Source organism: Vulcanococcus sp. DEBay_Sum29NL08_54 (genome assembly GCF_017859255.1).
Taxonomy (GTDB): domain Bacteria; phylum Cyanobacteriota; class Cyanobacteriia; order PCC-6307; family Cyanobiaceae; genus Vulcanococcus.
The window spans coordinates 1-52340 of sequence record NZ_JAFMNJ010000014.1 but is presented as its reverse complement, the minus strand read 5'-3'; the positions used below and the strand labels follow the sequence as shown (position 1 = coordinate 52340).

Sequence of the window (52340 nt, the reverse complement as noted above, 5' to 3'; positions counted from 1 at the left end):
ACGCAGAAGCGCCTTGGCGCTGCTGGAGGGTGGTCGTCATGAGTACGGGAAAGAAGTGCCGTGCGCGAACGCCTGGCGGTTAGGGAAGGACAGGTCGGTAACCCGCCCTGCCATGGCCAATGTAACGGATGTTTGCGCGACATTGCGACGCGTTAACGCCTTCTCAGGCTTTCCGGCCCCCAAGTCCTGCTAATCGGTGGCATCAGTCCCGCTTGTCGCTGCGCGTTCCGTGCCTGCTGAGGCCGTCGTCACCTGGAGTCCCAGCGTCACGTTGGTTCCGACCCGCGGCTGCTTCAACCGCTGCGGCTACTGCAGTTTTCGCGTCTCCCCAGCACTGGCTGTACCACTTACGGCTGAGGAGGCCCTCCGGCAGCTGCGTGAGCGTCCCGCCGCTGCTGAGGTGTTGCTGTTGAGCGGTGAAGAGGCGCCTGGATCAGCGGGGCGCGCTGCCTGGTTCAGCCGTCTGCTGCAGCTCAGCCAGCTCGCCCTGGATCAGGGCCGGCTTCCCCACACGAATGCGGGTCCCCTGAGCTGCCAGGAAATGGCGCGCCTTGGCCGGAGCAATCCCTCGATGGGCTTGATGTTGGAGGGGCTCGGTCCTGCCTATGAGCCCCTGCATGCCCGCGCCCCCAGCAAGCGTCTGGAGGTTCGCCTGGCTCAACTCGAGCAGGCAGGACGCTTGGGTATCCCTTTCACCACCGGGCTGCTGTTGGGCGTGGGTGAAAGCCGCGCCGAGCGCATCAGGGCCTTGGAGCTGCTGCGGGATCTCCAGTTGCGCTGGGGGCACCTGCAGGAAGTGATCCTTCAGCCCTGGCGACCCGATGGTGATTCAGCGGTTGTTCTGAGCGAATCCGAGCAAGGGGATCTCCTGGAGTTGATCGCCGATGCCCGGTCCCTCTTGCCGCAGGAGGTGCACCTGCAGACGCCCCCCAATCTCTGGCCCTTGGCGTCCCTGCCCTCTGCCTTGGCTGCTGGCATCGATGACCTCGGCGGGATCGATCTGGAGGACGTGATTAATCCCGCTTATCCCCAACCGGCGATCAGCCAGCTGCGCGCGGTGCTTGAAGCCTCTGGCTGGCAACTCAAACCGCGCACCTGCACGCATCAGCACTGGTGGCGTCGATTGCCGCCTGCCCTGCGGGAGAGGGTCGAGCGGATCGACGAAACCCTCCAACAACGTTGGACAACAGCTGCTTGTTAGCGTCCAACTTCGCCATGGGCGTCGCAGCTTGAGACCACTACCGCCAGCTGATCAGCGGGTGTTGCTCGTGCGGCTCCCCTGCAATCCGATTTTCCCGATTGGCCCGGTGTATCTGGCCGATCATCTGCACAAACAATTCCCCGGACTGGCCCAGCAGATCCTTGATCTGGCTGCTGTCCCTCTGCTGGATGTCGAGGCGGTGCTGCTGGAGCGGATCGAGAGCTTCCGGCCCACCGTTCTGGTCTTTTCCTGGCGGGACATTCAGATCTATGCCCCGGTGGATGGTCGCGGGGGCAACCCTCTGCAGAACTCCTTTGAGGTCTTCTACGCCCTGAATCCCGTTCGCCGTCTGCGCGGTGCCTTTGGCGGGTTGCGTTTGATGGCCTCCTTTTACGGGGAGCTCTGGCGCAATTTGCGCTTGGTCCGCCGTGGCCTGAAGCGCGCGCGCCGTCATCACCCAGAGGCCCAGGCGGTCTTGGGCGGAGGCGCGGTCAGCGTCTTCTACGAACAGCTCGGCAAACGTCTACCCCGGGGCACCGTGGTCTCCGTTGGCGAAGGGGAGCCCTTGCTCGAGAAGCTCCTGCGTGGGGAGTCCCTCGATGGCGAGCGCTGTTTCCTGGCGGGTGAAGCGCCTCGGCCCGGGCTGATCCATGAGCAGCCCTCCGGCATGGAGAAGACGGCCTGCGACTACGACTACATCGCCTCGATTTGGCCCCAGCTGGATTGGTATCTCGATGGGGGCGACTTCTACGTCGGCGTTCAGACCAAGCGGGGCTGCCCCCACAACTGCTGCTACTGCGTCTACACGGTGGTGGAGGGCAAGGCCGTCAGGGTCAATCCCGTCGACGAGGTCATCGCCGAGATGCATCAGCTCTACAGGCGTGGAGTGCGCGGCTTCTGGTTCACCGATGCGCAATTCATCCCAGCACGCCGCTATATCGACGATGCCAAGGAGCTCCTGCGGGCGGTGAAGGCCCAGGGCTGGACGGACATCCGCTGGGCGGCCTACATCCGAGCCGACAACCTCGACGCCGAGTTGGCCCAGCTGATGGTCGACACCGGCATGGACTACTTCGAGATCGGCATCACCTCCGGTTCCCAGGAGCTCGTGCGCAAGATGCGGATGGGCTACAACCTCCGCACCGTGCTTGAGAACTGTCGCCTCTTGGCCGAGGCTGGCTTCAGGGAGCACGTCTCGGTGAACTACTCCTTCAACGTCATCGACGAGCGTCCGGAGACGATTCGTCAGACCGTTGCCTACCACCGCGAGCTGGAGCGCATTTTTGGTGCCGACAAGGTCGAGCCCGCGATCTTTTTCATCGGCTTGCAACCCCACACGCACCTGGAGCAGTACGGCTTTGATCAGGGCCTGATCAAGCCGGGCTACAACCCGATGAGCATGCTCCCCTGGACGGCTCGGCAACTCCTCTGGAACCCCGAACCGATGGGCAGCACCTTTGGGCGCATTTGCCTGGAGGCGTTTGAGCGCAATCCCGCCGACTTTGGTCGCACGGTGATGGATCTCTTGGAGCGTGACTACGGCACGGCTCCACTGGAGGAGGCGTTGCGCGCTCCGGTCGAGGGCCGGAAGGCCTTGGCAACGGCGACCCGTTAGATCAACGCCACCAGCGGCGGCGCACCACGATCAACCCCGCCAGTCCGGCCCAACCCAGCAGACCTCCGATCGGGTTGGGATTGGCGCCACCTGGACCCAGCAGCCAAACGGGTGCGGCTGCCGGCAGGCTGATCAGTCCGGCCTGAAGCGCAAACCAGCCCCCGACTAAGCCGCCGTGTAGGCCAATGGATCCCCAGAGTGCCCCTTGATCGGCGCGTCTTTGCAGCGCTAAGGCGAGGCCCAGCAGCACCAGTCCCACCAACAGGGCGATGGCTTCGATGGGGGGCAGCTGGTACCAGGGATGCACCAGGGCAAAGAACGCGGCCTGGAGCCCGATGGCCCGTTGCCGGCCCCCCAGCAGCTCCAATTCGCCCCAGAGCCAACCACGAAAGAGCAACTCCTCGGCGAACCCCACCCCGAGCAGCAGGGCGATGGCGTTGAGCAGTTGGCCGGCCGTGAGTTGTCCCTGCCATTGGCTCTGGCCGCTGAGCAGCAGGACCACCACCACACCCAGGAGCAGTCCAGCGGCCTTGAGCAGACCGCGAATGAAGGCGCGCAGGCCCGCGGTGGGACGCAGGACAACCCCGAGCTGTTGCCAGGGATGGTCGACACCCCAGCTGCGGCGCAAGCGCCAAGGCAGGGTCAGTAGCAGTAGCAGCAGCGAAACCACCACCCCAGCCAGGTCCACCTGGTCAGGGCGCCATTGGGGGAAGACCAGCGCCAGCGGCCGCGAGCTGAGCCAACCCAATCCGTAGAGGACGGGGACATAGAGCAGCGTCCCCCACCAGTGCAACGTCGATCTGGTGGGGGACTGCATCAGTCTTCGGGCTCGATCGTGCTGGAGAGACCCTTGGCCTTCAGGGTTTCGCTGTAGAACTCCGCCGGCTCGATATCGCAGACGATCACCAGGCCCACGCCGGTGTTGTGGGCCTCCATCATCACGGCGATGGCGTCCTGCTCACTCAGGGAGGGCACCACCTGCCGCAGGGTGGTCACCACGTATTCCATGGTGTTCACCGGGTCGTTGTGGAGCAGCACCTTGTAGCGGGGCGAGGGTTTGCGCACCCGCTCCGGCGCTTTTTCCATCACAGCGGCGCCGCCGCTCTCGCGGCCAGGCGCCTGAGTTGATCGGATCATCCTGATCAGCTCCGGTATGACGAGGTAGGGACTTTAGTCAGCGCCTCAGGCCGCAGCGGCAGCAGGGGCGAGGGCGGCCTTGATCCGGCGCATGGCTTCGTTGACGTTCTCGCGGCTGTTGAAGGCCGAAAGACGGAAATAGCCTTCGCCCGCGGCACCAAAACCACTGCCGGGGGTGCCGACCACGTTGGCTTGGCTCAAGAGCAGATCGAAGAAGCCCCAGGAGTCCACGCCGGCCGGGGTCTTGATCCAGACATAGGGAGCCTGCTCGCCGCCGTAGACCGTCAGGCCTGCATCGCTGAGTTCGCGGCGAATGATCGCGGCGTTCTCCATGTAGAAGCTGATCAGCCCTTTGACCTGGGCTTGGCCGTCCGCGGAATAGACCGCTTCGGCGCCGCGTTGAACGATGTAGCTGACACCGTTGAACTTGGTGCACTGGCGGCGGTTCCAGAGGCCCCAGAGTTCCACCTTCTCGCCATTGGCGGCCGTGCCCATCAGGCCACGGGGCACCACGGTCAGGGCGCAGCGGGTGCCGGTGAAACCGGCGTTCTTGGAGAAGGAGCGGAACTCGATGGCGCAGTCCCGGGCCCCCTCGATCTCGTAGATGGAGTGCGGCAGCGAGGGGTCCTGGATGAAGGCCTCATAGGCCGCGTCAAACAGGATCAGGGCATCGTTGGCGCGGGCGTAGTCCACCCAGGCCTTGAGCTGCTCCTTCGTTGCCACCGCCCCCGTGGGGTTATTGGGGAAGCAGAGGTAGATCAGATCCACCTTCTCGCTGGGGATCTGGGCGCTGAAGCCGTTCTCGGCGCTGATGGGCAGGTAGGTCAGGCCGCCGTACTGGCCCGCGTCATCGGCATCGCCCGTGCGGCCCGCCATGACGTTGCTGTCGACGTACACCGGGTAGACGGGATCGGTGACGGCAATGCGGTTGCCGGTGCCCAGGATGTCGAGGATGTTCGAGCTATCGCACTTCGAGCCGTCGGAGACAAAGATCTCCTCGGCGCTGATCTCGCAGCCGCGGGCCTGGAAATCATGGGTAGCGATCTTCTCGCGCAGCCAGGCGTAGCCCTGCTCGGGGCCGTAGCCATGGAAGCCCTCCCGGGTTCCCATCTCGTCGATGGCCGCCTTCATGGCATCGCGGCAGGCCTGGGGCAGGGGCTCGGTGACATCGCCAATGCCCAGGCGAATGATCGGAGCGTTGGGGTTCGCTTCGCTGAAAGCCTTGACGCGACGTGCGATTTCAGGGAAGAGGTAGCCCGCTTTGAGCTTGAGGTAGTTGCCGTTGACCTGGGCCATCTCAGCGAAGGGTCGCGCGGACCCGGTTGTACTGGCCGGATTGTCCTATGCGGAGGGGGCTCCCCTGGGGTGCCTCTGCATACGATCGAGTCAGTGCAGGGCCTGCTGTTGTGACCGCCGTTTTCGATGCACCGGTGGATTTCGACGCCCTGGTGGATCGCAGCATCGCCAAGCCAGGCCGGTATCTCGGCAACGAGTTGGGGGTGCAGGAGCGGGACTGGGATCAGGTCTGGCCGGCCGCCGCCGTGCGCTGGGCCCTGACTTATCCCGAGATCTACGAGGTCGGCTCGAGCAACACCGGCCACATCATTCTCTATTCGATCCTCAACAGCGTTCCGGGTCAGCTGTGTGACCGCAGTTACCTGCCGGGCCCGGATCTCGCCCAGCGTTTGCGTGAGCGGGGGCAGCCCCTCTTCGCGGTGGAAAGCCGCCGGCCGCTGCCCGCCTTCGACATTCTCGGCTTCTCGCTGAGTTACGAACTCGGCGCCACCAACATCCTGGCGATGTTGGAGTTGGCCCAGGTCCCTGTGCGGGCGGCCGATCGCGGTGATCTCCCCCTGGGCGATCCAGAGGCCCCGCCGCTGATTTTTGCCGGCGGCCCCACCGCCACCAGTAACCCCGAGCCCTTCGCCGCCTTTTTCGATTTCATCGTCCTGGGGGACGGCGAGGAGGTCCTCCCCGAGCTCGGCCTAGTGGTCGCGGAGGCCAAGGCTGCGGGCCTCAGTCGCCGCGCGCTGCTGTTGGATCTGGCCCAGGTGCCAGGGGTCTATGTCCCCTCCCTCTATGGGCCTGGCCCCGACGGGGTGAGCCAGCAGCCGCTGCATCCCGGGGTCCCCAAGCGGGTGATGCGCCGCACCGCGACGCCCATGCCCCACTACGCCATGGGTTTGGTGCCCCATATCGAGACGGTTCACGACCGCCTCACCGTGGAGATTCGCCGCGGCTGTACGCGGGGCTGCCGCTTCTGCCAGCCAGGGATGCTCACCCGTCCTGCCCGGGACGTGGAACCACAGGCCGTGGTGGAGGCCATCGAAACAGGCATGGAGCGCACGGGCTATTCCGATTTCTCCTTGCTCTCCCTGAGCTGCTCGGACTACCTGGCCCTGCCGGCGGTGGGGGTGGAGCTGCGCAACCGCCTCGCCGATAAGAACGTCACCTTGACCCTGCCCAGTCAGCGGGTCGACCGCTTCGACGAGAACATCGCCCACATCCTGGGCGGGACCCGCAAGGCGGGCTTGACCTTTGCGCCCGAGGCCGGCACCCAGCGCCTGCGGGACATCGTCAACAAGGGCCTGACCGACGCCGAGCTGCTGCGGGGGATCCGCACCGCCATGGAGAGCGGCTATCGCAAGGTCAAGCTCTATTTCATGATCGGCCTGCCGGGGGAGACCGATTCCGACGTCCTGGGCATTGCTGAGACCTGCCGCTCCTTGCAACAGCAGTGCCGTGATCTGGGGCGGTTGGAGCTCAACCTCACCATCAGCAATTTCACCCCCAAGCCCCACACCCCCTTCCAGTGGCACAGCGTCAGCACGGCTGAATTTGTTCGCCGGCAGCAGCTCTTGCGGGAGGCCCTGCGCCAACTGCGCGGGCTGAAGACGAATTTCACCGATGTGCGCCTCTCGGCGATGGAGGACTTTGTCGGGCGGGGGGACCGGCGCCTCGCGCCCGTGATTGAGGCGGCCTGGCGCGCCGGGGCCGGGTTGGATGCCTGGTTTGAAGCGGCGGATCGCACCTATCAGGCCTGGACCGATGCGATTGAGGCGGCCGATCTGGGCGGGCGCTACCGCGAGCTTGAGATGGGGGAGTGGAGCTCCGCCGAGGGCATGGACCCCAGTGATCTGGCGGCCTTCTGCGCTCAGCCCCTGCCCTGGGACCACATCGATTCAGGGGTCGAGAAAACCTGGCTGGCCGAGGACCTGCGCAATGCCCTGGCTGCTGCGGTGGTGCCGGACTGCTCCTTTGAGGGCTGCAGCAGCTGCGGTGTCTGTGGCCCCGAGTTGGGGCACAACGTGGTGGTGGCCCCTCCGCAGATTCCTGAGCCGAGCCCCCAGCGGCCTCCCGCCAGTGAGCGTGTGCAGCGCCTGCGCTTCCGCTTTGCCAAAACAGGGTCCTTGGCCCTGCTGAGTCACCTGGATTTGGTGCGCCTGATGGAGCGGGCCCTACGCCGTTCGCGTTTGCCGGCGAGCTTCACCGGGGGCTTCCATCCCCTGCCTCGGGTGCAATTTGCCTTGGCTCTCCCCCTGGGCGCCGAGGCCGATGGGGAATGGATGGATATCGAGTTCACGGCCACGCTCGATCCTGAGCAAGCCCGCCAGCAGTTGCAACGCCAACTTCCCCCTGGGTTTGCGCTGCTGGAGGTCTACCCCGTGGAGGTCTTCGGCTCAAGCTTGTCCCAGGAGCTCTCGGGTGCGACCTGGGCTGTGCAGTGGCGCGTCGAGCAGGGCCAGGCCATGGCTGCTCCCGAGGTGTGGGACGAGGCGGTCTCCCAACTGCTGGCTCAGGAGTCCTGGATTTGGGAGGACACCGATAAGAAAGGTCGAGCGAGGCAGCGGGATTTGCGGCCCTATCTCCAGCAGGTTGAACGGCGTCCCCGCTCGGCTGAGGACCCGGATCTTCAGGAGCTCCTGTACAGCGCGGTTGTCGATCCTGCGGGCCGCAGTTTGAAGCCGGAACAGCTGCAGCAGTGGTTCTCAACCAGCTTGGGTTTGCCGCTGGCCATGGTCGGTTTGCGGCGGCGTTCATTACTGCTGCAAAGCCCTTCTGGCTCTTGAAATCAACCGTGCTAGCTTGCGTTCAGGACGGCAGATGATTGACCGAAGTCGGTTGATTGATCTCTCCCTCGCCCGGCCAGCCGATGTTGGCTAAGAGCGATCGGAACTTCCTCGGCAGCTTTCACGAGTTTCCCTTCCTGAAAGTCGCTCCAGGCGGCGCTGTTCAGACGGGCACCAATTGGCACCCGCAACTCTTTCGTGTTCAGCCTCGATGGTTGAACGCCCCCACCTTTCGCCGCAGCTTCAGCCTCGGCGTCGCGCTCTGAGCTTTTTTCACATCCCACGGGCAGGAGTCACCCGGCATCGGCGATGCCGCGATCAGATCTCTGTCTCAGGCCAACGCGCTGCGTTGGGTTCGTCATTTCTTATCCCCTCCTGCCCTGCGCAGGTCATCTCCTGACCTTCCATGCCCCAGCAGATCGTCATCGCCGAGCAACTGCGGATTGCCGCTGTTCTCACCGATGAGCGTGTTGACGAGCTTGTCGTCGCACAGGGTCGCTACCAAATCGGCGACGTGTATCTCGGGACGATCGAGAACGTCCTGCCCGGCATTGACGCGGCCTTCGTCAACATCGGAGAGGGCGAGAAGAACGGCTTTATTCATGTCACCGACCTCGGTCCCCTTCGCCTGAAGAAGGGGACCGTCGGCATCACCGAATTGCTCGAGCCCCGCCAGAAGGTGCTGGTTCAGGTGATGAAGGAGCCCACGGGCACCAAAGGGCCCCGTCTGACCGGAAATCTCACCCTGCCGGGTCGTTTCTTGGTGCTGCAGCCCCACGGCCAAGGGGTCAATATTTCGCGCCGGATCACGGCTGAGAGTGAGCGCAATCGCCTCCGTGCCCTTGGCGTCCTGATCAAGCCCCCTGGGGCTGGCCTGCTGATCCGTACCGAAGCGGAGGGCATCAGCGAAGAGCAGCTCATTGACGATCTCGAGGCGCTGCTGCGCCAGTGGGAGGCCATTCAGACGGCCGCTGAGGCAGCGACGCCCCCGGTGCTGCTCAACCGGGATGACGACTTCATCCATCGCATCCTGCGCGATCACTACACCCCTGAGCTGGCGCGGATCGTGGTGGACGCGCCCGACGCGGTCGCCCGGGTCAACACCTTCTTGGGTAGTGACCATCAGCAGGTGCTGGTGGAGCATCACAGCGAGCCCACCGAAATCCTTGAGCACTACAAGGTCAATGCGGCGATTCGCGATGCCCTGAAGCCCCGGGTGGATCTGCCCTCGGGCGGTTACGTGATCATCGAGCCGACCGAGGCCCTGACCGTCATTGACGTCAACTCGGGTTCCTTTACCCGCTCGGCCAATGCCCGCGAGACGGTGCTCTGGACCAACTATGAGGCGGCGACAGAAATTGCGCGTCAACTGAAGCTGCGCAACATCGGTGGTGTCGTGATCATCGACTTCATCGATATGGAGTCCAGGCGCGATCAGCTCCAGCTGCTGGAGCACTTCACCTCTGAGGTGCGCTCCGATTCGGCCCGTCCCCAGATCGCCCAGATCAGCGAACTGGGCCTGGTGGAACTCACCCGCAAGCGCCAGGGGCAGAACATCTATGAGCTGTTTGGCCGGGCCTGCCCCAGTTGCGGCGGTCTGGGTCATGTGGTGGTGCTGCCTGGACAGGACACCCTCCAGCCCCTGGCCAGCGTCTCCGGCTTGGTTCGCTCGGCCGCCTCGGCCCGTGCTGAAGCCTCAACCCCGGCGGCACTGGAGAGCGGCAGTGGTGGCCGCCGCCGCGGACGTGGTCGCGGTGGCCGCGGCTCCGAGGGCGAGGTGGTGGCGGCCTACGAGGACAGCGTCTCGCTGGTCACCGGCCAGGCTGAGAGTCCTGCTGCCGCTAGCTCGGAAGGCCACAACCGCCGGCCTGAGCCTGAATTGGTCGCTGTGCCGATGGAGCCTGAGCAGGAGTTGGTCTACGGCTGGTTGGGTCTGAACCCAGCGCTGCTCCTGGATCCCGCCCCCAATCCCGACAACCTGTTGGTGCGGGTGGTGCGTCCAGGTCAAGACGCCGAGGCGGTCCTCGAGGAGGCCCGTCAGCAGTTGGCGGCTGCCGGTCCCCGCCGCCGCCGCCGCGGTCGCGGCGGAAACACTGCCAACAGCAACGGCCATGGCGCGACACCCGCTCCGGTGGCTGTCGCCCAGGCCGAACCCACGGGTGTGGCGATCACACCCCTGCCGACGGTCTCGATTACAGAAGTGGCCATCACTGAGGCCCCGCTGCCGGCGGTGGCGATCGTTGATTCCGCGGCTTCACCCGCTCCCGCAGACGAGGCTCCGGCCCGCGCAGGCCGCACTCGGACGCGCACCCGCAGCAGTGCAGTTGCGGTCACCGAAGAAGCCCCTGTTGCTGCAGCCTCGGTCGTTGCTGTTCCTGTTGCGGAGGAGGTCGACGACAACGGTGAGCCCCGCCGCCGCCGCCGCCGTTCCTCGGCGAGCGACTGAGGCCCAAGCGGGCGATGCGGATCGCTGGGGTCGATGAAGTGGGACGGGGCTGTTGGTTTGGCCCCGTCTTCGCCGGTGCCGTGGTGTTGAGCGATGCAGCCCGGGAGACCCTCTCGGCGGCTGGACTGACCGACAGCAAGGCCCTTTCCGCGAAGCGCCGCTCGCAGCTGGTCCCTTTGATCCTGGAGCAGGCCGAGTCCTGGGCCCTGGGCCAGGCCTCGGCCCAGGAAGTCGATGGCTTCGGGATTCGCAGTGCCACTGAACGGGCCATGCTGCGGGCCCTGCAGCGTCTGGGCTCCCCGGCCCCAGATCACGTCCTGGTGGATGGCAACCTGCCCCTGCGCCTCTGGTCCGGCTCCCAGGAGACCGTCGTGCGCGGGGACAGCGCGCACCTGGAGATTGCGGCGGCCAGCGTCCTGGCCAAGCAGGCGCGGGATGCCCTACTGGTCCGGCTCGCGCAGCGTTATCCCGGCTATGGCTTCGAGCGCCACGCTGGCTATGGAACCGCCCAACACCGTGCCGCCGTCCTCTCCCTTGGGCCAACGCAGCTGCATCGCCGCAGTTTTCTGCGCAAGGTCTTGGCGGCCTAGGCCTCGACGCTGGCGTGCTGCTTGCACCAGCGCTGAAAGTCGTTGATCAGTTGCTGTCCCACCCGGGTTTTGATCCCCAGCAGGATGCCCGCGAGCAGTGAGCGCCCCGTGGCCTCCAGGACTTTGGTGGGGATCAGCTTCAACAGGCTGGGTTGGCTGACACTGACGGCCAGGCTGGCCTCTCCGACCAACTCACCGCCGCGGGCCTCCAGCCAGGAGCCCAGGCTGAGTTGGAAATCATCGACGACCCCGAGGCCTTCGAGCTGGCAGTCGATGGCCTCCAGTTCGATCCGGTTGGGGCTCCGCCGCGCCACCAGGTCCACCACCGGTTGAATCTGCAGTTGGAAGACCTGCAGCTTGGTCACCGTGTAGCGGTAGCGCCCAGGAGCGATCTTGCTGAGTTGTTGGGCCTCGAGCAGGGCTTCAATCACCTGCTCTTCATCGTCCAGGTAGGCACCCAGACGCTCGGCGTTCTGCTGCACCGGCAACTGCAACGCTTGGCTGGCACTGAAGGCCAGGGGCATCAAAAGGCGGCCGGGGCGGCATGATCCTATCGAGCACGGCCCGATCAGCCCCATGCGCATTGCTTTTCTTGGTCCGGTGGGCACCTATGGGGAGCAGGCGGCCCAGGCCTTCGCCAAGCTCGAGCAGTGGGAGGCGCCTGAACTGCTGCCCCAGACAGGAATTCGTGCGGTGATTCAGGCCCTCGCCGCCGGTCGGGTGGATGCCGCGGTGGTTCCCGTCGAGAACTCCGTCGAGGGCGGTGTCACGGCCTGTTTGGATGCGCTCTGGGAGCACCCAGAACTGGAGATTTCCCGGGCGGTGGTGTTGCCCATTCGCCATGCCCTGGTCGGCAGCGGCAGCGTGGAGGGGGTCAGCGAAGTCCTCTCCCATCCCCAGGCCCTGGCGCAGTGCAGCCTCTGGCTGAGCACCAACCTGCCCAATGCCCTGCAGCTGCCCACGAGCTCGACCGCAGAGGCGGCCCGCATGGTGGCCGGCAGTCACTTCCGTGCGGCCATCGCTTCCCAGCAGGCCGCCAAGGAGCACGGCCTCAAGGAGTTGGCCTATCCCATTAATGATGTGGCGGGCAACTGCACCCGCTTTTTGCTGCTGCGTCAGGGCGAGCGCAACTGGCATGGCGAGCTGGCCAGCTTGGCCTTCTCACTGCAGGCGAACCAACCCGGTGCTCTGCTCAAGGCCCTGGCTTGCTTTGCCCATCGGGACCTGAACATGAGCCGCATTGAGTCCCGCCCCTCCAAGCGGGAGATGGGCGAGTACATCTTTTTTGTGGACCTGGAACTGCCCAGCGGACCCGAACCGCTGCAACAGGCCATGGAGGAGCTCAAGCCCCTATGCGAGCACCTGGCGGTGTTTGGGGCCTATCCGATGACCCAGCTCTAGGCCGCCGGTTTGCGGGTTCGGAAGACACCGAACTGCATCATCCCGGTGGCGAAGCCCCAATGCATCAGCAGCAGGGTGGGTGACTCCCGCAGCCCCATCAGCACAGCCTTAGGACCCAGGCCGAGGACTGCTTTGGGCCTGCGCACCCCTTCGAGGATGGATTCAATCCAGGAGGGCAGGGTCTCGCGGCTCCAATCGCCGGTCTCCACGAGGGCGCCGCTGCTCCAGGGGCTTTGCTCGAGGTTGCGGCGGAAACCCGGGATGCTGGCGAATTCCGGGTGGGCCCACTGCACCAGGAGCTGGTGCATCACCCAGCGCTCCTTGCGGTTGAGGGGTTTGACCTCCGGATCGCGGCGGTTCCAGTCGGCCACGGCCAACAGACCACCGGGTTTGAGCACCCGCAGCAGTTCATCGGCGTAGCGCTGCTTATCAGGCATGTGAGGGCCTGCTTCCACGCTCCAGACCGCATCAAAGCTGCCGTTCTCCAGCTGCAGATCGAGGGCATCCATCACCGCGAAGCGGCAGCTCAGGCCCTCGGGGGTGAGCTCCTGCGCCCGTTGAATTTGGCCCGGGCTGATGCTGATGCCGAGCACGTTCAGGCCGTAGTCGCGGGCCAGGATCCGGGCACTGCCACCGATGCCGCAGCCGACATCCAGGACGGTGCTGCCCCGGGGCAGCTGATCCAGCCCGCTCCAACGCGCCAGTTCGTGGACAAAGTCAGCCTTGGCGGCCCGAAAGTCCCGGGCTTCTGGCGGAGAGCCGTAATGCCCCAGGTGGACGTGGTCGCCCCAAAGCCGCTCCAGCAGTTGGTCGTCGGTCCAGCGGTCGTAGGCCTCCGCCACGCTGGCGGTGCTCTCGAAGGCCCGATCGCGCGCTGACCAAATCGCCAGGCCAATGAGTAACAGGACCGCCGCCACGGCGGCCGCCAGCATCAGGCCGCTCGCCCAGGGGCTGAGCAGCGCCAAAACGGCAGGGGTGGGCATCTCAGTCCTCCTCGCTCTCGCCCGTCTTCAGGTCGCGCAGGGTCGACTCCAGGACCGTTCGAGCGGCCAGCTGGCGCCGGGTCTCATCCAGCAGTTCGAATTCCTGCCGCAGCCGCTCTTCGGTGTTCGTGATCTCCAGCAGAGCCTGCTGTTGATCAGCCACGGGACCGCCCAGGTGGGAGCCAATCCAATAGGAGAGCTCCCTGGGCAGGTCCGGAAGGTCGCTGGGGAGGCTGGTGGGTTTGCCCATCAGCTTGCCGGTCAGTTCCACCACGTCCTTGAGGGCACTGCTGACCTCTCCGGAGAGTTCCTGAAGCCCGCTGTGGTCCTCGGGCTGCTCGTCCTCAATCCAGCTCACCAGGCCGACCTTGAAGGGGGCTTCGCGCACCACCTCCAGCAGCCTGAAGCGCTGTTGTCCCATCGTGACGATGTAGCTGCGGTCGTCGTCCTGGGTTTGGCACTGCAGGATCTCAGCGCAACAGCCCACGCTGGCCATCGTGCCTTCCTGGGGGTCCCAGCGGACCACCCCAAAGCGCCGGTCACTCTCCAGAACCGTGCGCAGCATCATGCGGTAGCGCGGCTCAAAGATGTGCAACGGCAGCACTTCCTGGGGGAAGAGCACCACATCCGGCAGCGGGAACAGCGGTAGTTCTCTCACGGCCAGTTGCGTCACGTCGTTGCACTTCTGCCTGAGGAGGGCGAATCCTAGGCAGTGATGATTCGCTCTCGTGTGGATCGAACACACAAAAAAACCCGCCCTGAGGCGGGTTTTGGGGATCCAGCTGCAAAGCGAGGAATCAGAGCTTGACTTCGATGTCGACGCCGCTGGGCAGGTCGAGCTTCATCAGAGCGTCGATGGTCTTCGCCGAGGGGCTGTAGATATCGATAATCCGGCGGTGGGTGCGGGTCTCGAAGTGCTCACGGGAATCCTTATCCACGTGGGGCGAGCGCAGCACGCAATAGATCTTGCGCTTGGTGGGCAGGGGAATCGGACCGATCGCCGTTGCAGCGGTGTGATCAGCCGTTTCGATGATTTTTTCGCAGGACAGATCCAGCATGCGGCGGTCAAACGCCTTCAGGCGGATGCGGATCTTCTGCTGGGCAATAGCGGTGGACATGGAGTGTCTGACGTCGTTAAGCGTTCAACGGTTCTGGCTTGATCCTTGCGGGACAAGGCACAGGAAGGGAAGCGCTGGGTGCCGGGAACCGGAACAAACCCAAAGCAGCTGGATTGTCGAGGTGCGTGAGAGAGGGGTGGAGACGAGCTCCACCCCTCAAACCTAGATCAGGGCCGAGACCCAATCAGGATCAGGCGATGATCTTGGAGACCACGCCAGCACCGATGGTGCGGCCGCCTTCGCGGATAGCGAAGCGCATGCCTTGCTCGATGGCGACGGGGCAGATCAGCTCGCCGGTCATCTTGATGCGGTCACCGGGCATCACCATTTCCACGTTGGAGCCGTCGTCGGCGGTGAAAGCGGTGATTTGACCGGTCACGTCGGTCGTACGGATGTAGAACTGCGGGCGATAGCCAGCAAAGAAGGGGGTGTGGCGGCCGCCTTCTTCCTTCTTCAGCACGTAGACCTCACCCTCGAACTTGGTGTGAGGGGTGATGGAGCCGGGCTTCACGAGCACCATGCCGCGCTCGATGTCTTCCTTCTGGATGCCGCGCAGCAGCAGACCCACGTTGTCGCCGGCCATGCCCTCGTCGAGGAGCTTGCGGAACATCTCCACACCGGTGACGGTGGTCTTGCGGGTGTCCTTGATACCCACAATCTCGATTTCCTCGCCCACCTTGACCACACCACGCTCGATGCGGCCGGTGGCCACGGTGCCGCGACCGGTGATGGAGAAGACGTCTTCGACAGCCATCAGGAAGGGCTTGTCGACCTCACGCTCGGGCTCGGGGATGGCGCTGTCAACGGCGTCCATCAGCTCGTCGATCTTGGCTTCCCAGTCGGCTTCGCCTTCGATCGCCTTGAGGCCGGAGACCTTCACCACGGGGATGTCGTCGCCGGGGAAGTCGTAGCTGCTGAGCAGTTCACGCACTTCCATCTCGACGAGCTCGAGGATTTCCTCGTCGTCGACCATGTCGCACTTGTTCAGTGCAACCACCAGAGCGGGAACGCCCACCTGCTTGGCCAGGAGGATGTGCTCCTTGGTTTGGGCCATGGGGCCGTCGGTGGCTGCCACCACCAGGATGGCGCCGTCCATCTGGGCAGCACCGGTGATCATGTTCTTCACGTAGTCCGCGTGACCGGGGCAGTCCACGTGGGCGTAGTGACGACCGGCGGTCTCGTACTCAACGTGGGCGGTGTTGATGGTGATACCGCGCTCACGCTCTTCGGGAGCACCGTCGATGTCGGCGTAGTTCTGAACTTTGGCCTGACCCTTCTTGGCCAGCACGTTGGTGATGGCGGCGGTGAGGGTGGTCTTGCCGTGGTCAACGTGGCCGATGGTGCCGATGTTGACGTGGGGCTTATTCCTTTCGAACTTCTCGCGAGCCATGATGAAAAAGAATCGGGGGGTAAATGGGTAGGGAAAAGATCAGGAATTGCCCTGATTCTTGGAGATGATGGCTTCTGCCACGTTGCGAGGAATTTCCTCGTAATGGCTGAATTCCATCGAGAAGATACCCCGACCCTGGGTCATGGATCGGAGCTGGGTGGCGTAGCCGAACATCTCGGCCAGCGGCACCTTGGACTGGACTTTGGACTGACCATTGTCGATGGACTGTCCTTCGACCTGACCGCGGCGCGATGAGAGGTCACCGATGACGCTTCCGAGGAAGTCCTCAGGAACCTCAACTTCGACCTTCATCATGGGCTCAAGAAGTACGGGATTGCACTTCTTGACGCCGTCTTTGAAGGCCATGGAGCCGGCGATCTTGAACGCCATCTCCGAGGAGTCGACGTCATGGTACGACCCGTCGATCATGGTGACCTTCACATCGATCATCGGGAATCCTGCAATCACACCGGACTGGCAGGTTTCCTTCATGCCGGCTTCAGCCGGACCGATGTACTCCTTGGGCACGACGCCGCCAACAATCTTGTTGACGAACTCGAACCCGGAACCCGGTTCGCCGGGCTCCATTTCGATCACCACGTGGCCGTACTGGCCCTTACCACCGGTTTGACGGGCAAATTTGCCCTCGCCCTTGGCGCTGGCGCGAATGGTTTCGCGATAGGACACCTGAGGCGCACCGATGTTGGCCTCCACCTTGAATTCGCGCAGCATGCGGTCCACCAGGATCTCCAGGTGGAGTTCGCCCATGCCGGCGATCACGGTTTGGCCGGTCTCTGCATCCGTGCGAACCCGGAAGGTCGGGTCCTCTTCGGAGAGGGACTGCAGGGCTTTGGAGAGTTTCTCCATGTCGCCCTTGGTCTTGGGCTCGACAGCCACCGAGATCACGGGCTCGGGGATGTAGAGCGATTCCAGGATGATCGGATCGGCGTCGACGCAGAGGGTGTCGCCGGTGGTGGTGTCCTTAAGACCCAGAACGGCGCCGAGATCGCCGGCGCGGAGTTCGTCCACTTCCTCACGATCGTCGGCCTTGAGGACGATCAAGCGAGAGATGCGCTCTTTCTTGTCCTTGGTGGAGTTCAGCACGTAGCTGCCCTTCTGGAGCACACCCGAGTAGATGCGCACAAAGGTGAGCTTGCCGAAGGGGTCAGCCATGACCTTGAAGGCCAGTGCGCTGAAGGGGGCGTTGTCGTCGGCGGGACGCACCGCTTCGCTGCCATCAGCCAGAAGACCCTGGATCGGGGGCACATCCACCGGGGCGGGCATGTAGTCCACCACGGCATCCAGCAGCAGCTGAACGCCCTTGTTCTTGAAGGCGGAGCCGCAGAGCATGGGCACCAGGCCGTGCTTCAGCACGCCCTCGCGGATGCCCTTGGCCAGTTCTGCCTCGCTCAGCTCGCCTTCCTCGAGGAACTTCTCGATCAGCGCTTCATCGGTTTCAGCGATGGTCTCCATCAGAGTGGCGCGCCACTCATCAACGAGATCCTTCATGTCCGCAGGGACATCGGTCTCTTCGATGTCCTTGCCGAGGTCGTCCTTGTAGATGAAGGCGCGGTTCTTGACCAGGTCGATAATCCCGCTCAGTTCACCCTCAGCGCCGATGGGCAGCTGAATCGGAACGGCGTTGGCCTTCAGGCGGTCCTTGATTTGACCGTGCACCTTGAGGAAGTCAGCGCCGGTGCGGTCCATCTTGTTGACGAACACCATGCGCGGAACGCTGTAGCGGTCCGCTTGACGCCAGACGGTTTCCGACTGGGGCTGAACACCACCGACGGCACAGAAGACGGCGATCACGCCATCGAGCACACGCATGGAGCGCTCCACCTCAATGGTGAAGTCCACGTGGCCGGGGGTATCAATGATGTTGATGCGGTGGTCGTTCCAGCTGGTGGAGATCGCCGCAGCAGTGATGGTGATGCCCCGCTCGCGCTCCTGGGCCATCCAGTCGGTCACGGCGGCGCCGTCATGCACCTCACCGATCTTGTGCACCACACCTGAATAAAACAGGATTCGTTCAGTGGTGGTGGTTTTACCGGCATCAATGTGTGCCGCAATACCAATATTTCTGACGCGTTCCAGGGGAATAGCGCGAGCCACGGGGCAGGTCTCCGGAGGGTGGAATCGACAAAAAAGCGGGCGTCACTCTACAAGTCGGTCACATCCGACCTGAGATGCCGCAGTTCCGCTTAGTAGCGGTAGTGAGCGAAGGCCTTGTTGGCTTCGGCCATCTTGTGGGTCTCTTCGCGCTTGCGAACGGCGCTGCCAGCTTCGTTGGCGGCATCCATCAGTTCGCCGGCCAGCTTCTGGGCCATGCTCCGGCCATTGCGGGCGCGCGAGAAATTCACGAGCCAGCGCAGGGCCATGGCGGTGCCACGCTCCTGACGGACTTCCATGGGCACCTGGTAGGTGGCACCACCGACGCGGCGGGCACGCACTTCCACGAGGGGAGTGGCGTTCTTCACCGCGGTTTCGAACAGCTCGAGGGCGTCACTGCCGGTCCGCTCGTTGATCAGCGTGAAGGCGTCGGAAAGAATCCGCTGAGCGGTGGACTTCTTGCCGTGCTTCATCAGACGGGCAACCATCATGGTTGCCAGACGGCTGTTGAACTGGGGATCGGGAAGAACCGGGCGCTTCTCGGCGGCGTTGCGGCGTGACATAGAGCTAAGGGGAGGAAGTCAGAAACGAACGTCGAAAGGAAATCAATCCTTGGGGGTTTTGGCGCCGTACTTGGAGCGGGACTGACGACGGTCCTTCACACCCGCGGTGTCGAGGGTGCCGCGAATGATGTGGTAGCGGACACCGGGCAGGTCCTTCACACGACCGCCGCGGATCATCACCACGGAGTGTTCCTGCAGGTTGTGGCCGATACCGGGGATATAGGCGGTCACCTCAAAGCCGGAGGTCAGGCGCACACGGGCCACCTTCCGCAGAGCCGAGTTCGGCTTCTTCGGGGTTGAGGTGTACACGCGGGTGCAGACACCACGGCGCTCAGGGCAGGAGCGCAGTGCGGGCGACTTGGTCTTGCGGGTAAGGCGCGTCCGCTCACTGCGGATCAGCTGCTGAATCGTGGGCATCGAGGGCCGGGAGTTTTCGAGGGGCCGGAAGCGAGGTCGGAGAGCCGACCGTTTCGACAATCCGCCACATTACTTTGTCGAGGTGCTGCCACCCTGAGCGGGTTCGTCAGCGGGGCCAAAGGCCGCACCACAAGCGCAAACGCGGTGCTCTCGGCCGGTGCGGATCAAGAACCCGCCCCCGCTGAGGTCACCTCGATAGTCGAGCTCGAGGGTGTTGAGTCGCTCGCCCTGGTCGCCGGGGGCAAACAGAGTGATCCCGTCGGCGCGTGCCACGGGAACTCCGGCCAGACGGCCCGGACGAATGCGAATCACCCAGCGCTCGCAGGTGCCATCCACCAGGTCAAGGTGCATCATCCCCGGGGTGCCGGCGACGGCCGCTTGGCGGCCGAGCTCTGCGGCAGCCGCTGCGGTGAGTTGCATGCCTTGGCCCTTGGGCATGGCAAAGAAAAGGCTGGGTCGACCCAGTGTGTCAGGGCGGGCTGGAGGCCAGCCGCGCCGGCGGACGGTTGGGCCGTGGCATCGGTGCACGGGGGATCAAGCCAATGCCGTTGTGGACCGATCCAGCGATGCCCCGTCCTTTCACGGTTTGGACATCCGCCAGAACCAGGCCGGTGGAGCTGCCTCCATCGAGGTTCAGCGCCTCCTTGAGGCCGCGCTGTTTCAGGAGTAACGCCGTTTCCATCAAGGTCGGCCCGGCGTTATTGACCCCCTGCAGGGTGATCAGCCACAGCTGACGTCCGTCGCTGGCGATCACGGTTCTTGGGGCGCCCTGACGGATGAAGCCAGGGCTGAATCCCTCCGCTTGGCCGTTGAGGGCCACCAGCCCAGAGCGCAGCAGCAGCGGGCCACCGCCGACCACAAAGGGTTTGTCCCCAACGACGGAAGTCGATCGGCTGCTGAGCACGAGGCGTTCTCCCGGCTGCCAGTCGACCTGAACCCCGCCGCGGGCCACCAACAGTTCATCCCCGGCGCGCAAGGGGACCCCGGGTTGGGGAATGCCCTCGATGCGCTGTTGCACAACGCCATTGCGGAGCACGAACCCCAGTTCTTGGCCGGTTAACGGCTGATAGCGCGGACCCCAGGCTTCGGTGTAGCGGGCCAGTCCCTTCTGGACGTAGCCGCTGTTCAGGCTGATCAGCGACCAGCGCCGTTGGCGTGGATCGAGCACGCTCTCCTGAAGCCTGAGTCGATCGAACTGGGGAAGTTCACCATCGCCCCAGCCCACGGCCCCCCGATTCAGGATCGGTCCTGAGAGCCACTGGCCGTTGTCCTTGAGCGCCCCCAGGGGAAGCCGGTTCACGCGATTGAAAAAGCCGCCATTGATGGCGATCAGGGCCGATTCATTGCGGGCCAGCTGACTGAGGCTGCTGAGGCCCTTCATCCCGTTGCTTCGGTTGAGCGGGCGCAGGTCGACCGGGACTCGGCGTGGATCGAGCTGGACGCTGTTGATCAGGACCTGGCGGTTGCCGATGCGGTCCACCGTTCGATTGAGGGCTAGCCCCTGGCGCTGCAGGGTCGCAAGGGCGGTGTTGGGGCTGGTGCCGCTCGGGCGATTGAGGCTGGTGAGTGCGGTGTCGCTGGGCAGGTCGAGGACCAGGCGCCAAGGCCGGCCCAGGGTTAGGCGTTCCCCTTTGGCCTCCAGCTGCAGCCAGCCGTTCTCTTGGCGGGGTTTCAGCCCCAGCCCTGCCAGTTGCCGCAGTTGCTCTGGGTTGCCTTCGGCACTGATGGCCAGTTGGCCGTCATCGCTGCGCACCAGCGCCGGGGCCTTGAGGTCAAGGACCACGCGCCGGCCGCTGATGCCGTTGTCCCTGGCGCGGATCGCTTCTAGGGGGCGAACCGGGAGCTCCAGGCTCAGTTCGTTTTTCCCGAAGGGCTCAAAGCTCACGCCGACGCGGCGCAGCAGGTCGCTGACTGGAACAGCGACCTCATCCCCCAGGCTCTGTTGTCGCCTGGCGGGAAGGCTGATTTCGCTGCCAAACCATTCCAGTTGCAGCATGCCCCGCTCTCCGCTGGAGCGCTGGACGCCGAGCTGGTTCTCCAGGAATTCGAGGGTGAGCCAGAGCTCGCCCCGTTCGATGCGCCAGCGGGCTGGTTGCGTGCGTCCGTTGGCGCGAATCAGTGACCCTTCCGCCTGCCGGATCGGTCTCACCTCGGCCGGTGGCGGAGGCGGTGGAATGAGCGGGATCCCGGGATGCAGGGCTGCCAGGACGGGCATCAAAGCCATGAAGCAGCCCGCTCAGTCTCGAAACGCTAGCGACCTTGGAGCGGTCCGCCAGCACTTGCTTGAGTTGCAGGTGGTCCAGCTTTTAGATTCAGAAGCTCGCAGCGGGACCGAGGTTTAGGGCGATCCGTCGCCTTCCGTTCGGTCGACCCGGCTGCTTCGTTACTACCGATAGACCTGTTGTCGCTGGGCTATGCCGCTGTCTTCTCGTCCTGTTTGGCCCCATTGCGACAGCCCCGCCCCGGCAGAGGTGGCCGGCGAGAAGGATGCCTGCGGCGTTGGTTTTCTGGCGAACCTCAAAGGTGAGACCAGCCACTGGGTCCTGAAGCAGGCCCTGCGCGGTCTGGACTGCATGGAGCACCGCGGCGGCTGCGGCGGCGATGGCGATTCCGGCGATGGCGCCGGTGTGCTCTGCGGCATCCCCTGGACCTATCTCGAGGCGGTTTGGCCTGAAGCTGCCGCCGCCTCAGCTGCAACCCGTGGTTTGGGCATGGTGTTCCTGCCTGCCGAGGCGGGCAAGCGCGATCAAGCCAAGGCCTTTTGCGACGAGGAAGCTCAGGCCCTGGGACTGCGCAGCCTGGGCTGGCGCAGCGTTCCCGTGGACCCCAGCGTCTTAGGTCCCCTGGCCCGCGGCACGGCTCCAGTGATTGAGCAGTGGCTGCTCGCCGCCGATTGCGATGGTGACGCCCTCGAGGCCCTGCTGTTCCGCCTGCGGCGCCGCTGCGGCGATCGTGCGCGCAGTGTCTGGGGTGCCGTCCCAAGCGACCTTTACTTCGCGTCCTTGAGCAGCCGGACGGTTGTCTACAAGGGCATGGTCCGCTCGGAGGTCCTCTCCGCCTACTACGGGGACCTTCGCGATGAACGCTTCGCGGTCAGTTTCGCGGTCTATCACCGTCGTTTCAGCACCAACACGCTGCCCCGCTGGCCCCTGGCCCAGCCGATGCGTCTCCTGGGCCACAACGGCGAGATCAACACCCTTCTGGGGAACCTGAATTGGGCCCGCGCCGCCGAGGCTGACCTCGATGCGGTTTGGGGCGAGGCCGCCTCGGACCTCAAGCCGGTGGTGAATTCCGCCTTCAGCGATTCGGCCAACCTTGATGCCACCCTCGAGCTGCTGGTTCGCAGTGGTCGCCCGATCACCGAGAGCCTGCTGACCCTGGTGCCGGAGGCCTTCCGCGATCAGCCGGCCCTGGCTGACAAGCCAGCGGTCCAGGCCTTCTATGAGTACTCGGCCTGCACCCAGGAGCCCTGGGATGGCCCAGCGCTTCTGGTCTTCGCCGATGGCCGCAGCGTTGGCGCCACCTTGGATCGCAATGGCCTGCGCCCGGCTCGCTACTGCATCACCAGCGACGGCTTTGTGGTGATGGGCTCGGAAACCGGCGTGGTGGAGCTCGAGGAAAGCCGGATCATCGAAAAGGGTCGCCTGGGCCCCGGCCAGATGTTGGCCGTTGATCTGGAGAACGGTCGCCTGCTCCATAACTGGGACGTCAAGCAAGAGGTGGCCGCGCGTCACCCCTACGGCCAGTGGTTGGCGGAGCACCGCCGCACCCTGACGGCCCAGCCCTGGACCCAGGAGCGCCAGCTGGCTGACCTGGAGCTGCTCCAGCAGCAAACCGCCTTTGGTTTCACCGCCGAGGACTTCGATCTGGTGATCGAGGACATGGCCGGTGCGGCCAAGGAGCCCACCTACTGCATGGGTGATGACATCCCCTTGGCGGTGCTCTCCGATAAGCCCCACCTTCTGTACGACTACTTCAAGCAGCGCTTCGCCCAGGTCACCAACCCGCCGATTGACCCCCTGCGGGAGAAGTTGGTGATGAGCCTGGAGATGCATCTGGGCAAGCGGGGCTCTCCCCTCAAGCCCGAGGCCGCCGCGGCAGCGGTTCTGCATCTCAACAGCCCGATCCTCAATGAGGCCGAGTTGGCGGCGGCCACCCAGCAGGGCATTGCCAGCCGCACGCTCTCGACCCTGATGCCGATCACCGGCGGACCGGCCGGCCTTGAGGCGGCACTGACCCAGCTCTGCAGCGACGCTGAAGCCGCCGTGCGCAGCGGCAACCAAATCCTGGTGCTCTCTGACCGGGGAATCACGGCAACCACGTCCTATATCCCCCCGCTCCTGGCGGTGGGTGCGGTGCACCATCACCTGCTGAACCAGGGACTGCGCCTGCAGACCTCCCTGGTGGCTGAGACCGCCCAGTGCTGGAGCACCCACCACCTGGCTTGCCTGATCGGCTACGGCGCCAGCGCTGTTTGCCCCTGGCTCACCTGGGAGACCACGCGTCATTGGCTGGCCCATCCCAAGACGCAGAAATTGATTGAGCGGGGCAAGCTGCCCGCCCTGACCCCCGATCAGGTCCAGGCCAATGTGCGCAAGGCCCTCGAAGACGGTCTACGCAAGATCCTCTCCAAGATCGGTATCTCCCTGCTGGCCAGCTACCACGGAGCCCAGATCTTCGAGGCGATCGGTGTCGGTGCCGATCTGATCGAGCGGGCCTTCAAGGGCACCACCAGCCGCGTGGCTGGTCTGAGCCTGGCGGAATTGGCCAGCGAGACGCTGACCTTCCACGCCAAGGCGTTCCCAGAACTCAACCGCACCAAGCTCGAGTTCATGGGCTTTGTGCAGTACCGGACCGGCGGGGAATACCACCTCAACAGCCCGGAGATGACCAAGGCGCTCCATGCGGCGATCAAGCAGGGGCCCGGCTACGACCACTTCTCCACCTACAAAACCCTGGTGGAGAACCGTCCGGTGACGGCCCTGCGGGACCTTCTGGAGCTGCAACCCGCCGCCACTCCGCTGCCCCTCGATCAGGTCGAGAGCATCGAGAGCATCTGTGAGCGCTTCTGCACCGGCGGCATGAGCTTGGGTGCCCTCTCGCGCGAAGCCCATGAAGTCTTGGCCGTCGCGATGAACCGCATCGGCGGCAAGAGCAACAGCGGTGAGGGCGGCGAGGACCCGGCTCGCTTCAAGGTCCTGGGGGATGTGAATGCGGAGGGCCTCTCCGCCACCCTGCCCTCGATCAAGGGTCTGAAAAACGGGGACACCGCCTGCTCTGCGATCAAGCAGATCGCCTCGGGCCGCTTTGGCGTGACCCCCGAGTACCTGCGCAGCGGCAAGCAGCTCGAGATCAAGGTGGCCCAAGGGGCCAAGCCCGGTGAAGGCGGCCAGCTCCCCGGTCCGAAGGTCGATCCCTACATCGCCTGGTTGCGCAACAGCAAGCCTGGGGTGGCCTTGATCTCACCGCCGCCTCACCACGACATCTATTCGATCGAGGATCTGGCGCAGCTCATCCATGACCTGCACCAGGTGCATCCCGCCGCCAAGGTCAGCGTCAAGCTGGTGGCTGAGATCGGCATCGGCACCATCGCGGCAGGTGTGGCCAAGGCCAATGCCGATGTCATCCAGATCTCTGGCCATGACGGCGGCACCGGTGCCTCGCCCCTGAGCTCGATCAAGCATGCCGGCGGTCCCTGGGAACTCGGTCTGACCGAGGTTCACCGGGCTCTGCTGGAGAACGGCCTGCGTGATCGCGTGCTGCTGCGGGCCGATGGCGGCCTGAAGACCGGCTGGGACGTGGTCATCGCCGCCCTGCTGGGCGCTGAGGAATACGGCTTCGGTTCGATCGCGATGATCGCCGAGGGCTGCATCATGGCCCGCGTTTGCCACACCAATAACTGCCCGGTCGGCGTGGCCACCCAGAAGGAGGCCCTGCGCAAGCGCTTCACCGGTCTGCCTGAGCAGGTGGTGAACTTCTTCCTGTTCGTCGCCGAGGAAGTGCGTCAGCTGATGAGCGTGCTGGGCGTGGCCCGTCTGGAGGACCTGATTGGTCGCTCGGACCTGCTGAAGCCCCGCTCTGTGCAGCTGGCGAAAACCAAGGCCCTGGATCTCTCCTGCCTGCTGGATCCCATCCCCCAGGCGGCCGATCGCGCCTGGTTGCGCCACGCCGAGGCGGCCCATGGCAACGGCGTGATCCTTGAGGATCAGCTGCTGGCTGATGCCGAGCTGATGGCGGCCATTGAGAACCACGGCCAGCTCGCCAGGACCCTGCCGATCATCAACACCGATCGCAGCGTCTGCGCCCGTCTGGGCGGTGAGATCGCGGCTCGCCATGGCAACACCGGCTTCCAGGGACAACTCGACCTCACCTATGAGGGTGCGGCGGGACAGAGCTTTGGCGCATTCACCGTTCAGGGCATGAATGTGCGCCTGGTGGGTGAGGCCAACGACTACGTCGGCAAAGGCATCAACGGTGGTCGCATCACCGTCGTTCCCCCTGCCGGTGGCAATGATCCCGGTGCCCAGGTGATCCTGGGGAACACCTGCCTCTATGGCGCCACCGGTGGTGAGCTCTTTGCCCTCGGCCGTGCCGGTGAGCGTTTCGCTGTGCGCAACAGCGGCGTCAAGACCGTGGTGGAAGGCGCCGGCGACCACTGCTGCGAATACATGACCGGTGGTGTGGTCGTGGTGCTCGGCAGCACGGGCCGCAACGTGGGCGCCGGCATGACCGGTGGCGTCACCTTCATCCTCGATGAGAACGGTGGTCTGCGCGATCGCGTCAACCCTGAGATCGTCGAGATCTGTGAGCTCACGACCCCTGAGCAGGAGGCCATGCTCAAGCCTCTGCTCGAGGCCCATCTCGCGGCCACCGGCAGCAGCAAGGCGTCCACGATCCTGGGCGACTGGTCCAGCTGGAAAGGGCGCTTCAAGGTGCTGGTTCCCCCCAGCGAGAAGGCCAACGTCGGCCTGGCGGAGCGGGAGGCGGTGGCGGCCTGAGCCGCCGGTTCTCCGCTCCTTCGGGTTCGGTTGCTGCACCACTGGGTCGGCTCACCCCACCCTTTGGTTCGGCTGGCCCGACCGCTGCAATCCGAGACCGTCCATAGCGTTTGGGCAACCGCAACGGAGCCATGCCTCCTGAGTTCGCCCAACCCTTTCAACAGCTCTTTGCCCGCCAGATGACCCTGGCCCTGCTCGAGCACTGTGTCCGCCTGGATGCTCCCGTGAGCCTGGTGAACCAGCGCCTGGATGCCCTTGGGGACTGCCCTGAGGCCCAGGCTCTGGAAGCTGAATTTCTGCTGGAGCCCCAGGCTTAAGCCAGGCCTAGCGGGGGTGCAGCTGCATCAGGCGCTGCACCTCACCGGCGTGATAGCTGCTGCGGGTCAGGGGAGTGCTGACCACCTGCAGGAAGCCCAGCTCCTGCTCGCCGTGGAGACGGAAGCGCTCGAATTGCTCGGGGGTGACGAACCGATCCACCGGCAGGTGCTTCGGCCCCGGGGAGAGGTACTGGCCGATCGTGACGATGTCGACCCGGTGTTCCCTGAGATCCAGCAGGGTCTCGATCACTTCCTCGTCGCTTTCCCCAAGGCCGACCATCAGGCCGGACTTGCTGTAGGCCTTCGGCCAGCGCTCCCGCACCTGCAGCAGCAGCTCGAGCGAGCGTTCGTAGATCCCCTGGGGTCTGGCTTTTTTGTAGAGCCTGGGCACCGTCTCGATGTTGTGGTTCAGCACATCGGGGCCGGCCTCCATCACCGTGGCCAGGGCATCCCAGTCCCCGCAGAAATCAGGGATCAGCAGCTCAATGGTGGTCTGGGGAGAGCGCTGGCGGACCGCCTCGATGCAGGCCACAAATTGGCTGGCTCCGCCATCGCTCAGGTCGTCGCGATTCACCGAGGTGATCACCACATGCTTCAGGCCCAGCCGCGCGGTGGCTTCCCCCAGGCGCTCGGGCTCGGTCGGATCGAGGCTGCGAACGCTCTTGTCGAAATCGATGTCGCAGTAGGGGCAGGCCCGGGTGCAGCCCGGCCCCATGATCAAAAAGGTCGCCGTGCCCCCGGCGAAGCACTCGCCGATGTTCGGGCAGCTGGCCTCCTGGCAGACGGTGTTGAGCTTGAGATCCAGCAGCAGATCGGCCACTTCCCCGATCCGTTCCCGCTGGGGAGCTTTGACGCGCAGCCAGTCGGGTTTCAGCAAGGGATGAGGAGCGCGCCGAAGGCACCAAAGGGCTGGCTGACTCTAGGAAGCGACTGGTCCACCATCTCCTACACTCCGCCCATCGGGATGTAGCGCAGCTTGGTAGCGCACTTCGTTCGGGACGAAGGGGCCGCAGGTTCGAATCCTGTCATCCCGATTCTTATTGCAGCTCTGCGCCTGGATATCCCCTCGGGGTGACCATTCGGCCGTCCTCGGCGCGACTGCTGCTGTTGCCGATCAGCACCAGGGTGAGCATGTCCACCTGCTCGATCGGAAGACCGCCGAGTTCGTGCAGGGTCACCTGCTCTTCGGGGCGCCCGAGTTGGCGAGCGAGGACCACAGGCGTGCTGGCAGGCCGTCCGGAGAGCAGAAGCTGCTGGGCCCGCTCCAGCTGCCAATCCCTGCCCTTGGAGCGCGGGTTGTAGAGGGCGACGACAAAGTCGCCTGCCGCCGCTGCCACCAGGCGCTTTTCGATCACCTCCCAAGGGGTCAGACGGTCGCTCAGGCTGATGGTGCAGAAGTCGTGCATCAACGGTGCTCCGGCCCGGGCCGCGGCAACCTGCAGGGCTGAGATGCCGGGATGGACCTCGAAGCCCGGACGGTCCAGGGGATCGAGCTCGAGCCAGAGCTCCAGGGCCAGTCCCGCCATCCCATAGATGCCGCTATCCCCCGAGGAGACCAAGGAGACGGTCTGTCCCTCGCAGGCCAGGCGCAGCGCCTGCCTGCAGCGTTCTCGCTCTTGGGTCAGCTGACCGTCACTGCGCAGTTGATCGGGGCGGCGCAGCGGTTCAAGCAAATCCAGGTAGAGCCCGTAGCCGACCCAAACGCAGCTCTGGCTGAGGGCCGCTTTGGCGTCCGGGGTCAGGAGGTCCAGCCGTCCTGGCCCACTGCCGATCAGATGCAACTGGCCGCGATGGGGTGCCCATTGACTGGCGGCCAGGGCCAGAGCTGCGGTCGCCGCTCCCTGTTCCCCTGCTTCGGCGCGGCTGATCTGCTTTTCGGCCAGCAGCGTTGCCTCCGGGCCCGCCGCCAGAAGGGCCGAGGCCTCCGCCACGCTGGCGGTTCCCAGTTCGGCCGCGACCACGGCGGAGGGGTTGGGAACCTCCACCGGTGCCAGGCGCTCAGCGCTGAAGCAGCGCAGGGGCCAGCCGCGCTGGTTGGCCAGCGCCAAGAGCGCCGGCTCATCCGCTTTGCGATCGGCACTGGCCAGGCCTGCGATCGCCTCCGGTGCGATCTGGTGTTGCGCGATCAGTTGGTCGCAGCAGCGCTCCAGCAGGCTCAGGCTGGTGTTGCGCTCGCAGCCCATTCCCAGCCAGACGCTGGGCGGGTGCCAGCGGCAGCCCGGATCCGCCCCGACCCCGACTGAAATCCTTTGTGTGGCGGCCTCGGCCCCTGGCGCCAGGCCGGGGAGTTCTTGCCAGCGGGAATTGCCCTGCAGGTGTTGGGCCTCCAGCGCCTCGCCGCGGGCGGCGGCCTTCATGAGCGCGTCCCAGGGGCCGTTGTTGCGTCTCCAGCCCCAGGCCTGACCAAAGCTGTCCAAGGCAACTCGGCCCTCGCCATGGGCGGCACCGGTGATCACCGCCTCCCCCTGGCAGCGGGCCGCCAGGGTCTGAGCCAGGGCCTCGCCACCAGCCCCGTGGCCTCCCAGTAGGGGGATGGCAAAGCGTCCGCTTGGATCCAGGACGACCACCGCTGGGTCGCTGGCCTTGCTCTCGAGCTGAGGCGCGATCAGTCGGGTGATGGCCCCACAGGCCCCGACGGCCACAAAGGCCCGACTTGTGCTCCAGTTGGCCTCGAGCAGGGCCTGCAGTTCCCCAGGCCCCCAGTGGTTTCCATCGGCCGGGCTGGCCAGACGGTCAATCTCACCTGATTGCAGGAGGCGTCGCAGCAGCGGGAGGCCGCTGGCGCTGAGGCTGAATCCCCAAATCAGGCTGTCGTTCATCCCCCCAGCTTCGCCTTCAGGCCGGCCAAGGGACCCTTGGGCTGCGCTTCGATCAGGGACCCGTCACTGCTGACCAAATCCCGCGCCGATCCACCCAGGCGACTGCTCGGAGCTGTGCGCTCTGCGGGCACAGTTGTTACTGGTGCTGGCGTGGGTGCCACCGCAGTGGGTGCAGGAGGCGTCGGTTCTTCTTCGGGTGCCGAGGGGGGCTCCGCAGGAGCAGGTTCCGGCTCGGGATCGGCTGGGGCGGGTGTCGCCTCAGCTGCCATTGGCAGTTCGGTGGGATCCGGGCGTGTCTCCTCCGAGGGAGCTGTCAGAGGAGCTGGCTGGGGCTCAGGGCGCTCCGGTTCGCTCGCTTCAGGCGGCGCAGCCTGGGCTGGAGCGGCCTCGGGTTCCTTGGTCTGGATCTCGGCGGCTGGAGGCGTGACGGGTTCTGGCTCCGGGGTGCCACTGAGGGCCGCGAGGGCTTGAGCGCTCAGCGTGGCCTGTTGCCAGCTCGGCCTGGGGCTGGAGTCGATCACCACCTCACGCACCACGCTGTTGAAGGGTGGGTTGAGGGGGTCTCCTCGGCCGTCCAGCAATTCCAGTTGCACCGCATTGCTGCCCCGCTTGAGGCCCTTGAGCCAAAGCGGTGTCTGCCGGTCCACCAGAAAGCTGTCGCCGTTCACGCTGACCCGCAGGCGCCAACGGGCATCGTCATCGCGCAGGTGCTGCAGCGGTGCGTCGATCAACAACCAGTCGATCAGGACCGGCTCGTTGTGCTGCAGGTCCGAGGGACTGGCCGCAATCAGCTGCGGGGAGCCCGAAGCCGGCAGTTGGGACGGATTGCGGGCGACCCGATGCAGGCGTAACTGCTGACTGGCTCCTGGGGCTTTGACCACTTCCCCCCAGGGCCTGGCGGCGAAGACCGTCAGGCGATGGCTGCCAGGGCTGAGCTCCGGCATGGAGAGTCCCTGGGCTTCGGCTGCGCTGCTGATGCGCCTAGGGGGTTGATCGTCGAGTTGAACGACCAGGTGGGGGCCCAGTCCGTTGGTTTCGTCGTCGTAGAGGGGCCAGTCCTGAACCTTCAGCTTCAGCGTCCAGGGGCCGGCCGGAAGAGTGCTGTCATTTGCAGGGGACAACACCTCGATCTGTGGCGCCAGGTCGTTCAACCTTTCGCGGACTTGTTGCACTGCTCCTGGTGGGGCAACTTCCTGCAGCTGTCCACTTGGTTTGGAGCTGGTGACTGGAGAGGGTTCTGACCTGCTCCCTCTTGCGCTGGTGCCGGATGTGCAGCCACTGGCGACCATGAGCAACACCGAGAGCACCACGGCCGAGATGGCCTTTAGTGCTGACTGGCGCATGCGCTTGCCTCTCCCCACTCGTTTGGGCGAATGACTGAACACATTCTGCAGGTTTGCGGACTATTTGACCGGAAGGACTAGCGGATTCTCGATAAATAGGGCTATGGAAATGGCCTTATTTGCTTAACAAGACGGGGGCAATCTGAGAAAACTTGATGATTCTTTGCTCCCGCGAGAACTCAGTCCCTGACTGGCCCGACTCCGGGTTGAACCTTTGTAACTGCTGGGCCGAGAGGCTTGGATTCCGCTTTTATACTTCCGCCAGCGGTCCCCTTATTGGGGCCCAAAGCGCCAGTCAGGAAGAGCAGTTTCGGCCTCGGTCGAAGCGGGTTTTCTTGGCCCGGCGCCCATGGCGCGAGTCCTTGGCTTGCGTCCGTGGCTCCACTGGAGATCCCTCGCTTCGTCGAAGGATCAGCCCAGAAGGGTGGACCTCCACCTCGACCCCGTCCCTCGAGGAACCTCTCGATGACCATCAGCCCACCAGAGCGTGGGAAAACGGCGAAGGCCCAGGTCGACCGGGTGAACAACCCGGCCACCTTCGAACTGTTCGGTAAGCCCGGCCATTTCGATCGCAGCCTTGCCAAAGGTCCCAAAACCACAACCTGGGTTTGGAACCTCCACGCCAACGCTCACGACTTCGATAGCCACACCAGCGATCTCGAAGAGGTCAGCCGGAAGATTTTTTCGGCCCACTTCGGTCACCTGGCTGTGATCTTTGTTTGGCTGAGCGGCGCCTTCTTCCACGGTGCTCGCTTCTCCAACTACTCCGGCTGGCTCGCCGACCCCACGCACGTGAAACCCAGTGCGCAGGTGGTTTGGCCTGTCTTTGGCCAAGAAATCCTTAACGGCGATGTGGGTGCCGGCTTCCACGGCATCCAGATCACTTCAGGCCTCTTCCACGTGTGGCGGGCCTGGGGCATCACCACTGAAACCCAGCTCATGGCCCTGGCCATCGGTGCTCTGGTGATGGCCGGTTTGATGCTCAATGCGGGCGTCTTCCACTACCACAAGGCAGCTCCCAAGCTCGAGTGGTTCCAGAACGTTGAGTCGATGCTCAACCACCATCTGGCCGGTCTGCTTGGTCTGGGTTCCCTGTCCTGGGCGGGTCACTTGATCCACGTGTCTCTGCCCACCACCGCGCTGATGGACGCCATCGATGCCGGCAGCCCCCTGTCGCTCAATGGCAAGACCATCGCCACCGTGGCGGACATCCCCCTGCCCCACGAGTTCTTTAACCAGGACCTGCTGGCTCAGCTGTTCCCCGGTTTCGGCGCTGGCATCAATGCCTTCTTCACCGGTAACTGGGCGGCCTACAGCGATTTCCTCACCTTTAAAGGTGGTCTGAATCCTGTGACCGGCAGCATGTGGATGAGCGACATCGCTCACCACCACCTGGCGATCGCCGTGCTCTTCATCGTTGCCGGTCACATGTACCGGACCAACTGGGGCATCGGCCACAGCATCAAGGAGATCCTCGAGGGCCAGAAGGGCGACCCCCTGCTCTTCCCCGCCAGCAAGGGCCACGACGGCCTTTACGAGTTCATGACCACCAGCTGGCACGCCCAGTTGGCTGTGAACCTGGCGCTGCTGGGCTCGCTGAGCATCATCGTTGCTCAGCACATGTACGCGATGCCTGCGTATCCCTACATCGGCATCGACTACCCCACGCAGCTGTCGATCTTCACCCACCACACCTGGATTGGTGGCTTCCTGATCGTTGGTGCTGGCGCCCACGCCGCCATCGCCATGATTCGCGACTACGACCCCGCCAAGCATGTGGACAACGTGCTCGACCGGGTGCTCAAGGCTCGCGATGCCCTGATCAGCCACCTGAACTGGGTGTGCATCTGGCTCGGCTTCCACAGCTTCGGCCTCTACATCCACAACGACACCATGCGTGCCCTGGGACGTCCCCAGGACATGTTCAGCGACTCCGCCATTGCCCTGAAGCCCGTCTTCGCGCAGTGGATCCAGGGTCTGCACGCTGCTGCAGCCGGTAGCACCGCTCCCAACGCCCTTGCTGGCGTGAGCGAAGTGTTCAACGGCTCCGTGGTTGCCGTCGGCGGCAAGGTGGCCGCCGGTCCGATCCCCCTGGGGACGGCCGACTTCATGGTCCACCACATCCACGCCTTCACGATTCACGTGACGGTGCTGATCCTGCTGAAGGGTGTGCTCTATGCCCGCAGCAGCCGTCTGGTTCCCGACAAGGCGAACCTCGGTTTCCGCTTCCCCTGCGACGGCCCCGGCCGTGGCGGTACCTGCCAGGTGTCGGCTTGGGACCACGTGTTCCTGGGCCTGTTCTGGATGTACAACTCCCTGTCGATCGTCATCTTCCACTTCTCCTGGAAGATGCAGAGCGACGTGTGGGGCACCGTCAATGCTGACGGCTCCGTCTCCCACATCACCAATGGCAACTTTGCCAATAGCGCACTGACCATCAATGGCTGGCTGCGTGACTTCCTGTGGGCTCAGGCCGCACAGGTGATCAACAGCTATGGCTCTGCCACCAGTGCCTATGGCCTGATGTTCCTGGGTGCCCACTTCGTTTGGGCGTTCAGCTTGATGTTCCTGTTCAGTGGCCGCGGCTACTGGCAAGAGCTGATTGAGTCCATCGTCTGGGCTCACAACAAGCTGAAGGTTGCTCCCGCCATTCAGCCGCGGGCGCTCTCCATCACCCAGGGCCGTGCCGTTGGTGTTGCCCACTATCTGCTGGGCGGCATCGCGACCACCTGGTCGTTCTTCCTGGCCCGCATCATTGCGGTCGGCTGACCTCTCCTGACCTTTCCCAATGGCAACGAAATTTCCTTCGTTCAGCCAGGGTCTGGCACAGGACCCGACAACCCGTCGTATTTGGTACGGGATCGCCACGGCTCACGACTTCGAGAGCCATGACGGAATGACGGAGGAAAAGCTTTACCAAAAGCTTTTCTCCACCCATTTCGGTCACCTCGCGATCATCGGCCTCTGGGTTTCGGGCAACCTGTTCCACGTCGCCTGGCAGGGCAACTTCGAGCAGTGGGTCGCCGATCCTCTGCATGTCCGTCCCATCGCTCACGCGATCTGGGATCCCCACTTCGGCCAAGGCGCCATCACTGCCTTCACCCAGGCAGGCGCCTCCTCCCCGGTGAACATTGCGTACTCCGGCGTGTACCACTGGTGGTACACGATCGGCATGCGCACCAACGCCGAGCTGTACCAGGGTTCCATCTTCATGATGATCCTGTCGGCTTGGGCCCTGTTCGCTGGCTGGCTCCACCTTCAGCCCAAGTTCCGGCCTTCCCTGGCCTGGTTCAAGAACGCTGAGTCCCGCCTGAACCACCACCTCGCGGTGCTGTTCGGCTTCAGCTCCATCGCTTGGGCCGGTCACCTGGTTCACGTGGCCATTCCCGAATCCCGTGGTCAACACGTGGGTTGGGACAACTTCCTGAACGTGCTGCCTCACCCGGCAGGCCTGGCTCCCTTCTTCACTGGTAACTGGGGCGTCTACGCCCAGAATCCCGACACCGCCTATCAGGTGTTTGGTACCTCAGAAGGCGCTGGCACCGCGATCCTCACCTTCCTGGGTGGTTTCCACCCCCAAAGTGAGGCCCTCTGGCTGACCGACATTGCCCATCACCATCTGGCGATTGGCTGTCTGTTCGTGATCGCCGGTCACATGTACCGGACCAACTTCGGTATCGGTCACTCGATCCGCGAGATCCTCGAGGCTCACAACCCCCCCAACGGCACCCCTGGTGACCTGGGCGCTGGCCACAAGGGTCTTTACGACACCATCAACAACTCGCTCCACTTCCAGCTCGGTCTGGCCCTGGCTTCCCTGGGCGTTGTGACCAGCCTGGTGGCGCAGCACATGTATTCGATGCCGTCCTACGCGTTTATCGCCAAGGACTACACGACGCAGGCTGCCCTCTATACCCACCACCAGTACATCGCCATCTTCCTGATGTGCGGTGCCTTCGCTCACGGTGCGATCTTCTTCATCCGTGACTACGACCCCGAGGCCAACAAGAACAACGTTCTTGCTCGGATGCTCGAGCACAAAGAAGCGATCATCAGCCACCTGAGCTGGGTCTCCCTGTTCCTCGGCTTCCACACCCTGGGCCTCTACGTCCACAACGACGTGGTTGTTGCCTTCGGTACCCCCGAGAAGCAGATCCTGGTTGAGCCCGTCTTCGCACAGTTCGTGCAGGCCGCCTCTGGTAAGGCCATGTACGGCTTCGACGTGCTCCTCTCCAATGGCGCTAGCGCCGCTAGCAATGCCAGCGCCGCCTACATGGGCGGTTGGATGAACGCCATCAACGACGGTGGCAACGATCTGTTCCTGCAGATCGGCCCTGGTGACTTCCTGGTGCACCACGCCATCGCCCTGGGTCTGCACACCACCACCCTGATCCTGGTCAAGGGTGCTCTGGATGCCCGTGGCTCGAAGCTGATGCCCGACAAGAAGGACTTCGGCTACTCCTTCCCCTGCGACGGCCCCGGCCGTGGCGGTACCTGCGACATCAGTGCCTGGGACGCCTTCTACCTGGCTGTCTTCTGGGCCCTGAACACCGTGGGTTGGCTCACCTTCTACTGGCACTGGAAGCACCTCGCCATCTGGCAGGGCAACGTGGCTCAGTTCAACGAATCCAGCACCTACCTGATGGGCTGGTTCCGCGACTACCTGTGGCTCAACTCCTCTCAGCTGATCAACGGTTACAACCCGTTCGGCACGAACAACCTCGCCGTCTGGGCCTGGATGTTCCTGTTCGGTCACCTGATCTGGGCCACCGGCTTCATGTTCCTGATCTCCTGGCGCGGTTACTGGCAGGAACTGATCGAGACCATCGTCTGGGCTCACCAGCGCACCCCGCTCGCCAACCTGGTGGGCTGGCGCGACAAGCCTGTGGCTCTCTCGATCGTTCAGGCCCGTGTGGTTGGTCTGGCTCACTTCACCGTGGGCTACTTCGTGACCTACGCCGCCTTCTTGATCGCTTCCACCTCTGGCAAGTTCGGCTGATCCATAGCGATCACCCGCACACTTGCATCCCTTGAGGGACGACCAAGCGCCCCCGGCTCAGCCGGGGGCTTTTTTTTGGCTTCTCTCGCGGTTTGGGGCCTGAGCTAAGGCTTCGCAGTCGGTCCGTTGCCGGCGAGTAGCCAGGCCAGGCCAGCAAGGATCAGCCAAGGCAGCGGCCTGAGTTCAAACACAGCAGCGCTGAGCACCAGCAGGGGCTGAAACAGCCATTGATGCAGGCTCAGCAGGACCACCAGTAGAAGGGGCAACCAAGCCATGGCCGCTTAGCTCAGGAGCTCTTGGGGCATCACAGCACCAGCGCGCAGCAAGCGCCAACCGCCTCCTGGCTCCAGTGCGATCACTGTGCTGGCCTGCCCCGAGGGCGCTGGCCAGGGTTCGGGGGCCAAGCGCAGCAACTGGGGGAATCGCGCCTGCACCTCTTCAGCGCTTGTGCAGGGGTCTTCTCCCGAGCGATTGGTGCTCGTGGTGGCGAGGGGTCCGCTCAATCGCAGCAGGTCTCGGGCCTGCTCGCAGGCCGGAACGCGAAGGCCCAGGGCTGAGCCCCCCGGATTGAGTTGTTGCAGCAGCTCCCCTTTAGCCGGTACCACCAGCGTCAGGGCTCCGGGCCAGTGCAGTTCGATTAGCCGCAACCAGCTCGGTTCAGGCGTCATCCCCAGGTTGCTGAAGAGCTGTTCAGCATCAGCACCCATCAGGATCACCGGCTTGTTTTGAGGCCGCTCCTTGATTGTCCAGAGCAGCGAGGCGTGCTCTGGTCTGGTGGCCAGCGCCGGCAGGGTGTCCGTCGGGAAGACCCCGGCTTGGCCTTGCTGCAGTTCAGCGGCGAATTGACCGGCCTCAAGGGATTGGTTCATGGCCGGTTCTGCTCTGGTTGGAGCGGCCGCTGCGCCTTGGCGAAGCGCTGCACCCCCTCGAGGTCTTTGTGGGCCTGCACATTCACCAGTCCAGCCGCTTCGAGCAACTCCAGTACAGCCTTGCTCTGGTCGTAGTGGTGCTCAAGCAGTAGCCATCCCCCTGGCGCTAGGCCAAGTGCTGCTCCGCCAGCAATGGTTCGTAGGGCCTCCAAGCCATCGCTGCCCCCATTGAGTGCAAGTTCGGGCTCGTGCTCACGCACCACAGGTTCGAGCTGCGCCCAGACCGCAGCCGGGATGTAGGGCGGGTTGCTCACCACCAGATCCAGCTGGCCCCACTGATCTCGGATCGCGTCCCACCAGTCACCTTCTCTGAAGTCCAGGCAGGCTGAGCCCAGGATTGCTCTGGCGTTCCTCTCTGCCTGACGCAGCGCTTCGGCAGAACGATCGACGGCGAACCCCTGGGCGTTCGGTAGTCCCTTCGCCAGAGCGATGGCGATGCAGCCCGAGCCAGTGCCGAGGTCCGCCCAGCGCGGGGCTGAACCCAGTTGATCTCCCTTGGCACAGTCCAAGGCCAGATCAACCAGCACTTCAGTTTCTTGCCGAGGGATCAGCACGCCTGGTGCGACTTCGAGTTCGATGTCCCTCCAGGGACAGCGGCCAACGAGGTACTGAAGGGGGATGGCCTGCTCGAGGTGTTGACTCCAGATCTGCTCGAGCGTGCCGAGGTCCTGCTCCAACTCAATCTTGGATTCGGGGTAGAGCCTGAGCGCCTGTAACTGCTGCCAGCGCAGCCCGCCTTTGAGATCGAGCAACCAATCGAGCGCGCTGCTCTCGCCTCCCTGGCCGAGCATCGCCTGCCTCCAGCTCAGCACTGCCTTAGCCGTGAGCATCTCAGCCATTGGATCAGCCTATGAAGCCCTGTCTCAGCAGGGATGCCACCACAGCCCCGGTGCGCTGCGCACCAATCCGGCCAGCTCCAGTTGCAGCAGCCGTTGACTGATTCCCACCGGGCTCAGCCGCAGTGAATGGCAGAGCTGCTCAAGCGTTGCACCCTGACCGAGGGCTCCCATGAGGGCCGCCTCGCGCTGCAGCAACGTCGCGTGCGCCCTTGGCATCGGCGGCCGAACCGGCTTGCTCCTCGGCCCAGATCCCAGATGCTTGACCAGGTCCGCTGGATCCAGCAGGGGCGTTCCCCCTCTGGCCAGCAGGCGATTGCTGCCTGCCGCACTGCTGCGTCCGGCATCGGCGGGGACGACCCAAAGTGGAATCCCTTGCGCCCAGCCCAACTCCGCGGTGTGGAGTGCTGCGCTCTGCTGCGGGCATTCGACCAGGACCAGGGCCTGCACCAGGCCCACCTCCAGGCGTTGTCTCAAGCTGAAATGGGCAGCCCGTGATGCCGTCCCCTCAGGCCATTCGGAGAGCAACAGCCCCTGGGCTGAGATGTCCTGTTGCAACCCGGCCAACCCCCGTGGCGATGACTGATTGATCGGTGTTCCAAGGACAGCCACCGGCGTTCCACCCGCCTGGAGGCAGCTTTGATGGGCCGCCGCCTGAATGCCCTCCGATAGCCCAGCCACCACCGGCCATCCCGCCTGCGCTAGGGCTCGGCCAATGGCCTGGGCCATGGCGAGCCCATGTTTCGACGGGCGCCGGGTTCCGAGGACGGCAACGGCGCGGCGCTGCCGCAGCGGAGCCCAGATGCTCCCTTGCCCGGCCCAATGCAGGGCCAGAGGGGGTTGATCGATCTCACCCAAAGTCCGTGGAAAAGCGGGATCTCCAGGCATGAGGCAGCGCTGGCCGCCCCACCGACGCCGTTCATTGGGGGTGGGTGGATCGCTCAGGGGGGCTGGCCCGAGCTGTTGGCGATAGAGCTCGATGCGCTGCAGATCTCTGGCGTTGATCTGCGTTCCGCTCAGGGCGTGTTCCAGCTCTTGGCCGGTTGCCTGCCAAGCCTGATGCAGGCTTCCAAACAGGCCTTCGAGTTGCTCCAGCCGCCGCCGGCCCACACCGGGACAGCGGCTCCAGATCGATCGCCAGAGCCGGGAGGTCTCCCCCGAGTGGATCCTGAGGGGCCGCCCTCGCTCCTGGCTGGCGCAGAAGGGGGCATGAACGAGCTGACCCACCTGAATCGCTGCAGTACGTCTGTACTATAGCGAGACGGTTGAGTCTGGTCCTGGGCCTGCCCTGAGTTGCGCGAGGGCCTCGCGCAGATCTTCAGGTGCCCTGCGCAGCAATCGCCGCTGCCCTGGGCCTTGGCTGAGGTCCACCAGGACCAGCTCCACGCGCGCCTCGGCGGCGACGCTGCCGTCCGTCTTGATGAACTGGCTGCGCCAGGGCAGCTTGACCCCCTGTTGCGGCAGAACCCAGCTCAGCACTTGTACGTGCTCGCCATGAAGGAGGGCTTGGCGGTAATCGATCTGCAGTGAGACAACCGGCAGTTCCAGGCCGCGCTCAGAGAGGGCGCTGTAGGCCAGTCCCGCCTGACGGAGGGCTTCGACCCGGGCTTCCTCAAGCCAGGCCAAGTAGCTGCCATGCCACATCACTCCGGCATGGTCGGTGTGTTGCGGCAGGACCGAGCGCTTGAGGCGCCAGGGGCGGTCATGTTGCTGCTCCGTCACGGTCTCTGGCACAAGTCGAGGTTGCGCGCAATTCAGCCATAGGCTGCCCCAACGCGCTCCTGGGATGTGTTTCGCAATCTTCTGATCGCCGATTCAGGCAAAGGTCACGTTGAGGAAATGGTGCGCATGCTGCGCGACATTCCAACCGTGCGTCAGGCCCGCATCAATCTGCTCCATGTCGTCGCTGAGCAGGCTGGTCAGGACTATGCCGAGCACTCCCAAAAAGCCGCTGGAATTGTTGCTGAAGCCGTTCAGCGGCTGGGGCTGAATCCTTCGGAGGTCAACACGATCATTCGCCAGGGCGACACCAAGCAAACGGTCTTGAAGGTGGCCGATGAGCTTGATGCCGACCTGATCGTGATGGGCTCGCGGGGCCTGGGCCGGCTCCAGTCGATCCTGAGCAACAGCGCCAGCCAGTACGTCTTCCAGCTCTCGACTCGCCCGATGTTGCTGGTGCGTGACGACCTTTATGTCCGTCACATCAACCGCGTGATGGTGGCGATCGATGGCACTGGCGTTGGCGACGATGCCCTGAAGCTGGCCTGTGAATTAGTGCGCGATGTGCCCGGCAGCAGCCTGCTCGGCGTTCACATCAGCCGCCAGGACATCGCGCCGTCCCGTGGCGGTTCAACCCCTGCCGACGAGTTGCTCGATAAGGCTGTCCAGCGCGCCCGCGGCTTTGGTGTGGAGATGAAGGCGATCCACGGCACCGGTGACATCGGACGCGGCTTCTGTCAGGCCGCTGAAGAGCACAAGGCTGACTTGGTCGTGATTGCTTCGCAGGACCGTCGTCCCCTGGTGGCCCGCGGGCTGGTCGATATCGATCGTCTGCTCGGGTCCTCGGTGAGTGACTACATCAGGGTCCATGCACCGGCTCCGGTTCTTCTGGTGCGCGAACCCGAAGGGCGTCAGTAGCCGCCTGCAGTCGCGGCTGACTCGAGTAAGAAGAAACCCCCTAGGACTCCAGGCCCTAGGGGGTTTTCGCTGTTCTGCTGCTGATTCAGAACTGAGACAAAGAAAACCCCGGATGCATCACATGGATGCGTCCAGGGTTTTTCGGAACCATTGAACTGGAGCGGTCAGCTCTGGCGGCTGCTGGTCTGGATGTACAGAACAATCAGGAACACCGTCGGAACCAGCACGAACATCAGGCTGGCGACGAAGCCGAGGTCGTTGGTTTCCATCGCAAAAGTCTTGAGCTCGGTGACCGTATCACCGCCAACGGGGCTTGATCAGGCCTCTTCATCCCTCGTTGTGCTTTCGGCGTCCTCAGCGGATTCCAGGCTGTCCTCGTCTTGGGGCTCCGGCTCGGGCCAGGCCGTGGGTCCGGCGGGTAGAGGGCTGGCTTTGGCCGCAGCGATGCGCGCCTCGGCGTCCCCAAAACGCACCTGGGGCCGGGTCAGCACCAGCACCGATTGTTGGACCAGGGTTTGGCAGGCCAGGCGCCAGGTCTGGGGACGGCGGCGCAGTTTCTGCTCCTCGACGGCGGTCCGGCCACTGAGGCTGCCGGGACTGCTTTCGCCCACCACATCAACAAAACAGGTGATGCACTGCCCGCAGCCGCCGCAGTTCCCGAGCTGTCCTTTCAGGCCATAGAGCTCAAGTCCCTCGCGCAGGGCGACCTCGCGCAGGTTCTCGCCCGGATAGCACTCCACATCCCGCCCCTCGCGAACAAAACGAATGACGGGCATGGCTGGAGGTTCGGAATTCCTCCATTCTGAGGGAATGGATTGCGATTTGTAACCGCGCCGCCGCGGGTGGGGCCACGCCTTTGGGCCCCAGCGTCGTTTTCCCGTCACGGCACGTTTCAGCTCGGCGGCGATCAAAACGTTCCGTCAGCTGAACCCCTTACGATCGCGAGCACGGATCAAGTGTCTGCTGGCTTTCGCTGGCAAACCCTGATCGCGCTGACTTCCGATTTCGGTTTTCTGAAGCGGAAGGCTGGATTGTTTCCTCGGACCTGACCCCCATGGGATTGCCCTGGTATCGGGTGCACACGGTCGTGATTAACGACCCGGGCCGTTTGCTCGCCGTGCACCTCATGCACACTGCCTTGGTTGCTGGCTGGGCCGGCTCCATGGCGCTCTATGAGCTGGCCATCTTCGATCCCTCCGACCCGGTGCTCAACCCCATGTGGCGCCAGGGCATGTTCGTCATGCCGTTCATGGCTCGCCTGGGCGTGACGGATAGCTGGGGCGGCTGGAGCATCACCGGTGCCACCGGTGTTGACCCCGGCTTCTGGAGCTTCGAAGGTGTGGCAGCTGCTCACATCGTTTTTAGTGGCCTCTTGATGCTGGCCGCCATCTGGCACTGGACCTACTGGGATCTGGAGATCTGGCAGGACCCTCGCACTGGCGAGCCTGCTCTGGACCTCCCCAAGATCTTCGGCATCCACCTGCTGCTGGCTGGCCTTGGCTGCTTTGGTTTTGGTGCGTTCCACCTGACCGGTGTGTTCGGCCCCGGTATGTGGGTCTCTGACCCCTACGGCGTCACCGGCCACCTTGAAGCGGTTCAACCCTCTTGGGGACCTGAGGGCTTCAACCCCTTCAACCCCGGTGGCATCGTTGCCCACCACATCGCCGCAGGCATCGTCGGCATCATTGCCGGCATCTTCCACATCACCACCCGTCCGCCCGAGCGCCTCTACAAGGCTCTTCGGATGGGCAACATCGAGACCGTTCTCGCCAGCGCCATTGCCGCTGTGTTCTTTGCCGCCTTCATCGTGGCCGGAACCATGTGGTACGGCGCTGCAGCGACCCCGATCGAACTCTTTGGCCCGACCCGCTACCAGTGGGACCAGGGTTACTTCAAGACCGAGATCAACCGCCGCGTTCAGACCGCTCTGGACAACGGTGCCACCAAGGAACAGGCCTACGCCCAGATTCCTGAGAAGCTCGCCTTCTACGACTACGTCGGCAACAGCCCTGCCAAAGGCGGCCTGTTCCGCGTGGGTCCGATGGTGAACGGTGATGGCCTGCCCACCGGCTGGCTCGGACACGTGTCCTTCACCGATAGCCAGGGTCGTGATCTCGAGGTGCGTCGTCTGCCCAACTTCTTCGAGAACTTCCCTGTGGTTCTTGAAGACAGCCAGGGCATCGTCCGCGCTGACATTCCTTTCCGCCGCGCTGAAGCGAAGTACTCCTTCGAGCAGACCGGCGTGACCGCCACCGTCTATGGCGGCGCCCTCAACGGTCAGACCTTCACCGATCCTGCTGACGTGAAGCGCCTGGCTCGTAAGGCCCAGCTCGGCGAAGCCTTCGAGTTCGACCGTGAGACCTATCACTCTGACGGCACCTTCCGCAGTTCACCCCGCGGCTGGTTCACCTTCGGACACGCCTGCTTCGCGCTGCTGTTCTTCTTCGGTCACATCTGGCACGGTGCTCGCACCCTCTACCGCGATGTGTTCGCCGGTATCGACCCCGATCTCGGTGAGCAGGTTGAGTTCGGTCTGTTCCAGAAACTGGGCGACCGTTCCACCCGTCGTCTGCCGGAGGGCTACGTGCCCCCCGCAGGCACCACCCTCAGCTGAGCGCCTCGGAGGTAACTCATGGAAAGCTTCGCTTACATCCTGATCCTGGCGTTAGCCATCTCCACCCTGTTTTTCGCGATCGCCTTCCGCGATCCCCCGAAGATCGGCAAGTGATTTGACTCTCAGGAGTTCAACGACCCCCGCCAAAAGCGGGGGTTTTTTGTTGCTTGAACGCCGTGGCTTCCCTTAAGGCAATCTCATTTCGACTTGGCGGGATCTTGATTGACACCTGAGTCTCACCGGCTCGCGGCGGGAGTTGGCCTGTTGCTTGGCAAGACCCAAGTTGCGGCAGCCCTTCTCAAAGGCAATTGTTCTGTCTAAACTTGAGCATCTTCTCGGGCGGAATCTCGGGCATGCAGTGCCCCTCCTGTCAGCACACCGATAGCCGCGTTCTCGAATCGCGTTCCGCGGACACCGGCCGGAGTGTGCGTCGCCGTCGGGAGTGCCTGAACTGCGAGTTCCGCTTCACCACCTACGAGCGGGTGGAGACGGCACCGATCACGGTCTTGAAGCGCAGTGGGAATCGTGAGGCCTTCAATCGCAGCAAGTTGCTGCATGGTCTGCTGCGGGCTTGCGATAAAACCGGGCTCGAGCCCAGCCGTCTTGAGCTGGTCGTCGATGAACTGGAGTTGGAGCTTCAGGGGCGCACGGGCCGCGAAGTCTCCAGCAAGGACATCGGCGAATTAGCCCTGCAGCACCTGGCGGGGATGAGCGATGTGGCCTACATCCGGTTTGCCTCGGTCTACCGCCAGTTTCAGAGCGTTGCCGATTTCGTCGCCACCTTGGACGGTCTGAACCGCAAGCCCAAGGGCAAATCCTTGGCAGCGGTTGGTTAGAGACGCCTGAAGGGCCCGTCCGCAGCTGACCTCTATAGTTTTGGATTCCCCTGCGTCGGTGGCGGCTGACGCATCGGTTCCTTCGCGCTGCCTCGGGCAGTCCGCCGACTCTCCATGACCGTGACCCCTTCCGATCTCAACACCAGCGAGACCGACGTGGCCGTTGAGGCTGTCGATCAAGACGTGGTTGACGCTGCTGCTGAGCTCGATCTGGATATTCCGGAAGAGGTGCCCAGCGCCGACGACCCCAGCAGCCGTGCTGTGGCCCGCGATCTCGACGGCGTTGGCTTCACCCTGGATGAGTTCGCGTCGCTGCTGAGCAAGTACGACTACAACTTCAAGCCTGGCGACGTGGTGAAGGGCACCGTGTTCGCCATCGAGCCCAAGGGCTCGATGATTGACATCGGCGCCAAGACCGCCGCCTTCATGCCCATGCAGGAGGTGTCGATCAACCGTGTTGAGCACATCAGCGACGTGCTCGAGCCCGGCGAAGAGCGCGAGTTCTTCATCCTCAGCGAAGAGAACGAGGACGGTCAGCTCACCCTTTCGATCCGCCGGATCGAGTACCAGCGCGCCTGGGAGCGTGTTCGTCAGCTGCAGAAGGAAGACGCCACCATCTACAGCGAAGTGTTTGCCACCAACCGTGGTGGTGCACTGGTGCGTGTGGAAGGTCTGCGTGGCTTTATCCCCGGCAGCCACATCAGCACCCGCAAGCCCAAGGAAGAGCTGGTTGCTGAGTTCCTGCCCCTGAAGTTCCTTGAGGTGGACGAAGAGCGCAACCGCCTCGTCCTCAGCCATCGCCGCGCCCTGGTGGAGCGCAAGATGAACCGCCTGGAAGTGGGCGAAGTGGTCATCGGTACCGTCCGCGGCATCAAGCCCTACGGCGCCTTCATCGACATCGGCGGTGTCAGCGGCCTGCTGCACATCTCTGAGATCAGCCACGAGCACATTGAGACCCCTCACACGGTCCTCAATGTCAATGACCAGATGAAGGTCATGATCATCGACCTCGACGCCGAGCGTGGTCGTATCTCCCTCTCGACCAAAGCCCTCGAGCCCGAGCCCGGTGACATGCTCACCGATCCCCAGAAGGTCTTCGAGAAGGCTGAGGAAATGGCCGCTCGCTACAAGCAGATGCTGCTTGAGCAGGCTGAAGACGGCGAAATGGGTTACGAGTGAAGCTGAGCCATGGCTGAGCTCCTGTTGCGTGGCACGGAGCTTGGAGCCATTGATGCGGTGCTGTTCGACAAGGACGGCACCCTCAGCATCAGTGAGCCCCAGCTACTCACCCTGGCGGAAGCCAGGGTTTTTCTCTGTCTGGAGCTGGTCAGCTCCGAGCGGCGTGAGCCGCTCAAGGATTTGCTGCAACGGGCCTATGGCCTGCGTGCCGATTCCGTCTGTCCCGCGGGGATCACGGCGGTGGCTAGCCGCGATCACAACCTGATCGCGACGGCCACCGCCTTGGTTCAGGTCGGTCTGGGCTGGCCCGAGGCGCTGGCCCTGAGTGAGCGGGTCTTTGCCGAGGCTGATGCCGTGGATGCCCGCCGCTCCACGGATGCCCCGCTGCCCACGAGCGCGACGACCGAGGGCCTTCTGCCTTGGCTTGAGCAGTTGCGATTGGCCGGGGTGCGTTGCGCTGTGATCAGCAACGACGACATGGCCGGCATTGAGCACTTCCTCAGGGCCCATGGACTGCGGGATTACTTCTGCGGGCTCTGGAGCGCCGAGCATCGACCGCGCAAACCCGACCCGGCGGCGGTCCACGGGCTGTGCGCGGAGCTCGGCGTTGAACCGCGCCGCTGCGCCCTGATCGGCGACGCCAACAGTGATCTGCGCATGGCCGTCGCTGCAGGGATTCCCCATCCCTTGGCGCTGGGTTACACCGCGGCCTGGCGCACGCCACCGCCCTTGGCGGAGCCGCATCCGTTGGTGCATGCCTGGAGTGAGTTGAGCGTGCGTCGCTCCCCTAAGTTGGCCCCTACGCATTAGTGGCTTCACTCGGGAATGAGTCGTTACGTCTTCACCTCGGAGTCGGTGACCGAAGGTCATCCCGACAAGATCTGCGACCAGGTGAGTGATGCGGTGCTGGACGCCCTGCTGGCTCAGGACCCGGCGTCCCGGGTGGCCTGCGAAACCGTGGTCAACACCGGGCTTTGCCTGATTACTGGTGAGGTCACCACCACCGCCAAGGTCGATTACATCGGCCTGGTGCGCGGTGTGATCGAAAAGATCGGCTATTCCGGCGCTCGCGCAGGTGGTTTCGATGCCAATAGCTGTGCGGTGTTGGTGGCCCTGGATCAGCAGTCGCCGGACATTGCCCAGGGTGTGAACGAGGCCGACGACCACGCCGGTGACCCCCTGGATCTGGTCGGTGCGGGTGACCAGGGAATCATGTTTGGTTTCGCCTGCAACGAGACCCCGGAGCTGATGCCGCTCCCCATCAGCCTGGCCCACCGCCTCTCGCGGCGCCTGGCTGAGGTGCGCCACAACGGCACCCTCCCCTATCTGCTGCCTGACGGCAAAACCCAGGTCAGCGTCGTTTACGAGAACGACCAGCCCGTGGCGATCGACACGATCTTGATCTCCACCCAGCACATCTCTGAGATCGATGGGGTGAGCGAAGAGAAGGCCATCCGTGAGCGCATCTCGGCGGACCTCTGGAGCCATGTGGTGGAGCCCGCCACCGCGGACCTCAGCCTGAAGCCCTCTAAGGACAGCACCCGCTTCCTGGTGAACCCCACCGGCAAGTTCGTGGTCGGTGGTCCCCAAGGGGATGCCGGTCTCACCGGCCGCAAGATCATCGTTGACACCTATGGCGGCTATGCCCGCCATGGCGGTGGTGCCTTCTCCGGCAAAGATCCCACCAAGGTGGACCGCTCCGCGGCTTATGCCGCTCGCTACGTGGCGAAGGCCCTGGTGGCCGCGGGTCTGGCCCGCAAGGCTGAGGTTCAGCTGAGCTATGCCATCGGTGTGGCCAAGCCGGTCAGCATCCTGGTCGAGAGCTTCGGCACCGGCGTGGTCAGCAATGACGCCCTCACCGCCCTGGTTCAGGAGAACTTCGATCTGCGCCCCGGCGCGATCATCGACACCTTCGGCCTGCGCAATCTGCCCCAGCAGCGCGGCGGAGACTTCTACCAGGACGTCGCTGCTTACGGCCACTTCGGCCGCAGTGACCTGAACCTCCCCTGGGAGAACGTCGAGGCCGTCGCTGCAACTCTCAAGCAAGCTGCCGCCGCTTGATTGCAGCCAGCCGTGAGCCCCTGGGCCTAGGGATTGACCTGGGTACCAGTGGCCTGCGTCTGGCACTGATGGATCCCTCCGGCACCCTGCTGGCGGAGCGATCTGCGAACTACCCCCGCTGTTTTGAGGACCCCCAGGGCTGGCGCGAGGGGGTGGTTTCCCTCTGCGCAGAGTTGCCTCAAGAGCTGCGTGATCGGGTGGCCGCTGTCGCGGTCGATGGCACCTCGGGCACCGTGCTGGCCTGCGCCGCCAATGGCGATCCCAGGGGCCAGGCCCTGCCCTATTTCCTGGCCTGCCCTGAGCAGGCCTCGGCGGCAGCCGTGCTGGCGGGCAGCGCTTCTGCTCCAGCCGCCAGTGCCAGTGGCAGCCTGGCCCGGGTGCTGCGCTTGCTCGAGGGGAGTGGCTCTAGCTCCCTCCTGATGCGTCATCAGGCCGACTGGCTGAGCGGGTGGTTGCTTGGGGACTGGCGCTTCGGCGAGGAAGGCAACAACCTCCGCCTGGGATGGGACCTGGGCCGGCAGTGCTGGCAAGGCGCCATTGCTGAGCAACCCTGGAGTGCGGCGCTGCCGGAGGTGGTGCGCTCCGGCGCGGTCCTTGGGCCCCTCTCGCAGAACGCCCGGAGCGCCCTGGGGTTACCGGCCCCGTGCCAGGTGGTGGCGGGCAGCACCGATGCCAATGCCGCGGTCCTGGCGGCTGATCCCCAGCCCGGTGATGGGGTGACGGTGCTCGGCACCACCTTGGTGCTCAAGCAATTTGCGGCGCAACCGCTAGCGGGACCGGGCATCAGTTGTCATCGGGTGGCGGGCCGGTGGCTCGTGGGGGGCGCCTCCAATGCCGGGGCTGGGGTCCTGCGCCAGTTCTTCTCCGATGCCCTCCTCGTTGAGTTGAGTCGTCAGATTGATCCGCGCTCCAGCAGCGGCCTGGCGCTTCGGCCCCTGCCTCGGCCCGGCGAGCGCTTCCCGGTGGACGATCCGACCCTGGAGCCGGTCCTGGAGCCCCGGCCCATCAGCGATGCGCTCTACCTGCAGGGATTGCTGGAGGGTTTGGCGCGGATTGAGGCCCAGGGCTGGGCGGCCCTGCAGCGCCTGGGCGCTGAGCCGGTTCAGCGGGTGATCAGCTTGGGCGGTGGGGCCCGCAATCCCCAGTGGCGGCTGATCCGTCAACGCATCCTGGGGGTTCCGGTGCTGAACCGGCCCCAGTGCAGCGCGGCCTCGGGCATGGCCAGACTGGCGCTCTCTGCTGTCTGCCCCCCGTGAAGGAACGCCTCGCCTCCTGGCTCTCGATTGGCTTGTTTGTGATCCTGGCGGGCTACGTGGGCTTCTCGGGAATCCGTCTGGGTCTTCTGCTCTGGCAGCGCTTCGCAGGGGCCTAGGGCAGGCTTCAGAATCAGCCGATCCGCAGGATCCCGATGGCCGCTGACCCTCTCACCTCCGCCGTGAGTGATCGGATCTGTAAGCACATGAATGACGACCACGCTGAGGCGGTCCTGGCCTACGCCCGCCACTACGGCGGCATCGAGGCCCCAGGGGCGGCGCGGATGGTGGCTGTCCGTCCGGAGGCCATGGAGTTGGAGGTCGACGGGGCCAGCGTCGAAGTTCGCTTCGATCACACCCTGAGTGACAGTGAGGATGCCCACCGCACCCTGGTGGCGATGTTGCGGGCGATGCCGCAGGCCTGAAACGGCTGATCCGGATGGCCCTTCTCCCCGAAGCCGAGGGGGGCCGTGATCTAAGATCCGCAGGTCGCGCGAGCGACGGGCCGGGATAGCTCAGTTGGTAGAGCAGGCGATTGAAAATCGCCGTGTCCCCAGTTCAAATCTGGGTCCTGGCATCTTCAACCTCGTAGCCTTCAAGCGTCAGCTTGTCCGCTTGTCATGCCGATCCATATCCCTGAGAAGCCGGGTGAGCTGTTCGATAACGCCGACAGCTTTGGAATGGTGTTTGACGCGGCCTGGAAGCGTCATCAGTCGACCGGTCGCCACGAGGGGCTGTCCACCGACGAAAAAAAGCAGCAGGCCATCGCGGAGTGCAGTGAGCACCCCTTCATGTTGAGCAACCCCGATCGGGCCAGCCAGGTGGCTGACTTTCGAATTCGTCTCCTGGGCCTTTAGCCGGCAGCCCATAGGATCCCGGCAACCACCAGTTGCTGATGAGCAGCCCCTTTGCCCGCCTTCTGCGTCAATTGAGTGCTGGGTTCAGCAACGAGCATCAGGCCTTCGAGAACCCGCCGCTTTACGCCCACATCCTGGTGAAGTTCCGGCCGCTGCCCCAGCTGGAGCCGGGCTCTCTGCTGCTCGATCAGTCCTATGCGATCAACCCTGCGGCGCCCTACCGGTTGCGGGTGCTGAAGGCTGAGCAGCGCGGCAATGGTCTGGTGATTCACAACCAGGCGATCCGCGACGACCAACGCTTCTGGGGGGCGATCGATAACGCGGAGCTCCGCGCTCAGATCACCGCCGCTGATCTGACTCCCCTGGAGGGCTGTGCCTATGTGGTGGAGGAAACCCCCGAGGGCTTCAAAGGAGAAGTTGAGCCCGGCTGCCGCTGCTTGGTGGAGCGCAAAGGCGCGACCTCCTATCTGGTGAGCAGCTTTGAGCTGGGAGCGCGCGGCATGCGAACCATTGATCGCGGCCATGACCCTCAGACCCATGAGCAGCTCTGGGGCTCCCTGGCGGGACCGTTTGAATTTGAACGGGTGGCGGACTACAGCGCTGAATTACCCGCGGACTGGCTCACCCTCTAGAGCTGCTTGTTGGTGAAGCTTGATTGCGGGGAATGAAGCTGTATGTGATCTTCGCGGCCGCAGTGCGTTCAGCGAAAACCCATCGATAGGTTCGCCGGCGAGGTTTTTTCCCTTGATATGGCATTACCGCTGCTGGATCCGAAGCCGATTACCCAGAACGCCCGGGTCGACAACTTCGCCATCGGTGGTGATGAAGCCCCACGGAGCCACGGGGATGTGGAGGAGCAGATCGAGCGTGCCTATCGCCAGATCCTGTTCCATGCCTTCAAGGTGGATCGCGAGCCGATGCTCGAGAGCCAACTGCGCAATGGCGACATCACCGTCCGTGACTTTGTGCGCGGGTTGTTGCTCTCCCGCAAATTTCAGCAGGGCTTCTACCAGTGCAACAGCAACTACCGGGTGGTGGAGCAGTTGGTCGGCCGGGTCCTGGGCCGTGAGGTCAACGGTGATCAAGAGCGCATTGCCTGGTCGATCGTGATTGCCAACCAGGGTCTTGAGGGCCTGGTGAACACCCTGCTGGACTCCAAGGAATACCTGGAGAACTTCGGCTTTGATGAGGTTCCCTATCAGCGCGGACGGGCCCTGGCCGGCCATGCCAAGGCCCAGATGCCTTTCAACCAACAGGCGCCTCGCTACGACGCCTACTGGCGGGAGATCTCCGCACGCCGTGCTCCGGCTAATCCGTTTGCCGGTGGCGGCGCCCAGTTCAGTGGCGGTCAGATGTCAGCGGCTTGGGCCGGCGGTCAGCCTCCGGCCTTTGCACAGAAGGCCTGGCTGGCTCTGGCGGCCATCGGCGGCCTCGAGGTGCTGCGCGTGATCCTGACCTCGGCAGGGTCGATGCTCAGCACCGGTGCAGCCGGCTGATCAGGCGATTAGCTCGTCCATAAAGGGTTGTTCCTCGTCCTGCGGGAAGGGATCGTGATCCAGCTGCTCCTCCTCTGGCTCAAAGCCGGCGGAGGGGCTTTCTGTTTGGGGATCCATGTGCCCCAGGGGGCGCACCAGGTTGAGGCGTTGCGGTTGTTGCGGGGTGCTTAGCAGCTCTTCCAGGCGGGCGATGCGCTCTTCGGTTCCCGCCAGCATCTCGGCGGCGTCGCTGGCCTGGAGCTCGGGGCCACTGCTGGTGCTGAGCTCCTCCAGCTGCGCTTCGATGGCTGTCAGGCGCTCTTCCAGCTCAAGCAGGCGGAAGGTCAGGGTCTCTCCGACTTGACTCAGGGCCTCGAGCTGGCTGCTGAGCCGCAAGGGCATGGAGCCTTCCGTTGCGGAACCTGCGGCGGTGGATGGAGTGGCAGACATCCCTGGACGCAATGCATTTGGCCGGATGGTATCGGCGTTCCACCCTGACGCCAGGGCTGATTTTTGTAACGTTTCTGAAAGGGCCTAGAGGATGGCAAACGGCCCCCATAGGATCCGGTCTTGGCATCAATTTGCGCAGGTTGCCAACCGGCGCGTCACCACGCCCTCAGCACGCACCCCAAGCCCATGACCCTTGCCAACGCTGCCTATCTGGGCATCGAGCGTTACGCCAACAACCGCGTCAATGAGAACTGGACCACCGGTTCCTGCGACGACAAGGCCGCTCTGATCCGTGCCGTCTACCAGCAGGTGCTCGGCAACCAGTACGTCATGGCCAGCGAGCGTCTCGAGGGCCCTGAATCGCTCTTCAAGCGCGGTTATCTGAGCGTGCGTGAGTTTGTGCGCCAGGTGGCCAAGAGTGGCCTCTACCGCACCAAGTTCTTCGAGAGCACGAACGCTTACCGCTTCATCGAGCTCAACTTCAAGCATCTGCTGGGCCGCGCTCCCCAGAACAAGGCCGAGATGCTGCACCACTTCACGATCCTGCAGGAGCAGGGTTTTGAAGCCGAGATCGACTCTTACCTGGATAGCGCCGAGTACCAGGAGCGCTTTGGTGAGGAAGGTGTTCCCTACCTGCACGGTTGGAACTACTCCGTCGGCCAGCAGGGCCTGCAGTTCTCTTACATGCTGCAGCTCGCCCGTGGCGCTGCTGCGTCCGTCAAGGGTGATCTGACCAAGAACCAGTCCCGCCTGAACCCCTCCGTTCACGCCGAGCAGCCGGTTCCCGTCGTGAGCCCCAACGCCAAGGGCAACGCCTTCCGCAAGGTCACCGCCGATGGCGTCACCCGCCAGGGCGTCGGTGCCGGCGAAGAGGGTCGCACCTTCCGCGTGGAGATCGCAGGCTTCAACAACTACCGCCTGCACAAGCGCAGCAACCGCGTGCGCTTCATCCCCTTCAACAAGCTGCTCCAGTACCAGCAGCAGATCCACCGCGAGGGCGGCCGGATCGCCAGCATCACTCCGGTCAACTGATCGGTTCCTGTTCTGATCTGATTACCCCCGCATTCCGATGAAGGTTTCTGCAGGCAACCGCGGCACCAGCTTCAGCAACGACCGTCAGGTGTCCTTCACCGTGACCGGTCTGGCCAACAACGACTACTCCCGCACTGCGGATGTGGTCATGAACGTGCCCTACACCCGGATGAACGAAACCATGCGCATGGTTCAGCGCATGGGCGGCAAGATCACCGGCGTCCAGGTCAGCGGTGGCGTCGACGCCGACTGAGTTTTGAGCCACCCAGCGGTTTGATCGCCGCGTCCTTTAGCCCCCTGCATGCAGGGGGCTTTTTTGTTGGCGTTTGTGGGCGCGCGAGCCGCGCCTGCGACCCTTCTCTCATTCGGGAGATCCATTGCAGGCCAGTCGATCTGGGCTCTCCGATGACCGTTTGTTAAGCAGATCTGATGACAGCCATAGGCATGTCCAACAATGGTCGGGCCAAGCGATGGGGCGGCCTTCCGGTCTGCTTGCTCGGTTGGTTCCGTGATCAGTGCTCAGCCCCCTGGGTTCCCTGATTCACTTCCCCCTCATCCCTTCTCCCCGACTCACGTCGAGAACAGGAGTTAATCAATGTTCGACGCCTTCACCAAGGTTGTTGCCCAGGCTGACGCCCGCGGCGAATTCCTGAACGCTGGTC

General features: G+C 64.2%; 48 protein-coding genes and 2 tRNA genes. 26 read left to right on the top strand and 24 right to left on the bottom strand.

Annotated elements, in window-relative coordinates:
• The first annotated feature begins 229 nt into the window (after positions 1-229).
• Both cofG and QZ186_RS06815 read left to right on the top strand, forming a co-directional pair.
• Positions 230-1201: a 7,8-didemethyl-8-hydroxy-5-deazariboflavin synthase subunit CofG gene (gene cofG, locus QZ186_RS06820; RefSeq protein ID WP_296416234.1), complete on the top strand. Its 972-nt coding sequence runs from the start codon at positions 230-232 to the stop codon at positions 1199-1201.
• A 58-nt stretch (positions 1202-1259) separates the two neighbouring features.
• On the top strand, positions 1260-2816 hold the full coding sequence (locus QZ186_RS06815) for a photosystem II high light acclimation radical SAM protein (protein ID WP_296416233.1): 1557 nt from the start codon (positions 1260-1262) through the stop codon (positions 2814-2816).
• A 1-nt stretch (position 2817) separates the two neighbouring features.
• On the opposite strand, the gene QZ186_RS06810 is transcribed toward QZ186_RS06815, so the two are convergent.
• Genes QZ186_RS06810 through QZ186_RS06800 form a run of 3 tightly spaced genes read right to left on the bottom strand, consistent with a single transcriptional unit; the run spans position 2818 to position 5249 of the window.
• The gene (locus QZ186_RS06810; RefSeq protein WP_296416232.1) at positions 2818-3633 is read right to left on the bottom strand and encodes a CPBP family intramembrane glutamic endopeptidase; all 816 of its coding nucleotides are present in this window, start codon (positions 3631-3633) and stop codon (positions 2818-2820) included.
• Positions 3633-3953: an ATP-dependent Clp protease adapter ClpS gene (gene clpS / locus QZ186_RS06805; protein WP_247476277.1), complete on the bottom strand. Its 321-nt coding sequence runs from the start codon at positions 3951-3953 to the stop codon at positions 3633-3635. The genes QZ186_RS06810 and clpS overlap by 1 nt, the downstream gene beginning before the upstream one ends.
• Positions 3954-3998: 45 nt before the next feature.
• Positions 3999-5249 (bottom strand): LL-diaminopimelate aminotransferase, encoded by a 1251-nt coding sequence (locus tag QZ186_RS06800; RefSeq protein WP_296416231.1) that lies wholly within the window; start codon positions 5247-5249, stop codon positions 3999-4001.
• A gap of 110 nt (positions 5250-5359) precedes the next feature.
• Here QZ186_RS06800 and QZ186_RS06795 point away from each other — a divergent pair, with 110 nt between their 5' ends.
• The 3 genes from QZ186_RS06795 (at position 5360) to QZ186_RS06785 (ending at position 11059) form a co-directional block, all read left to right on the top strand.
• Positions 5360-8023 carry a TIGR03960 family B12-binding radical SAM protein gene (locus QZ186_RS06795; protein ID WP_296416230.1) on the top strand — a complete coding sequence of 888 codons (2664 nt, stop codon included), beginning with the start codon at positions 5360-5362 and terminating at the stop codon, positions 8021-8023.
• Between the two features lie 406 nt (positions 8024-8429).
• Positions 8430-10469: an Rne/Rng family ribonuclease gene (locus QZ186_RS06790; protein ID WP_296416229.1), complete on the top strand. Its 2040-nt coding sequence runs from the start codon at positions 8430-8432 to the stop codon at positions 10467-10469.
• A 14-nt stretch (positions 10470-10483) separates the two neighbouring features.
• Positions 10484-11059 (top strand): ribonuclease HII, encoded by a 576-nt coding sequence (locus QZ186_RS06785; RefSeq protein ID WP_247476270.1) that lies wholly within the window; start codon positions 10484-10486, stop codon positions 11057-11059.
• On the opposite strand, the gene QZ186_RS06780 is transcribed toward QZ186_RS06785, so the two are convergent.
• On the bottom strand, positions 11056-11583 hold the full coding sequence (locus tag QZ186_RS06780) for a DUF1997 domain-containing protein (RefSeq protein ID WP_010314612.1): 528 nt from the start codon (positions 11581-11583) through the stop codon (positions 11056-11058). The two genes, QZ186_RS06785 and QZ186_RS06780, sit on opposite strands and share 4 nt — an antisense overlap.
• 52 nt (positions 11584-11635) lie before the next feature.
• On the opposite strand from QZ186_RS06780, the gene pheA reads away from it, so the two are divergent.
• The gene (pheA, locus tag QZ186_RS06775; protein ID WP_010314614.1) at positions 11636-12460 is read left to right on the top strand and encodes a prephenate dehydratase; all 825 of its coding nucleotides are present in this window, start codon (positions 11636-11638) and stop codon (positions 12458-12460) included.
• Here pheA and QZ186_RS06770 read toward each other — a convergent pair.
• The 9 genes from QZ186_RS06770 to QZ186_RS06730 form a co-directional block, all read right to left on the bottom strand.
• The gene (locus tag QZ186_RS06770; RefSeq protein WP_296416228.1) at positions 12457-13443 is read right to left on the bottom strand and encodes a methyltransferase domain-containing protein; all 987 of its coding nucleotides are present in this window, start codon (positions 13441-13443) and stop codon (positions 12457-12459) included. The genes pheA and QZ186_RS06770 overlap by 4 nt on opposite strands.
• Position 13444: 1 nt before the next feature.
• On the bottom strand, positions 13445-14116 hold the full coding sequence (locus tag QZ186_RS06765) for an LON peptidase substrate-binding domain-containing protein (protein WP_247476265.1): 672 nt from the start codon (positions 14114-14116) through the stop codon (positions 13445-13447).
• A gap of 124 nt (positions 14117-14240) precedes the next feature.
• Complete coding sequence (rpsJ, locus tag QZ186_RS06760; RefSeq protein WP_006910513.1) at positions 14241-14561, bottom strand: 30S ribosomal protein S10; 321 nt, start codon at positions 14559-14561, stop codon at positions 14241-14243.
• Positions 14562-14751: 190 nt separating this feature from the next.
• A complete protein-coding gene (tuf, locus tag QZ186_RS06755) occupies positions 14752-15951 on the bottom strand; it encodes an elongation factor Tu (protein WP_010314622.1) in 1200 nt (399 codons plus the stop codon).
• Between the two features lie 39 nt (positions 15952-15990).
• Positions 15991-18066 (bottom strand): elongation factor G, encoded by a 2076-nt coding sequence (fusA, locus tag QZ186_RS06750; protein WP_010314624.1) that lies wholly within the window; start codon positions 18064-18066, stop codon positions 15991-15993.
• A gap of 89 nt (positions 18067-18155) precedes the next feature.
• On the bottom strand, positions 18156-18626 hold the full coding sequence (rpsG, locus tag QZ186_RS06745) for a 30S ribosomal protein S7 (protein ID WP_010314628.1): 471 nt from the start codon (positions 18624-18626) through the stop codon (positions 18156-18158).
• A gap of 42 nt (positions 18627-18668) precedes the next feature.
• Positions 18669-19043, bottom strand: a complete 375-nt coding sequence (gene rpsL, locus QZ186_RS06740; protein WP_010314630.1) for a 30S ribosomal protein S12 — start codon at positions 19041-19043, stop codon at positions 18669-18671.
• Between the two features lie 69 nt (positions 19044-19112).
• Positions 19113-19481 (bottom strand): AIR synthase, encoded by a 369-nt coding sequence (locus QZ186_RS06735; RefSeq protein WP_296416227.1) that lies wholly within the window; start codon positions 19479-19481, stop codon positions 19113-19115.
• Positions 19482-19512: 31 nt separating this feature from the next.
• Positions 19513-21258 carry a phosphodiester glycosidase family protein gene (locus QZ186_RS06730; RefSeq protein ID WP_296416226.1) on the bottom strand — a complete coding sequence of 582 codons (1746 nt, stop codon included), beginning with the start codon at positions 21256-21258 and terminating at the stop codon, positions 19513-19515.
• Positions 21259-21457: 199 nt separating this feature from the next.
• On the opposite strand from QZ186_RS06730, the gene gltB reads away from it, so the two are divergent.
• Positions 21458-26041 (top strand): glutamate synthase large subunit, encoded by a 4584-nt coding sequence (gene gltB, locus QZ186_RS06725; protein ID WP_296416225.1) that lies wholly within the window; start codon positions 21458-21460, stop codon positions 26039-26041.
• Positions 26042-26172: 131 nt separating this feature from the next.
• Entirely contained in the window at positions 26173-26358 is a 186-nt protein-coding gene (locus tag QZ186_RS06720; RefSeq protein ID WP_043705403.1) for a hypothetical protein, read from the top strand.
• Positions 26359-26365: 7 nt separating this feature from the next.
• On the opposite strand, the gene lipA is transcribed toward QZ186_RS06720, so the two are convergent.
• Positions 26366-27235, bottom strand: coding sequence for a lipoyl synthase (lipA, locus tag QZ186_RS06715; protein WP_296416224.1), 870 nt, complete (start codon positions 27233-27235; stop codon positions 26366-26368).
• 83 nt (positions 27236-27318) lie between these two features.
• Here lipA and QZ186_RS06710 point away from each other — a divergent pair.
• A tRNA-Pro gene (locus QZ186_RS06710) sits at positions 27319-27392 on the top strand.
• Between the two features lie 3 nt (positions 27393-27395).
• On the opposite strand, the gene cobJ is transcribed toward QZ186_RS06710, so the two are convergent.
• Together cobJ and QZ186_RS06700 are read right to left on the bottom strand one after the other, a co-directional pair.
• Positions 27396-29177: a precorrin-3B C(17)-methyltransferase gene (cobJ, locus tag QZ186_RS06705; RefSeq protein WP_296416223.1), complete on the bottom strand. Its 1782-nt coding sequence runs from the start codon at positions 29175-29177 to the stop codon at positions 27396-27398.
• Positions 29174-30301, bottom strand: coding sequence for a hypothetical protein (locus tag QZ186_RS06700; RefSeq protein WP_296416222.1), 1128 nt, complete (start codon positions 30299-30301; stop codon positions 29174-29176). The genes cobJ and QZ186_RS06700 overlap by 4 nt, the downstream gene beginning before the upstream one ends.
• A 684-nt stretch (positions 30302-30985) precedes the next feature.
• On the opposite strand from QZ186_RS06700, the gene psaA reads away from it, so the two are divergent.
• Complete coding sequence (psaA, locus tag QZ186_RS06695) at positions 30986-33289, top strand: photosystem I core protein PsaA (RefSeq protein WP_247476247.1); 2304 nt, start codon at positions 30986-30988, stop codon at positions 33287-33289.
• A 19-nt stretch (positions 33290-33308) separates the two neighbouring features.
• Positions 33309-35519: a photosystem I core protein PsaB gene (gene psaB, locus QZ186_RS06690; protein WP_247476245.1), complete on the top strand. Its 2211-nt coding sequence runs from the start codon at positions 33309-33311 to the stop codon at positions 35517-35519.
• Between the two features lie 104 nt (positions 35520-35623).
• Here the strand turns inward: psaB and QZ186_RS06685 are convergent, their stop codons facing one another.
• From QZ186_RS06685 to QZ186_RS06665, 5 genes are read right to left on the bottom strand one after another with little or no spacing between them, the layout of a single operon-like run.
• Positions 35624-35794 (bottom strand): hypothetical protein, encoded by a 171-nt coding sequence (locus tag QZ186_RS06685; RefSeq protein ID WP_010314664.1) that lies wholly within the window; start codon positions 35792-35794, stop codon positions 35624-35626.
• A 6-nt stretch (positions 35795-35800) separates the two neighbouring features.
• On the bottom strand, positions 35801-36388 hold the full coding sequence (locus tag QZ186_RS06680; protein WP_296416221.1) for an L-threonylcarbamoyladenylate synthase: 588 nt from the start codon (positions 36386-36388) through the stop codon (positions 35801-35803).
• Positions 36385-37287, bottom strand: coding sequence for a peptide chain release factor N(5)-glutamine methyltransferase (gene prmC / locus QZ186_RS06675; RefSeq protein WP_296416220.1), 903 nt, complete (start codon positions 37285-37287; stop codon positions 36385-36387). The genes QZ186_RS06680 and prmC overlap by 4 nt, the downstream gene beginning before the upstream one ends.
• A 24-nt stretch (positions 37288-37311) precedes the next feature.
• Positions 37312-38511 (bottom strand): DNA-processing protein DprA, encoded by a 1200-nt coding sequence (locus QZ186_RS06670; protein ID WP_296416219.1) that lies wholly within the window; start codon positions 38509-38511, stop codon positions 37312-37314.
• A 24-nt stretch (positions 38512-38535) separates the two neighbouring features.
• Complete coding sequence (locus QZ186_RS06665; RefSeq protein ID WP_247476237.1) at positions 38536-39006, bottom strand: thioesterase family protein; 471 nt, start codon at positions 39004-39006, stop codon at positions 38536-38538.
• A 66-nt stretch (positions 39007-39072) separates the two neighbouring features.
• Between QZ186_RS06665 and QZ186_RS06660 the strand changes: the two genes are divergently transcribed.
• Positions 39073-39921, top strand: coding sequence for a universal stress protein (locus tag QZ186_RS06660; RefSeq protein ID WP_247476235.1), 849 nt, complete (start codon positions 39073-39075; stop codon positions 39919-39921).
• Positions 39922-40085: 164 nt separating this feature from the next.
• Here the strand turns inward: QZ186_RS06660 and psbM are convergent, their stop codons facing one another.
• Positions 40086-40190 carry a photosystem II reaction center protein PsbM gene (gene psbM / locus QZ186_RS06655; protein ID WP_010314676.1) on the bottom strand — a complete coding sequence of 35 codons (105 nt, stop codon included), beginning with the start codon at positions 40188-40190 and terminating at the stop codon, positions 40086-40088.
• 48 nt (positions 40191-40238) lie between these two features.
• Entirely contained in the window at positions 40239-40697 is a 459-nt protein-coding gene (locus QZ186_RS06650) for a 2Fe-2S iron-sulfur cluster-binding protein (RefSeq protein ID WP_247476233.1), read from the bottom strand.
• Between the two features lie 278 nt (positions 40698-40975).
• On the opposite strand from QZ186_RS06650, the gene psbB reads away from it, so the two are divergent.
• The 12 genes from psbB to QZ186_RS06590 all read left to right on the top strand — a co-directional run bounded on the left by psbB (position 40976) and on the right by QZ186_RS06590 (position 50217).
• The gene (gene psbB, locus QZ186_RS06645) at positions 40976-42535 is read left to right on the top strand and encodes a photosystem II chlorophyll-binding protein CP47 (protein ID WP_010314680.1); all 1560 of its coding nucleotides are present in this window, start codon (positions 40976-40978) and stop codon (positions 42533-42535) included.
• 18 nt (positions 42536-42553) lie between these two features.
• Positions 42554-42649 carry a photosystem II reaction center protein T gene (locus QZ186_RS06640; RefSeq protein WP_010314684.1) on the top strand — a complete coding sequence of 32 codons (96 nt, stop codon included), beginning with the start codon at positions 42554-42556 and terminating at the stop codon, positions 42647-42649.
• A 239-nt stretch (positions 42650-42888) separates the two neighbouring features.
• Positions 42889-43371: a transcriptional regulator NrdR gene (gene nrdR, locus QZ186_RS06635; protein ID WP_010314686.1), complete on the top strand. Its 483-nt coding sequence runs from the start codon at positions 42889-42891 to the stop codon at positions 43369-43371.
• 114 nt (positions 43372-43485) lie between these two features.
• Positions 43486-44550 (top strand): 30S ribosomal protein S1, encoded by a 1065-nt coding sequence (locus QZ186_RS06630; protein WP_247476231.1) that lies wholly within the window; start codon positions 43486-43488, stop codon positions 44548-44550.
• Between the two features lie 9 nt (positions 44551-44559).
• A complete protein-coding gene (locus tag QZ186_RS06625) occupies positions 44560-45360 on the top strand; it encodes an HAD family hydrolase (protein WP_010314691.1) in 801 nt (266 codons plus the stop codon).
• A 15-nt stretch (positions 45361-45375) separates the two neighbouring features.
• Positions 45376-46611 (top strand): methionine adenosyltransferase, encoded by a 1236-nt coding sequence (gene metK, locus QZ186_RS06620; protein ID WP_010314693.1) that lies wholly within the window; start codon positions 45376-45378, stop codon positions 46609-46611.
• Positions 46608-47867 carry an FGGY-family carbohydrate kinase gene (locus QZ186_RS06615; protein WP_296416218.1) on the top strand — a complete coding sequence of 420 codons (1260 nt, stop codon included), beginning with the start codon at positions 46608-46610 and terminating at the stop codon, positions 47865-47867. Before metK ends, QZ186_RS06615 begins: the two co-directional genes overlap by 4 nt.
• Before the next feature lie 152 nt (positions 47868-48019).
• The gene (locus QZ186_RS06610) at positions 48020-48289 is read left to right on the top strand and encodes a DUF2470 domain-containing protein (protein WP_247476228.1); all 270 of its coding nucleotides are present in this window, start codon (positions 48020-48022) and stop codon (positions 48287-48289) included.
• Positions 48290-48368: 79 nt separating this feature from the next.
• Positions 48369-48441, top strand: a tRNA-Phe gene (locus QZ186_RS06605).
• 43 nt (positions 48442-48484) lie between these two features.
• Complete coding sequence (locus QZ186_RS06600) at positions 48485-48721, top strand: hypothetical protein (protein WP_247476226.1); 237 nt, start codon at positions 48485-48487, stop codon at positions 48719-48721.
• A gap of 38 nt (positions 48722-48759) precedes the next feature.
• Entirely contained in the window at positions 48760-49353 is a 594-nt protein-coding gene (locus QZ186_RS06595) for a chromophore lyase CpcT/CpeT (protein WP_247476224.1), read from the top strand.
• A gap of 117 nt (positions 49354-49470) precedes the next feature.
• Positions 49471-50217 carry a phycobilisome rod-core linker polypeptide gene (locus tag QZ186_RS06590; RefSeq protein WP_247476223.1) on the top strand — a complete coding sequence of 249 codons (747 nt, stop codon included), beginning with the start codon at positions 49471-49473 and terminating at the stop codon, positions 50215-50217.
• On the opposite strand, the gene QZ186_RS06585 is transcribed toward QZ186_RS06590, so the two are convergent.
• A complete protein-coding gene (locus QZ186_RS06585) occupies positions 50218-50646 on the bottom strand; it encodes a hypothetical protein (protein ID WP_247476222.1) in 429 nt (142 codons plus the stop codon).
• A gap of 186 nt (positions 50647-50832) precedes the next feature.
• Here QZ186_RS06585 and QZ186_RS06580 point away from each other — a divergent pair, with 186 nt between their 5' ends.
• The gene (locus QZ186_RS06580; RefSeq protein ID WP_247476221.1) at positions 50833-51678 is read left to right on the top strand and encodes a phycobilisome linker polypeptide; all 846 of its coding nucleotides are present in this window, start codon (positions 50833-50835) and stop codon (positions 51676-51678) included.
• Positions 51679-51715: 37 nt separating this feature from the next.
• On the top strand, positions 51716-51931 hold the full coding sequence (locus QZ186_RS06575; protein ID WP_247476220.1) for a phycobilisome linker polypeptide: 216 nt from the start codon (positions 51716-51718) through the stop codon (positions 51929-51931).
• The last annotated feature ends 409 nt before the right edge of the window (positions 51932-52340 follow it).

Excerpts from the sequence above, each read along its gene's own strand:
- QZ186_RS06630 (WP_247476231.1), top strand. The coding sequence starts at position 43,486 with ATGACCGTGACCCCTTCCGATCTCAACACCAGCGAGACCGACGTGGCC.
- QZ186_RS06730 (WP_296416226.1), bottom strand. The coding sequence starts at position 21,258 with ATGCCCGTCCTGGCAGCCCTGCATCCCGGGATCCCGCTCATTCCACCG.
- QZ186_RS06785 (WP_247476270.1), top strand. The coding sequence starts at position 10,484 with ATGCGGATCGCTGGGGTCGATGAAGTGGGACGGGGCTGTTGGTTTGGC.
- rpsJ (WP_006910513.1), bottom strand. The coding sequence starts at position 14,561 with ATGTCCACCGCTATTGCCCAGCAGAAGATCCGCATCCGCCTGAAGGCG.
- gltB (WP_296416225.1), top strand. The coding sequence starts at position 21,458 with ATGCCGCTGTCTTCTCGTCCTGTTTGGCCCCATTGCGACAGCCCCGCC.
- QZ186_RS06580 (WP_247476221.1), top strand. The coding sequence starts at position 50,833 with ATGACCCTTGCCAACGCTGCCTATCTGGGCATCGAGCGTTACGCCAAC.
- QZ186_RS06800 (WP_296416231.1), bottom strand. The coding sequence starts at position 5,249 with ATGGCCCAGGTCAACGGCAACTACCTCAAGCTCAAAGCGGGCTACCTC.
- QZ186_RS06680 (WP_296416221.1), bottom strand. The coding sequence starts at position 36,388 with ATGAACCAATCCCTTGAGGCCGGTCAATTCGCCGCTGAACTGCAGCAA.
- psbM (WP_010314676.1), bottom strand. The coding sequence starts at position 40,190 with ATGGAAACCAACGACCTCGGCTTCGTCGCCAGCCTGATGTTCGTGCTG.
- QZ186_RS06575 (WP_247476220.1), top strand. The coding sequence starts at position 51,716 with ATGAAGGTTTCTGCAGGCAACCGCGGCACCAGCTTCAGCAACGACCGT.
- QZ186_RS06780 (WP_010314612.1), bottom strand. The coding sequence starts at position 11,583 with ATGCCCCTGGCCTTCAGTGCCAGCCAAGCGTTGCAGTTGCCGGTGCAG.
- QZ186_RS06600 (WP_247476226.1), top strand. The coding sequence starts at position 48,485 with ATGCCGATCCATATCCCTGAGAAGCCGGGTGAGCTGTTCGATAACGCC.
- QZ186_RS06610 (WP_247476228.1), top strand. The coding sequence starts at position 48,020 with ATGGCCGCTGACCCTCTCACCTCCGCCGTGAGTGATCGGATCTGTAAG.
- pheA (WP_010314614.1), top strand. The coding sequence starts at position 11,636 with ATGCGCATTGCTTTTCTTGGTCCGGTGGGCACCTATGGGGAGCAGGCG.
- psbB (WP_010314680.1), top strand. The coding sequence starts at position 40,976 with ATGGGATTGCCCTGGTATCGGGTGCACACGGTCGTGATTAACGACCCG.
- QZ186_RS06735 (WP_296416227.1), bottom strand. The coding sequence starts at position 19,481 with ATGCCCAAGGGCCAAGGCATGCAACTCACCGCAGCGGCTGCCGCAGAG.
- prmC (WP_296416220.1), bottom strand. The coding sequence starts at position 37,287 with ATGGCTGAGATGCTCACGGCTAAGGCAGTGCTGAGCTGGAGGCAGGCG.
- QZ186_RS06625 (WP_010314691.1), top strand. The coding sequence starts at position 44,560 with ATGGCTGAGCTCCTGTTGCGTGGCACGGAGCTTGGAGCCATTGATGCG.
- QZ186_RS06640 (WP_010314684.1), top strand. The coding sequence starts at position 42,554 with ATGGAAAGCTTCGCTTACATCCTGATCCTGGCGTTAGCCATCTCCACC.
- psaB (WP_247476245.1), top strand. The coding sequence starts at position 33,309 with ATGGCAACGAAATTTCCTTCGTTCAGCCAGGGTCTGGCACAGGACCCG.
- QZ186_RS06590 (WP_247476223.1), top strand. The coding sequence starts at position 49,471 with ATGGCATTACCGCTGCTGGATCCGAAGCCGATTACCCAGAACGCCCGG.
- QZ186_RS06585 (WP_247476222.1), bottom strand. The coding sequence starts at position 50,646 with ATGTCTGCCACTCCATCCACCGCCGCAGGTTCCGCAACGGAAGGCTCC.
- tuf (WP_010314622.1), bottom strand. The coding sequence starts at position 15,951 with ATGGCTCGCGAGAAGTTCGAAAGGAATAAGCCCCACGTCAACATCGGC.
- QZ186_RS06770 (WP_296416228.1), bottom strand. The coding sequence starts at position 13,443 with ATGCCCACCCCTGCCGTTTTGGCGCTGCTCAGCCCCTGGGCGAGCGGC.
- cobJ (WP_296416223.1), bottom strand. The coding sequence starts at position 29,177 with ATGAACGACAGCCTGATTTGGGGATTCAGCCTCAGCGCCAGCGGCCTC.
- rpsL (WP_010314630.1), bottom strand. The coding sequence starts at position 19,043 with ATGCCCACGATTCAGCAGCTGATCCGCAGTGAGCGGACGCGCCTTACC.
- rpsG (WP_010314628.1), bottom strand. The coding sequence starts at position 18,626 with ATGTCACGCCGCAACGCCGCCGAGAAGCGCCCGGTTCTTCCCGATCCC.
- QZ186_RS06650 (WP_247476233.1), bottom strand. The coding sequence starts at position 40,697 with ATGCCCGTCATTCGTTTTGTTCGCGAGGGGCGGGATGTGGAGTGCTAT.
- psaA (WP_247476247.1), top strand. The coding sequence starts at position 30,986 with ATGACCATCAGCCCACCAGAGCGTGGGAAAACGGCGAAGGCCCAGGTC.
- QZ186_RS06810 (WP_296416232.1), bottom strand. The coding sequence starts at position 3,633 with ATGCAGTCCCCCACCAGATCGACGTTGCACTGGTGGGGGACGCTGCTC.
- clpS (WP_247476277.1), bottom strand. The coding sequence starts at position 3,953 with ATGATCCGATCAACTCAGGCGCCTGGCCGCGAGAGCGGCGGCGCCGCT.
- QZ186_RS06720 (WP_043705403.1), top strand. The coding sequence starts at position 26,173 with ATGCCTCCTGAGTTCGCCCAACCCTTTCAACAGCTCTTTGCCCGCCAG.
- QZ186_RS06790 (WP_296416229.1), top strand. The coding sequence starts at position 8,430 with ATGCCCCAGCAGATCGTCATCGCCGAGCAACTGCGGATTGCCGCTGTT.
- nrdR (WP_010314686.1), top strand. The coding sequence starts at position 42,889 with ATGCAGTGCCCCTCCTGTCAGCACACCGATAGCCGCGTTCTCGAATCG.
- QZ186_RS06595 (WP_247476224.1), top strand. The coding sequence starts at position 48,760 with ATGAGCAGCCCCTTTGCCCGCCTTCTGCGTCAATTGAGTGCTGGGTTC.
- QZ186_RS06685 (WP_010314664.1), bottom strand. The coding sequence starts at position 35,794 with ATGGCTTGGTTGCCCCTTCTACTGGTGGTCCTGCTGAGCCTGCATCAA.
- metK (WP_010314693.1), top strand. The coding sequence starts at position 45,376 with ATGAGTCGTTACGTCTTCACCTCGGAGTCGGTGACCGAAGGTCATCCC.